The 57,671-nt window shown below is 34.2% G+C and carries 55 protein-coding genes (2 of these 55 running past the window's edge); 21 read left to right on the top strand and 34 right to left on the bottom strand.

Annotation, left to right across the window (positions count from 1 at the left end):
* The 5 genes from FKR84_RS05535 to FKR84_RS05555 all read left to right on the top strand — a co-directional run.
* Positions 1–130, top strand: the end of a protein-coding gene (locus tag FKR84_RS05535) for a glycosyltransferase (protein WP_141421304.1). The gene continues 863 nt to the left of window position 1, outside the view; the window shows 130 of its 993 coding nt (coding positions 864–993); the start codon falls outside the window, past its left edge; its stop codon occupies positions 128–130.
* A gap of 3 nt (positions 131–133) precedes the next feature.
* On the top strand, positions 134–1,090 hold the full coding sequence (locus tag FKR84_RS05540) for a CdaR family protein (RefSeq protein ID WP_141421305.1): 957 nt from the start codon (positions 134–136) through the stop codon (positions 1,088–1,090).
* Positions 1,087–1,677 carry a dephospho-CoA kinase gene (gene coaE / locus FKR84_RS05545; RefSeq protein ID WP_141421306.1) on the top strand — a complete coding sequence of 197 codons (591 nt, stop codon included), beginning with the start codon at positions 1,087–1,089 and terminating at the stop codon, positions 1,675–1,677. The genes FKR84_RS05540 and coaE overlap by 4 nt, the downstream gene beginning before the upstream one ends.
* Positions 1,678–1,745: 68 nt before the next feature.
* Positions 1,746–3,308: a sensor histidine kinase gene (locus tag FKR84_RS05550; RefSeq protein WP_141421307.1), complete on the top strand. Its 1,563-nt coding sequence runs from the start codon at positions 1,746–1,748 to the stop codon at positions 3,306–3,308.
* A gap of 3 nt (positions 3,309–3,311) precedes the next feature.
* On the top strand, positions 3,312–4,028 hold the full coding sequence (locus FKR84_RS05555) for a response regulator transcription factor (RefSeq protein ID WP_141421308.1): 717 nt from the start codon (positions 3,312–3,314) through the stop codon (positions 4,026–4,028).
* Positions 4,029–4,079: 51 nt separating this feature from the next.
* Here the strand turns inward: FKR84_RS05555 and miaA are convergent, their stop codons facing one another.
* The 10 genes from miaA to FKR84_RS05605 all read right to left on the bottom strand — a co-directional run bounded on the left by miaA (position 4,080) and on the right by FKR84_RS05605 (position 14,220).
* Positions 4,080–4,997, bottom strand: coding sequence for a tRNA (adenosine(37)-N6)-dimethylallyltransferase MiaA (gene miaA, locus FKR84_RS05560; RefSeq protein ID WP_141421309.1), 918 nt, complete (start codon positions 4,995–4,997; stop codon positions 4,080–4,082).
* Positions 4,987–5,823, bottom strand: coding sequence for an ion transporter (locus tag FKR84_RS05565; RefSeq protein ID WP_141421310.1), 837 nt, complete (start codon positions 5,821–5,823; stop codon positions 4,987–4,989). The genes miaA and FKR84_RS05565 overlap by 11 nt, the downstream gene beginning before the upstream one ends.
* A 52-nt stretch (positions 5,824–5,875) precedes the next feature.
* Complete coding sequence (locus FKR84_RS05570; protein ID WP_141421311.1) at positions 5,876–7,237, bottom strand: exonuclease domain-containing protein; 1,362 nt, start codon at positions 7,235–7,237, stop codon at positions 5,876–5,878.
* Between the two features lie 15 nt (positions 7,238–7,252).
* Positions 7,253–7,915 (bottom strand): YggS family pyridoxal phosphate-dependent enzyme, encoded by a 663-nt coding sequence (locus FKR84_RS05575; RefSeq protein ID WP_141421312.1) that lies wholly within the window; start codon positions 7,913–7,915, stop codon positions 7,253–7,255.
* 14 nt (positions 7,916–7,929) lie between these two features.
* Positions 7,930–9,168 carry a DUF1015 domain-containing protein gene (locus tag FKR84_RS05580; protein ID WP_141421313.1) on the bottom strand — a complete coding sequence of 413 codons (1,239 nt, stop codon included), beginning with the start codon at positions 9,166–9,168 and terminating at the stop codon, positions 7,930–7,932.
* A 9-nt stretch (positions 9,169–9,177) separates the two neighbouring features.
* Complete coding sequence (locus FKR84_RS05585) at positions 9,178–10,065, bottom strand: 3-hydroxyacyl-CoA dehydrogenase family protein (RefSeq protein ID WP_141421314.1); 888 nt, start codon at positions 10,063–10,065, stop codon at positions 9,178–9,180.
* A gap of 24 nt (positions 10,066–10,089) precedes the next feature.
* Positions 10,090–11,055, bottom strand: coding sequence for a Gfo/Idh/MocA family protein (locus FKR84_RS05590; protein WP_141421315.1), 966 nt, complete (start codon positions 11,053–11,055; stop codon positions 10,090–10,092).
* Between the two features lie 116 nt (positions 11,056–11,171).
* A complete protein-coding gene (locus FKR84_RS05595) occupies positions 11,172–11,372 on the bottom strand; it encodes a hypothetical protein (protein WP_141421316.1) in 201 nt (66 codons plus the stop codon).
* Between the two features lie 177 nt (positions 11,373–11,549).
* The gene (locus FKR84_RS05600; RefSeq protein ID WP_141421317.1) at positions 11,550–12,200 is read right to left on the bottom strand and encodes a response regulator; all 651 of its coding nucleotides are present in this window, start codon (positions 12,198–12,200) and stop codon (positions 11,550–11,552) included.
* The gene (locus tag FKR84_RS05605; protein ID WP_141421318.1) at positions 12,190–14,220 is read right to left on the bottom strand and encodes a tetratricopeptide repeat-containing sensor histidine kinase; all 2,031 of its coding nucleotides are present in this window, start codon (positions 14,218–14,220) and stop codon (positions 12,190–12,192) included. The genes FKR84_RS05600 and FKR84_RS05605 overlap by 11 nt, the downstream gene beginning before the upstream one ends.
* A gap of 206 nt (positions 14,221–14,426) precedes the next feature.
* On the opposite strand from FKR84_RS05605, the gene FKR84_RS05610 reads away from it, so the two are divergent.
* Positions 14,427–15,068, top strand: a complete 642-nt coding sequence (locus FKR84_RS05610; RefSeq protein WP_141421319.1) for a protein-L-isoaspartate(D-aspartate) O-methyltransferase — start codon at positions 14,427–14,429, stop codon at positions 15,066–15,068.
* Here the strand turns inward: FKR84_RS05610 and FKR84_RS05615 are convergent.
* Genes FKR84_RS05615 through FKR84_RS05635 form a run of 5 tightly spaced genes read right to left on the bottom strand, consistent with a single transcriptional unit; the run spans position 15,065 to position 20,337 of the window.
* Positions 15,065–17,527, bottom strand: a complete 2,463-nt coding sequence (locus FKR84_RS05615) for a DUF5686 and carboxypeptidase regulatory-like domain-containing protein (protein ID WP_141421320.1) — start codon at positions 17,525–17,527, stop codon at positions 15,065–15,067. The two genes, FKR84_RS05610 and FKR84_RS05615, sit on opposite strands and share 4 nt — an antisense overlap.
* 6 nt (positions 17,528–17,533) lie before the next feature.
* The gene (gene smpB, locus FKR84_RS05620; protein WP_141421321.1) at positions 17,534–17,992 is read right to left on the bottom strand and encodes an SsrA-binding protein SmpB; all 459 of its coding nucleotides are present in this window, start codon (positions 17,990–17,992) and stop codon (positions 17,534–17,536) included.
* Between the two features lie 30 nt (positions 17,993–18,022).
* Positions 18,023–18,715 carry a phosphoadenylyl-sulfate reductase gene (locus tag FKR84_RS05625; protein WP_141421322.1) on the bottom strand — a complete coding sequence of 231 codons (693 nt, stop codon included), beginning with the start codon at positions 18,713–18,715 and terminating at the stop codon, positions 18,023–18,025.
* Between the two features lie 46 nt (positions 18,716–18,761).
* Complete coding sequence (locus tag FKR84_RS05630) at positions 18,762–19,010, bottom strand: DUF1456 family protein (protein ID WP_141421323.1); 249 nt, start codon at positions 19,008–19,010, stop codon at positions 18,762–18,764.
* A gap of 31 nt (positions 19,011–19,041) precedes the next feature.
* Positions 19,042–20,337: a DUF2254 domain-containing protein gene (locus tag FKR84_RS05635; protein ID WP_141421324.1), complete on the bottom strand. Its 1,296-nt coding sequence runs from the start codon at positions 20,335–20,337 to the stop codon at positions 19,042–19,044.
* 198 nt (positions 20,338–20,535) lie between these two features.
* Between FKR84_RS05635 and FKR84_RS05640 the strand changes: the two genes are divergently transcribed.
* A complete protein-coding gene (locus FKR84_RS05640; protein WP_141421325.1) occupies positions 20,536–20,973 on the top strand; it encodes an Hsp20/alpha crystallin family protein in 438 nt (145 codons plus the stop codon).
* Positions 20,974–21,279: 306 nt separating this feature from the next.
* On the opposite strand, the gene FKR84_RS05645 is transcribed toward FKR84_RS05640, so the two are convergent.
* On the bottom strand, positions 21,280–22,164 hold the full coding sequence (locus tag FKR84_RS05645) for a lysophospholipid acyltransferase family protein (RefSeq protein ID WP_141421326.1): 885 nt from the start codon (positions 22,162–22,164) through the stop codon (positions 21,280–21,282).
* Between the two features lie 57 nt (positions 22,165–22,221).
* Positions 22,222–23,097, bottom strand: coding sequence for a lysophospholipid acyltransferase family protein (locus FKR84_RS05650; RefSeq protein WP_141421327.1), 876 nt, complete (start codon positions 23,095–23,097; stop codon positions 22,222–22,224).
* Between the two features lie 58 nt (positions 23,098–23,155).
* Between FKR84_RS05650 and FKR84_RS05655 the strand changes: the two genes are divergently transcribed.
* Together FKR84_RS05655 and FKR84_RS05660 are read left to right on the top strand one after the other, a co-directional pair.
* Entirely contained in the window at positions 23,156–23,803 is a 648-nt protein-coding gene (locus FKR84_RS05655) for a rhomboid family intramembrane serine protease (protein WP_141421328.1), read from the top strand.
* 51 nt (positions 23,804–23,854) lie between these two features.
* Complete coding sequence (locus tag FKR84_RS05660) at positions 23,855–24,547, top strand: SIMPL domain-containing protein (protein ID WP_141421329.1); 693 nt, start codon at positions 23,855–23,857, stop codon at positions 24,545–24,547.
* Between the two features lie 81 nt (positions 24,548–24,628).
* On the opposite strand, the gene FKR84_RS05665 is transcribed toward FKR84_RS05660, so the two are convergent.
* Positions 24,629–25,753, bottom strand: a complete 1,125-nt coding sequence (locus FKR84_RS05665) for a TlpA disulfide reductase family protein (protein WP_233357676.1) — start codon at positions 25,751–25,753, stop codon at positions 24,629–24,631.
* A 143-nt stretch (positions 25,754–25,896) separates the two neighbouring features.
* Here FKR84_RS05665 and FKR84_RS05670 point away from each other — a divergent pair, with 143 nt between their 5' ends.
* The gene (locus tag FKR84_RS05670) at positions 25,897–28,266 is read left to right on the top strand and encodes a GAF domain-containing protein (RefSeq protein WP_141421331.1); all 2,370 of its coding nucleotides are present in this window, start codon (positions 25,897–25,899) and stop codon (positions 28,264–28,266) included.
* Here FKR84_RS05670 and FKR84_RS05675 read toward each other — a convergent pair.
* Complete coding sequence (locus FKR84_RS05675) at positions 28,258–29,460, bottom strand: Pycsar system effector family protein (RefSeq protein WP_141421332.1); 1,203 nt, start codon at positions 29,458–29,460, stop codon at positions 28,258–28,260. The two genes, FKR84_RS05670 and FKR84_RS05675, sit on opposite strands and share 9 nt — an antisense overlap.
* Before the next feature lie 57 nt (positions 29,461–29,517).
* Here FKR84_RS05675 and FKR84_RS05680 point away from each other — a divergent pair, with 57 nt between their 5' ends.
* The gene (locus FKR84_RS05680) at positions 29,518–33,252 is read left to right on the top strand and encodes a metallophosphoesterase (protein ID WP_141421333.1); all 3,735 of its coding nucleotides are present in this window, start codon (positions 29,518–29,520) and stop codon (positions 33,250–33,252) included.
* Between the two features lie 91 nt (positions 33,253–33,343).
* Here the strand turns inward: FKR84_RS05680 and FKR84_RS05685 are convergent, their stop codons facing one another.
* The 5 genes from FKR84_RS05685 to FKR84_RS05700 form a co-directional block, all read right to left on the bottom strand.
* A complete protein-coding gene (locus FKR84_RS05685; protein WP_141421334.1) occupies positions 33,344–34,285 on the bottom strand; it encodes a mechanosensitive ion channel family protein in 942 nt (313 codons plus the stop codon).
* Entirely contained in the window at positions 34,286–34,774 is a 489-nt protein-coding gene (locus tag FKR84_RS05690) for a Dps family protein (protein WP_141421335.1), read from the bottom strand. It abuts the gene before it with no gap.
* 102 nt (positions 34,775–34,876) lie between these two features.
* Positions 34,877–35,182, bottom strand: coding sequence for a phosphoribosylpyrophosphate synthetase (locus tag FKR84_RS05695; protein WP_141421336.1), 306 nt, complete (start codon positions 35,180–35,182; stop codon positions 34,877–34,879).
* Between the two features lie 79 nt (positions 35,183–35,261).
* Complete coding sequence (locus tag FKR84_RS13325; RefSeq protein ID WP_233357677.1) at positions 35,262–35,405, bottom strand: hypothetical protein; 144 nt, start codon at positions 35,403–35,405, stop codon at positions 35,262–35,264.
* A gap of 1 nt (position 35,406) precedes the next feature.
* Positions 35,407–35,880, bottom strand: coding sequence for a thiol-disulfide oxidoreductase DCC family protein (locus FKR84_RS05700; protein ID WP_141421337.1), 474 nt, complete (start codon positions 35,878–35,880; stop codon positions 35,407–35,409).
* 98 nt (positions 35,881–35,978) lie between these two features.
* On the opposite strand from FKR84_RS05700, the gene FKR84_RS05705 reads away from it, so the two are divergent.
* Positions 35,979–37,901 carry a M1 family aminopeptidase gene (locus tag FKR84_RS05705; protein ID WP_141421338.1) on the top strand — a complete coding sequence of 641 codons (1,923 nt, stop codon included), beginning with the start codon at positions 35,979–35,981 and terminating at the stop codon, positions 37,899–37,901.
* 131 nt (positions 37,902–38,032) lie between these two features.
* Here FKR84_RS05705 and dnaN read toward each other — a convergent pair whose 3' ends face one another.
* From dnaN to FKR84_RS05730, 5 genes are all read right to left on the bottom strand, one after another.
* Complete coding sequence (dnaN, locus tag FKR84_RS05710; protein WP_141421339.1) at positions 38,033–39,151, bottom strand: DNA polymerase III subunit beta; 1,119 nt, start codon at positions 39,149–39,151, stop codon at positions 38,033–38,035.
* Positions 39,152–39,297: 146 nt separating this feature from the next.
* On the bottom strand, positions 39,298–40,974 hold the full coding sequence (gene gldG / locus FKR84_RS05715) for a gliding motility-associated ABC transporter substrate-binding protein GldG (RefSeq protein ID WP_141421340.1): 1,677 nt from the start codon (positions 40,972–40,974) through the stop codon (positions 39,298–39,300).
* The gene (gene gldF, locus FKR84_RS05720; RefSeq protein ID WP_141421341.1) at positions 40,971–41,702 is read right to left on the bottom strand and encodes a gliding motility-associated ABC transporter permease subunit GldF; all 732 of its coding nucleotides are present in this window, start codon (positions 41,700–41,702) and stop codon (positions 40,971–40,973) included. The genes gldG and gldF overlap by 4 nt, the downstream gene beginning before the upstream one ends.
* The gene (locus FKR84_RS05725; RefSeq protein WP_141421342.1) at positions 41,703–41,999 is read right to left on the bottom strand and encodes a putative quinol monooxygenase; all 297 of its coding nucleotides are present in this window, start codon (positions 41,997–41,999) and stop codon (positions 41,703–41,705) included.
* Positions 41,999–42,829: an SAM hydrolase/SAM-dependent halogenase family protein gene (locus FKR84_RS05730; RefSeq protein WP_141421343.1), complete on the bottom strand. Its 831-nt coding sequence runs from the start codon at positions 42,827–42,829 to the stop codon at positions 41,999–42,001. The genes FKR84_RS05725 and FKR84_RS05730 overlap by 1 nt, the downstream gene beginning before the upstream one ends.
* 97 nt (positions 42,830–42,926) lie before the next feature.
* Here FKR84_RS05730 and FKR84_RS05735 point away from each other — a divergent pair, with 97 nt between their 5' ends.
* Entirely contained in the window at positions 42,927–43,880 is a 954-nt protein-coding gene (locus tag FKR84_RS05735; protein ID WP_141421344.1) for a PhoH family protein, read from the top strand.
* 4 nt (positions 43,881–43,884) lie between these two features.
* Positions 43,885–44,829 (top strand): phosphoribosylaminoimidazolesuccinocarboxamide synthase, encoded by a 945-nt coding sequence (locus FKR84_RS05740; RefSeq protein WP_141421345.1) that lies wholly within the window; start codon positions 43,885–43,887, stop codon positions 44,827–44,829.
* Positions 44,830–44,844: 15 nt separating this feature from the next.
* Here the strand turns inward: FKR84_RS05740 and FKR84_RS05745 are convergent, their stop codons facing one another.
* Together FKR84_RS05745 and FKR84_RS05750 are read right to left on the bottom strand one after the other, a co-directional pair.
* Positions 44,845–45,234 carry a hypothetical protein gene (locus FKR84_RS05745; protein ID WP_141421346.1) on the bottom strand — a complete coding sequence of 130 codons (390 nt, stop codon included), beginning with the start codon at positions 45,232–45,234 and terminating at the stop codon, positions 44,845–44,847.
* Between the two features lie 2 nt (positions 45,235–45,236).
* Positions 45,237–46,328: a DNA topoisomerase IB gene (locus FKR84_RS05750; RefSeq protein ID WP_141421347.1), complete on the bottom strand. Its 1,092-nt coding sequence runs from the start codon at positions 46,326–46,328 to the stop codon at positions 45,237–45,239.
* A gap of 587 nt (positions 46,329–46,915) precedes the next feature.
* On the opposite strand from FKR84_RS05750, the gene FKR84_RS05755 reads away from it, so the two are divergent.
* From FKR84_RS05755 to FKR84_RS05765, 3 genes are all read left to right on the top strand, one after another.
* Positions 46,916–48,175 (top strand): alginate export family protein, encoded by a 1,260-nt coding sequence (locus tag FKR84_RS05755; protein WP_141421348.1) that lies wholly within the window; start codon positions 46,916–46,918, stop codon positions 48,173–48,175.
* A 529-nt stretch (positions 48,176–48,704) separates the two neighbouring features.
* Positions 48,705–50,093: a glycosyltransferase gene (locus FKR84_RS05760; protein ID WP_141421349.1), complete on the top strand. Its 1,389-nt coding sequence runs from the start codon at positions 48,705–48,707 to the stop codon at positions 50,091–50,093.
* A gap of 285 nt (positions 50,094–50,378) precedes the next feature.
* Complete coding sequence (locus tag FKR84_RS05765) at positions 50,379–50,678, top strand: hypothetical protein (protein ID WP_141421350.1); 300 nt, start codon at positions 50,379–50,381, stop codon at positions 50,676–50,678.
* A gap of 84 nt (positions 50,679–50,762) precedes the next feature.
* Here the strand turns inward: FKR84_RS05765 and mqo are convergent, their stop codons facing one another.
* Entirely contained in the window at positions 50,763–52,286 is a 1,524-nt protein-coding gene (gene mqo / locus FKR84_RS05770) for a malate dehydrogenase (quinone) (RefSeq protein WP_141421351.1), read from the bottom strand.
* A 355-nt stretch (positions 52,287–52,641) separates the two neighbouring features.
* On the opposite strand from mqo, the gene FKR84_RS05775 reads away from it, so the two are divergent.
* On the top strand, positions 52,642–53,106 hold the full coding sequence (locus FKR84_RS05775; protein ID WP_141421352.1) for a hemerythrin domain-containing protein: 465 nt from the start codon (positions 52,642–52,644) through the stop codon (positions 53,104–53,106).
* Positions 53,107–53,269: 163 nt separating this feature from the next.
* Here FKR84_RS05775 and FKR84_RS05780 read toward each other — a convergent pair whose 3' ends face one another.
* Positions 53,270–53,590, bottom strand: a complete 321-nt coding sequence (locus FKR84_RS05780) for a four-helix bundle copper-binding protein (RefSeq protein ID WP_141421353.1) — start codon at positions 53,588–53,590, stop codon at positions 53,270–53,272.
* 17 nt (positions 53,591–53,607) lie between these two features.
* Positions 53,608–53,856, bottom strand: coding sequence for a DUF7218 family protein (locus FKR84_RS05785; RefSeq protein WP_141421354.1), 249 nt, complete (start codon positions 53,854–53,856; stop codon positions 53,608–53,610).
* A gap of 576 nt (positions 53,857–54,432) precedes the next feature.
* Here FKR84_RS05785 and FKR84_RS05790 point away from each other — a divergent pair.
* The 3 genes from FKR84_RS05790 to ligD form a co-directional block, all read left to right on the top strand.
* Positions 54,433–54,882, top strand: a complete 450-nt coding sequence (locus FKR84_RS05790; RefSeq protein ID WP_141421355.1) for a hypothetical protein — start codon at positions 54,433–54,435, stop codon at positions 54,880–54,882.
* A gap of 232 nt (positions 54,883–55,114) precedes the next feature.
* On the top strand, positions 55,115–55,891 hold the full coding sequence (gene ku / locus FKR84_RS05795; protein ID WP_141421356.1) for a non-homologous end joining protein Ku: 777 nt from the start codon (positions 55,115–55,117) through the stop codon (positions 55,889–55,891).
* A gap of 2 nt (positions 55,892–55,893) precedes the next feature.
* On the top strand, positions 55,894–57,671 hold the 5' portion of the coding sequence (gene ligD, locus FKR84_RS05800; RefSeq protein WP_141421357.1) for a DNA ligase D. 646 nt of this gene lie beyond the right edge of the window; the window shows 1,778 of its 2,424 coding nt (coding positions 1–1,778); it begins with the start codon at positions 55,894–55,896; its stop codon lies beyond the right edge, outside the window.

Here is a 57,671-nt window from a genome sequence, read left to right on the forward strand (position 1 = left end):
TGGTTTATTAAGCCTACGCGCTGTAATTACGATGTTTGCCGGTTACGGTTTTGGATTTTTAAAAGCTACTTACAGAGTAAGAATATTAAATAAAAATCCAGAAAAAACATTTCCTAATCTATTTTTTTAATAAATGAAAAAGAATTTCAAGAAAATAAACAGAACAATCTTTAAAACCACCAATTTTAAAGCATTTTCCTTCTTTTTACTATTTTCATTTATTATCTGGGTTTTAGTACAGTTCTCGAAAACCTATCAAGAAACAATTCAAGTGCCGGTAGAATTTTATAATCCGCCAAAAGATAAAATTGTAACCAAAAAAGAAGGTCATTTAAACTTACGAGTACGTGACAACGGTTTTGTTTTAGCGTGGTTTTCTATGTTTAAACCCAAGGTACGAGTAAATCTTAATACCTTGCCCGTAGAAAATACTTATTTGGTTTTTAATGTAGAAGAACAAGAAAACGATCCAAATAATTTGCTTTCTATAAACTTTATGGAAGCTACAATTACCAACAAAATTCAAAAGATTCCTTTTAAACAAAAAGAAATAAAAAAAGTACCCGTTCAACTACAGACAGATATTAATTATGCCCCGGGTTACTCTTCCAACAAAGAATATAAAATCACACCAGATTCCGTAAAGATAAGCGGACCAAAAAATAAATTAGATACTATAAAGCAAATAAAAACTTTGGTTTTTAGTCAGAAAAACGTAAAAAAAGACATTGATGAAAAGCTAAAACTAGATATCAAAAAATATAAAGATATCTCTTTTTATACTTCTGAAGTAAACTATTTTCAAGCTGTAGAAAAATTTACGGAAGGTAGGGTAGAAGTACCCATTACTTTAATTAATGCTCCGGAAGATAGAATAACCAAGATTTTTCCTAAAAAAATAGTAGTGGTTTTTAAAGTGAGTTTAGAAAATTATGACAAAATAGGAAAAAACGATTTTATTGTAGTTTGTGATTTTGGCGAGTTGGCCGATAATCAAAACTTTCTAATTCCAAAATTAGTTAAGCAACCAAATATGGTAACCTCTGCACGTTTAAACAGTAACAAAATACAATTTGTAATAAAAAAATGATAGTAGTAGGACTTACAGGAGGCATAGGAAGCGGAAAAACTACCGTAGCCAATTTTTTTGAGGCCTTGGGCGTACCAATTTATATTGCAGATGATGCGGCAAAAAATCTAATGGAAAGCTCTTCTAAAATCCGTAAAGAAATTATTGAATTACTGGGAGAAGAAGCTTATACAGAGAATTTACCTAATAGAAAATGGATAGCAAAACAGGTTTTTACAAACGAGGCGTTACTAAATAAATTAAACCAAATAATACATCCGCGTGTAAAAACTCATTTTAAAATTTGGGCAGAAAATCAACAAGCAAATTATGTATTGTACGAGGCTGCTATTTTATTTGAGAAAGGAGGCTATAAAGATACAGATTACAATATTTTGGTGGTAGCTCCCAAAGAAGAAAGAGTAAAACGTCTGCAAAAAAGAGACAATAGTGCAAAAGAAGATATAGAAGCTCGCATGCAAAACCAATGGGATGACCAAAAGAAAATAAAACTTGCAGATTTTATTATAGAGAATATACATAAAGCCGATACAAAAACGCAGGTTAAGCGACTTCACGAAACGCTCTCAGGTATTGCTAATGCTTAAACTCCGCTTATGTTAACATTTGGTTAAACCGTTTAAAATCTAAATGTTAAAATCTTACTTTTGGGCACATGAACAAGAAGTTATTCTTACTCTTAATATCCTTAATGAGCCTATCATTAATAGGAATAATCTTTGTGCAGGGCTACTGGATTAAAAATACTGTCGAAACAAACGAAGAACAGTTTTCGTTTAACGCACGACAAGTATTGCTTAATGTAGTAGAACAAGTTGAGCAACAAGAGTTAGATAAATATTATGTGCAGTATGCAACCTTAGCAGACTCAGAAAAGCCCACTAGTTCTAGACTTAGTGAGTTGTTTCAAATTAAACAAGACGAGCTTACTAACGAAACTTTTTTCTACTCTAACAGCATTTTGCAGGAAGATTATAAACTTTCTTCGCAATTTTTAAATAGAGATAAAGATAGCATAGATTTTAAAAAGCTTATTAATCAAAAAGTAACCAGAATTGTTAGAAATGACGAAATAGATGGTGAAATAGAATTGAGTGCCGAAGAGAAATTTAAGCGTATTTCACGCCTAGAAGAAAATGAAAAGTTTTTACTTTTGGAAGCTATTCGAGAAAAAGCAGCACAGCTTCCGGTATATAAACGCGTTAATGTAGATTATTTAGAAGCTTTAATTGAAGCTCAACTTAGCGCCAGAGATATAAAATCTGATTTTGAATTTGCCATTTTTGATGAAAATTTGGCCACCAAAGTAAAAACAGAAGATTTTAAAAAAGACAGTCCGGCAACCTATGGTACGCCAATTTTTGAGTCGCCCAATACTAATTATAAGTTCTTGATAAACTTTACAGGTAAAAAGCGCGAAGTACTCTCGTCTATAGCTTTAATGGCTTTACTGAGTATAATTTTTACTTTAATAATTATCATAGCCTATTACAGCGCTTTATCACAGTTGATAAAGCAGCGACAAATTTCGCAAATTAAAACAGATTTTATAAATAATATGACACACGAGTTTAAGACGCCAATAGCAACAATAAACCTGGCTCTAGACTCTGTTAAAAACCCTAAGATAGCTAACGACCCAGATAAAATAAAACGCTATATGGGTATGATTAGAGACGAAAATAGAAGAATGCACGCACAAGTAGAAAACGTGTTGCGCATTTCAAAATTAGAAAAAAATGAACTAAACATAAAAAAAGAACGATTGTTGCTACATGAGTTAATAGAAGAGGCTATCCCCCATGTAGAGCTCATTATAGACAATAAAGAAGGTTATGTGCAAACCCATTTTGGCGCATTAAAATCTTCTATTTTAGCAAACGAAACACATTTTACTAATGTAATTGTAAACATTTTAGAAAACGCAATAAAATACTCACCCGATAAACCCAAAATAGATATTTATACCGAAAATGTAAAGAATTATATTATTATGAAAATTCGGGATCAAGGAAAAGGGATGAGCAAGGTAGTTCAAAAGAAAGTTTTTGATAAATTTTATAGAGAACATACCGGTAACATTCACGATGTAAAAGGTCACGGTTTGGGGCTTGCCTACGTAAAACAAATTGTAGAAGACCACCACGGCCAAGTAAGCGTTGAGAGTGAAAAAGGAAAAGGGAGCACATTTATTATTAAATTACCACTAATATCATAACATATGGAAACTGAAAACAAAAAAATCTTATTAGTAGAAGACGATCCAAATTTCGGAATCGTTTTAAAAGATTATTTAGCGATGAACGACTATGAAGTTACACACGCTAAAAATGGAATGGAAGGCTTTGAAAAGTTTAAAAAAGACGATTTTGATCTTTGCATTCTAGACGTAATGATGCCGTACAAAGACGGTTTTACACTAGCCAAAGAAATAAGAGAAAAGAACGAAGAAATTCCTATTATTTTCCTTACGGCAAAGGCAATGAAAGAAGACGTGCTAAAAGGCTATAAAGTAGGAGCAGACGATTATCTAAACAAGCCTTTTGATAGCGAAGTGCTTTTAATGAAAATTAAAGCAATAATGCAACGCAAAGCTACAGATAGTATTGCAGATAGTAAGCAATTTGAGTTTAATATTGGTAACTTTCACCTAAACTCTAAACTGCGTTTCTTAACTTTTAAAGATGAAGAACCTGCAAAACTATCGCCAAAAGAAAATGAGTTGTTGCGTTTATTGGCTTTGCACGAAAACGATTTAATGCCAAGAGAATTGGCGCTTACCAAAATCTGGAGAGACGATAACTATTTTACCTCTAGAAGTATGGATGTTTATATTGCCAAACTACGAAAGTACTTGAAAAAAGACGAAAATGTAGAAATTCTAAATATTCACGGAGAAGGATTTAGATTGGTAATAAGAAATAAAGAAGAAGAATAGTAATTTAAAATTATTGTGATTTTTCAGTTTCAAAAACTTTCCACGGCAAAACTATTGTCGTGGAGAGCTTTTTTGAAGTATATAAGCTCTAATTTCAGATATGGGTGTGTTATGAGCAAACCACTTTATCTCCTTATCTTTTCTAAACCAAGTTAACTGCCGCTTGGCAAACCTTCTTGTATTTTTTTTAATTTCTTCTACAGCTTTTTCTAAACTTAATTGCCCGTCAAGATAAAGAAAAAGCTCTTTGTAGCCAACCGTATTTAGCGCATTCCTGTCTCTGTACGCAAACATTTTTTCTGCTTCTTGCAGCAAGCCTTCTGCCATCATTTTATCTACGCGTTGTTCTATGCGCTCATAAATTAATTCTCGTGGAGCGGTTAAGCCTATCTTTACGGAAGAAAAATCACGGGTTGGTTTTGGTTTATTTCTATAATAGGAAAAATTTTTATCTGTGCCACGACAAATTTCTAAAGCACGAATAACCCTTTGCGGATTTTGAAGATCTGCTTTTTCTGAAAATTCCGGATCTTTAACCTTTAGTTCTTCTACTAATTCTTCCAATCCGTTTTCTTCAAAAATTTTATTTAACTCTTTACGGATGTTAGGGGAGACCGGCGGAAAATAATCTAAACCTTTCGTGACGGCGTCTACATAAAGTCCGCTTCCGCCAACTAGAAATATATGCGAATAAGTTTTAAACAAGCGCTCTAACTTCCGTAAAGCATCTTTTTCAAAATTACCAACAGAGTAGTTTTGCTCTACGGAAAGATGCTGAATAAAATGGTGTTTTACTTGCGCCAGTTCCTCTTTACTCGGCACGGCTGTACCAATTTGCATTTCTTTATAAAACTGTCTAGAATCTGCCGAAACTATTTCCGAAGAAAAATGTTTGGCCAGTTTTATTGCAACTGCTGTTTTTCCTATAGCGGTAGGACCAACTACTGGTATTAAAAAATTACTCTTCATTTTCATTATGCAAATCGTATCCGCAATGGTGGCAATATTTTGCTTTGTCTAAATGCTCTTTTTCGTTGCAATTATAACAAGATTGCGTGTTGTTTATTTCGGGATTACTGCGTCTAGAATATTCTGCGCTTACAATACCGGTGGGTACAGCTATAATTCCGTAACCCATAATCATAATTGCACTTGCCAAAAACCTGCCTAAAGGCGTAATGGGGTGAATGTCTCCAAAACCAACGGTGGTTAAGGTTACAATCGTCCAATAAACTCCCATTGGTATGCTGGTAAAACCGCCTTCTTCACCTTCTATAAGATACATCATTGTGCCGGCAATTAAAGACAAGACCATAACGGCAAATAGAAAGACAAGAATTTTTGGACGGCTGTGAGCCAAAGCTTTTTTTAATCTGTTGCCTTCTCCTATATAGCGCGTAATTTTTAAAATTCTGAAAATTCTAAGTAAGCGTAAAGATCTGAAAGTTAATAAAGCCGCACTTCCTGCAAAGAAAAAAGAGAGATAAAGCGGTATAGTAGAAAGAAAATCTATAATACCGTAAAAGCTAAAAATGTATCTTTTGGGGCGCTTAATACAGATAATCCTGGCAATATATTCTAGGGTAAAAAGTATGGTTACAACCCATTCACCATAAAGTAAATACGTGTATACCCAAGGGTCTAGACCTCTTACGCTTTCTAGCATCACGAAAATTACGCTTAAGAAGATAAAGACGAGTAAAACTATATCAAATAGTTTTCCTGCCGGGGTTTCTGCTTCATAAATTACTTCGTGCAGCCGTTCACGCCAAGATAAAGTAGATTTGTTTTTCAATAGATTACAGTTTTAGTAAAAGTACTTAATTTGTAGGAAATTAAAAAAATCTTTAAAATTTGACTATTCTAAGCGGTTTGTTTTTACGCAGGTAATTTTGAATTATATGTTGCGAATCGCGATTACTTTTCATGGGGGTAATTATATTTTTAACCAACTCTATAGTTGCTATTTGATGGTTAAGATTAAAATAGCCCATGCCTTTAAAGTAACCATTTTCTATAAGGAGAACACTTTTTTCGTCATAATCCCGACCTCTATCTATAATGAGCATGTTTTTGTCTTTAAAACTATATTTGTCTATTAAGGCTTGTACGCGTTTATTATAATCGGCAGGAGATTCTTCTTGAATGCAAGCGCCGCTACATTTTTTTATTCCATAATTAAAACACGCCGAAGGGGTTTGGTGCAAGCCACATAATTTTAGACAGAGTTCCAATTCTTCTACCATTTTATGTAGCCAATTTTTTGCCTGGTCAACATTGGTAAAGGTCGTTATAGGCTGCTTTTGGGCATTAGCTTCTGCAATTTTAAGTTGTAGATAACCAGCTTCGTTTTTTTCGTGATAAAGGGCGTAGTTAAAAATATCTTTCCGTAAAGCCCGATTATAGATTGGTTTAATTTTTTTTATCTCTTCGTTTTCTTTCAGTAAAGCTAAAACCTCTACTCCGGTGGCTTCATAAGTAACCGCACTTATTTCTTGCTGAATTTTCTTAGATTTGGGATTGGTATTGGTAAAATGTTGGGTAAGTCTCTTTTTTATATTTTTGCTTTTACCAACGTAAATAACTTCGCCATTATCGTTGTGCATATAATACACGCCGGTAATTGGCGGCAATTCTTCTAAAATACGAATTAACTTAGCGTCTAACTGCGTTTTTGGTTTATTCTTTACGGAGGCTGCAATAATTTCTTTTTGCGAATCTTTTTGTAACAGCAATTTAAACAATTTTACCGTGGCCAAAGCATCGCCACTTGCGCGGTGTCTGTCTGTTATTGGTATACCCAAATTTTTAACCAATTTGCCTAAACTGTAGGATGGCATACCGGGCAATAATTTTTTAGACAATTCTACCGTACAAAGCGATTGCCGCTTATATTCGTAACCTAATCTTTGGTATTCTAAACGCAGAATCCTGTAATCAAATTTGGCGTTATGCGCAATTAGAACACAGTTGTTGGTAATTTCTATAATGCGTTTTGCTAGTTCGTAAAACTTAGGTGCGTTACGAAGCATATCATTATTTATACCGGTTAAACCCACTACAAAAGGTTGTATGGGTCTTTCTGGGTTTACAAGACTTATAAATTGGTCTGTAACTTCTCTTCCGTTGTATTTATATATTGCAATTTCGGTAATACCTTCTTGGTTAAATTTACCGCCCGTTGTTTCTATATCTACTATTGCATACAAAAAATATCCTCCTGTTTAATTATAATTTCTTTCTCCAAAAATTGCACTGCCAATGCGCACCATATTGCTTCCATTTTTTACGGCAATTTGATAATCGCCACTCATACCCATTGACAATATTTCTAATTCTGGGTAAGTTTCGGAAAATTTATCGAAAGTTGTTTTCAAAAAAGCAAACTCTTCGTTTACTTGCTCTTCATTTTCGGTAAAAGTAGCCATTCCCATCAAACCAACAATCTGTACATTTTTCATTTTTTGGTAAGTTTCAGATTTTAAGATTTCTAAAGCTTGCTCGGTCGTCATCCCGTATTTAGAATCTTCTTTGGCAATTTTAATTTGCAGCAGACATTTTATTGTTCGTTCTTCGTTTTTAGCACGTTTGTTAATTTCTTTCAGTAACTTTAATTTATGCACAGCGTGTACCAAACTTACATAAGCTGCCATATATTTTACTTTGTTAGACTGCACGTGGCCCACCATATGCCACTCTATATCTTTGGGAAGTTTTTCCCATTTTTCAGTCATTTCCTGAATTTTATTTTCTCCAAAAATATGTTGTCCTGCATCGTAAGCTTTCTGAATATCTGTAACGGGCTTGGTTTTAGAGATAGCTACGAGTTGCACTTCCTGCGGAAGCGATTCTTTTAATTGCTTAATATTTTTAGCAATGCTAGTCATATTCTTTCCTTGCTTTAATATTCGTATATAGTTATGCCACTTCGTAATTTTGGTTCGATATAGGTGGATTTTGGCGGCATGGTAAGGCCTTCGTTAGCAATTGCTTTCATTTCAGAAACGCTGGCCGGCACCATACCAAAACCAACTTTAAAAGCGCCACTATCTACCAGACCTTTTACATAGGCCATTCCTTTTTTGCCATGGGCATAATCTAATCTTTTGTTTTTGCGAACATCTTTAATTCCTAATATAGGTTCTAAAACTGTCTTATGCAAGACTTGTGCATCTAAATGCGAAAGTGCATTTTCTGCTTTAAAATTAAGCTTTCGTAAATGTAAAGAATAAAAGTCGCCGTCTAAATACATACTAAAATGATGACGTTCTCGTGGCTTATAATAGGTGCTTTTTCTATTCTGAATACGGAAAGAATTGTCTAGCTTAATTAAAAACTCTTCTTTGGTAAGTCCATTTAAATCTTTTACCAATCTGTTAAATTCAAGAATTTTTAAATTGCTTTCCGGAATTATATAACTCATAAAAAAGTTGTAGGGTTCTTTACCGGTATGCTTCGGATTGTTTTTTTGCATTTCTTCGCAAAACTGGTAAGCAGAGGCACTTCTATGATGACCATCTGCAATATACATATGGTCCATCTTATCAAATTCCCGTTTAATTTTTTTTACTGTTTCTTCATCTGCAATTGGCCATAAGTAATGCGTATCTCTATAGGTGGTGGTAAATTCGTACTCTGGTCTTACGCTAGTTGCTTCTTTTATGATATTTTGCAGATCGTTATTGTCGGGATGCGTTAATAAAACAGGTTCCGAATTAAAACCAACAGTTTTCAAAAAGTTTTTAAAATCATTTTCTTTATCTGCTATGGTTTCTTCGTGGCGTTTTATCAAATTGCTTTTATAGCTATGCAAGCTAGTAGCGGCAATAATTCCAGTGAAGACGTGCTCATCGCTATCTTTTAACCTGTAAATATAAAAGCTTGGCTTGTCGTCCTTGATAAAAATATTGTCTTCTCTAAATTCTTGATACCTGTTTTTTACCAATAAATAACGATCCGGGCCAGAAATTTCTTTATGATATTTATATCCGGGATTAACAATATGCAAAAAAGAAAACGGGTTGTTGTCCAACCGTGCTTCCCTTTCTGCCTGGGTATAATGATGGTATGGCCTAGATGATATAAGACCTACCTTATCTCTTGTAGGTCTTACTGCTCGAAAGGGAAGTACTTTTGGCATATATAATTATTATTGAAATTGTGCAGATACTTTTTCTGCTTTTCTACTTTCGCTATAATCGTAAAAACCTTCGCCAGATTTTACGCCTAACTTTCCTGCTTGCACCATATTTACCAATAATGGGCAGGGCGCATATTTTGGATTTTTAAAGCCGTTGTACATTACTTCCAAAATAGAATGACAAACGTCTAAACCAATAAAATCTGCCAGTTGTAATGGTCCCATTGGGTGCGCCATTCCTAATTTCATTACTGTATCTATTTCTTCTACACCTGCAACCCCATTATAAAGCGTTTCTATAGCTTCGTTAATCATTGGCATTAAAATACGGTTGGCTACAAAGCCTGGATAATCGTTTACCTCTGTTGGAGTTTTTTTGAGTTTTTTAGAAAGTTCCATTATCTTATTGGTAATCTCGTCTGATGTGGTGTAGCCACGTATAATTTCTACCAATTTCATAATAGGCACCGGATTCATAAAATGCATACCTATAACTTTTTCTGGTCTTTTGGTTACCGAAGCAATTTTGGTAATGGAAATAGAGCTTGTGTTAGAAGCCAAGATGGTGTCTTCTGAACAAGCTTCATCTAACTGTTTAAAAATTTTAAGCTTTAAATCTTCGTTTTCTGTAGCGGCTTCTACTACCAAATCTACGGTTTTCACGCCTTCTTCTATTGTAGTATAGGTGGAAATGCTGTCTAAGGTTTTGCTTTTATCTTCTTCAGAAATCTTTTCTTTTTTTACCATTCTATCCAAATTTTTGGTAATGGTAGCAATTCCTTTATCGAGGTTTTCTTGTGAAACGTCTATTAAATTAACCTTGTAACCAAATTGGGCGAAGGTATGTGCAATACCATTCCCCATTGTTCCGGCGCCAATTACAGCAATATTTTTCATATTTATCAATTTAAAATTTATAAATTATTCGTCAAAACTTTTTATTACCAATTTAGCTACCCTAAGCGCCTCTGTTGCTTGCTCAAGTGTAACTATTGGCGTAGTATCGTGATTAATAGCATCTGCAAATGTTTCTAATTCTTCTAAAATAGCGTTGTTAGCATTTACATCTGGATTATCAAAATATATTTGTTTTTTTATACCTTCTGCATTTTGCAATATCATATCAAAATCACCGGGATTTTCTGGTGCATCTTTCATTTTTACTACTTCACAGTTTTTCTCTAAGAAATCTACAGAAATATAAGCGTCTCTTTGAAAAAATCTAGCTTTACGCATTTGCTTTAAGGAAATTCTACTAGCAGTAAGGTTAGCAACACAGCCATTTTCAAATTCTATACGAGCGTTTGCAATATCTGGAGTTGCACTAATTACCGAAACCCCGCTGGCATTTACTTTTTTCACCTTAGATTTTACCACGCTCAAAACGGCATCAATATCATGTATCATTAAGTCTAAAACTACGGGAACATCTGTACCACGCGGATTGAACTCTGCCAATCTATGCGCTTCTATAAACATAGGTTGGTCTATTTTTTTGGTTACCGCTTGAAAAGCCGGATTAAAACGCTCTACGTGCCCAACTTGACCTTTAATATTTTTTTCTTTTGCCAATTGGGTTAGTTCTACGGCTTCTTCTACCGTATTGGTAATTGGTTTTTCTATAAAAACATGTTTACCTGCCAGAATGGTTTTTTTAGCAGTTTTAAAGTGCGATAGGGTAGGAGTAACAATGTCTATAACATCTACTTGGTTTATTAACTCATCTAATTCCGCAAAGCGTTTATAGCCAAATTCTTTATTTACAATATTAGCATTTTGATCATCTGGATCGTAAAAACCTATCAAGTTGTACTTGGGAGATTGCTTTAATAATTTTAAATGAATTTTTCCTAAATGACCTGCGCCTAAAACTCCTACTTTTAGCATATTTTGTTCGTTTACCACAAAAATACTATTTCTTTTAAAAACGCTATAAAAATTTGAGCATAATAGTCTGTTAGATTACAAACCTTAACAGATGTTTGCTATAAAAATAGGCGTGCTTATTCTTGCAGGTTTCTAATGCTAACGTAAATACCAACCAAAACGCCAATGGCGATAAACAATCCTAGAATTACGGTGGGATAGGTAAATAAATTTTGCCCAACCAAATCTGCTTGTTGTAGATCTCTTTGTAGAAAATAATTGAAAAGCAATAATCCCAACAAAGCTAGTACCAAAAGGAAACTAAAAATTTTTTTCATAATAATTGCTTTAAACTTGGGAGATAGTTAGTCTATTTCTTTTGGCAAGATACACACTTTTTTAGCTTAATGGAATACAGATGAGCTGTAAAAATTACGTAGGATGCGTAATGCAGTTATTTGATATACAGTGTCTTTATAAGGTATTTTTAGGGGTGTTTTTATACGAAACTACACTTATACTTCATAATATAAATGCAGCATATATTGGTGGCGTTTTGCCCATAGCATAAGGTTATCGCTCTCTAAATCTAATTCTAATTTGGCAATTATATTAGAACGGTGTTTCTGTACCGTACGTACCGAAATTTGAAGTTTCTTAGCAATTTGTTTTGAATTGAGTTCTTGTGCCAAAAGAAGTAAGATATTTTGTTCGCTTTGGCTTAAGAATTTTAAATAATTATACTGTTTTTTAGCGTCTTCTATAAAGCTTGTATTTAGAGTGCTAGAAAGAAAAAATTTATCTTCTAGCATACTTTTTATAGCTTTTTCTATTTCAGCAAAAGGGTCGTCTTTAAGCAGGTAACCGTTAATCTCTAATAGCTTGGCTTTAATATAAAAACTTTTTTCTTTGTGGTAGGTTAAAATTGCATATTTGGTATTATTTAATTCAGATTTAGCCTTTTTTATTACCTCGAAACCATCTAAATAAGGCATTTCTACATCTAAGAAACAAAGCTCCGGTTTATGCTTAATTATTTTTTGGAAAGCATCTAAACCGTTGCTGGCTGTTATAATAGAAGTATAACCGCACTCGTCAAATTCCATTAGTAAACCTCTTAGTAGCATTGGGTGGTCGTCGGCAATTAAAATCTTTTTATCCTTCATTATTCTTACTGAATTTGAGCGCGATTATTGTTCCATTTTGACTGCTTTTAATGTTAAAAGCAGCTTTTAAAATTTTTGCGCGTTGACGTAATGTTTTTAAGCCAAAACTTTTAGAGCTTTTTAATTTTTCTGCAACGTCAAAACCATTTCCGTTGTCATTGTAAATTATTTTAATCTTTTTGTTCTTTTGTTTTATTTTAATTTTTACGGCACTTGCTTGTGCATGCTTTATCGTATTGTGCAAACATTCTTGTAAAAATCTGTAAATATTTAGACTTTGTTTCTCGTTTAAATTTGTTTTTAAATTCATCTGTAAGTCAATGGTAAGCGCAGTAGACTCTTCTGTTTTTCCTACTAGATCTTCTATAGCGTCTACCAAACCAAAACGTTTCAAGCTCGGCGGATAGATATTGCGAGTAATTTCTCTAAGCGAATGTATGCTACCGGAAATTGCTTTGGTTAAAAAATCATCGTTTAGATTTTCTGTGCGTTTTTTTATTAAAATAAGTTCTTGTCCTAAACTATCATGCAAATTTCCTGCAATGGCAAGGCGTTCTTTTTCGCGTTCTTCTAACAATGCTTGAGCAAATAATTCGTGTATGGTCTTTTCTTTTTTAATTTTTTGACGTTTAAAAAAGAAATAGATTAAGCTAATTCCTAAAATACCAAGTAAGCCTATTAACCAATTTAATTTACGTTGATTCAGGTTTTTTAAATCTAAAATCTGAATTTGCGCATTTTTTGTCTTTATAATTTGGTCTTTTTCCTTCGATTCAAATACACTTTGGTAATAGGCCAGACTTTTTAATTTTTTATCGCTTTCTATAGAGTCTTTTAAAATTGAATAACGCTCAAAGTGGGTAAAAGCTGCAATAGGTTGGTTTATATCTTTGTATAATTTACCCAGTTTTTTTTGTGCGTTTACGATAGTTTCATAATCACTTGCTTGTTTTGCTTCTTCTAGTCTTTTATACAATAAATTAATTGCATAGTTGTAACGCTTTTCTACAATAGATTTGTTTATTAATGTCTCTTGCAAATACCCGCGGGTAAACTTGTTCTTGGGGTCGTAATTTTTATAAAAAAGGTCTAAGTATTTTTTAGCTTTTTTTGGGTATTGGTTTTCATAATATTTAGAAGCGAAAACCAAATAAATCACTGGTACGGTAAACTCTACCCGATTCGATTCTTTGGCATACATCAATGCTTTTTCCAGGTTTTCTTCAAAACCTTTAAAATTGTTTTGTTTATATAAATCTATAGATTTGTTTAAAAAAATAGAAGCCAATTGGGCATTGGTGCTATAGTCTAACCTTAAAATTTTTTGGCGTTGGTCTTCCGCTTTAGCGAAAAAATCATATTTGCTAAAAAGCAACGAAAGTTCGTGTTTTGCCGCTACGTAATTAAAGGTGTCTTTACTGGTTTTAAAAAACTTTATAGACTTTTGTAAATCTTTAACCGCTTTTACCAATTCTCCTTTCTTACTATAGGCTGCAGCTCTATATTGGTTGGTTAAGGTTGCCATTCTTTTTTTACCAAGCTTTTCAAAATATCTCTCTGCCTGGTTATAATCTGTAATGGCTTTGTTATTTTGGTTAGAAAAAAAATATGCATCGCCACGATATAAATAAAGCATGGCCTCTTGGTATGGCCAATTTATCGCGTCTTGAAACTCTAAAATAGCATTGGCATACGGAATTCCTTTTTCCGGTTCTCCTGTAATATTGTTATAATAATAAACTATGGAAACTGTTTGATAGGCCGTGCGCGTATACTTTTTTAATTCCAAACCCAATTCTACACATTTGGTAGCAATATTTTCGTAAGAAGCGTCGAAGTTATTATTCTCCGTAAGTATAGCGAGCGTGTCTAGTAGCTTAAAACGTTCTGGAGCGGCAGTGGTTTTTTGCAGTTTCTCTTTAAAAAAACGTATATCTTTTTCTATGTTAGATTGGGCTACACTCCAACCAAAGGAGAAGAGTAATAAACTAAAAGATAAAAAAAATTTGTTTTTTAGCATCGATAAAAATTAGATTATAGCGCTTAAAGAATGCTAAGTTAAAAAATTATCTTAAAATACGCCCTAAATTAACTTATAAATATCTGAGCGTCAAAAGGCTGTAAATCTGTTTAAAGTAAATTTTGTTCGATAAAAAGATTGTTTTTATTTAGCTTTAGGAAGGATGAAAAGCTTTACGTATTTTTGAATTTTAAAAGCTATAGGTTGTGAAAGATACATTTAGACAGCAAGGCAAACGCCAGCTATTGGTAGAGACTATAAAAGAAAAAGGCATACAAGACGAAGCGGTTTTAAATGCAATTGGCGCTATACCAAGACATTTGTTTATGGATAGTAGTTTTGAAGATCACGCCTACCAAGATAAAGCTTTTCCTATTGCGGCAGACCAAACTATTTCGCAACCGTTTACCGTAGCTTTCCAAACCGAATTACTTCAAGTAAAAAAAGGAGAAAAAATACTGGAAGTTGGTACCGGAAGTGGTTACCAAGCTGCGGTTTTATGTGAGCTTGGCGCCAAAGTTTATACCATAGAGCGCCAACAAGAATTGTACAAAAAAACCAAACGCTTTTTAGACGATTTGGGTTACAGAATTAAACACGGCACTTTTGGAGATGGTTATAAAGGCATGCCGGCCTATGCGCCGTTCGATAAAATTGTGGTTACCGCCGGCGCGCCATACGTGCCAAAAGCTTTAATGGCGCAATTAAAAGTGGGCGGCAGAATGGTTATTCCTGTAGGAAAAGAAAACCAAACCATGACCTTATTTATACGTAAATCTGAAAAAGAGTTCGAAAAGAAAAAATTTGGTGCTTTTAGATTTGTGCCGTTGTTAAAAGATAAAAATTAAAAGCTTAAAAATGCACCAAGCATAAACCCATTGTCTTGCCAGCCGTCTTGGTAAGACAAAGCATACTCAAATCTTAGAATCCTAAATTTTCCTATTCCAATATTGCTCAAACCAACCGAATATTCGGAATATGGTTTATCGTTTTGAAGCCATAAAGAATGATTGGACAAGAATAAATTAAAATTTAGCTTATTTATCAGTGGTATCTTGTTTAAAATATAACCCCTAAAATTATGTTCGGCGTGCAATTGGGCATAATTTTCGTTGGTGCTATATTTATAATACGGCATCAAATTAAATTGGTTTACCTGTTCAGATAATTTTAAATGGGTTTGGTTACCTTTAAAATGCTTATAATCTAAAAAAGCACTTTTTTTGGCGTTTGCAAAAGTACCGGCATTTAAGTAATAACGTAGGTTTCCTTTATTTTGTAAGCTTATTTCTTGTTGTAAAGAAGCGCTAAAAAAATTGTAGTTATAGTTTTCTTCACTTGCTGCAAAACCTTTTTTATACTGTAGTAAAAGTTTTGGATAATCTTTGTTTAGGGCGTTGTATTTCCCGTCCGGATAGGTATAATATTCTTGCCCAAAATTTATCTCTGCCCGCAAATTTAATTCTACCAAATTGTGCTTTTTAAAAGAAGCTAAAGTTTCTTCGTTTGGCGCTAACGGATTGTTGGCCGTATATTCTGCTTCGTCTTCTATAATATCTTGGTTATTAAACAACGGTTTTCTCTCTTGGTAAGTCACTTTTCCGTGTAAACGAAAACCGTTAAAAATTTCTTCTTCATAAGCCACTTGAGCAAAAGTACGCTCGTAAATTTTATAATAATTTTTATCAAATAATAACGAGGCTGCAGTACTTACAAAAGCTGTAATTGGCTTTGTGTTATTTATTTGTCGCGTTTCTACGCCACCCCGTAAACTTAATTTTGCTTTACTGAAATTATTAAATTTTCTGCGGAAGCCAAGTGTTCCGCGTAAGCGTTCTTCGGCTAAACCGTAATTTACGCTGCCACCAATTTCCCAAAACCTTTGTTGGTTTTCTTCCCAATTTATAAAGCTTGCATTTAGATCTGCATTCCAACCTTGCACGGTATTAAACCGAATGGTATTAATTGGCGCTTCTACCCGAAATGCTTGCTTTTTAAAGCTGTTTTGATAGCTGTAACCAAAAAGCACATCGGTAAATTTAAACTTATTTCTCTTCCGGTCTACAGAATCTTTGTAGGTTTTAGAATTTCTGATTTCTTGTATGCTGTCTTTACGGATATAATCGTTGCTTTCTTCTTGCGTAAGCGGAATTGGGCGTTTATTTTTCCAAAACACAGAGTCTTTTTTATTGGCATTTTCCGTAAAGTTTAAAATTTCTTTACTGAAACTGTTCGGTTCAAAATTTGGGTTAAAATTATAATCTTTATAAACCGCCAGGAACCTTCCGCTGCCGCTAATACCAAAAATATCCCAAGTAAAATCTACAGTTTGCGAGAGTTTTACCCAGAAATTATATTTTTTAGAAAATGTAAAATTTTGCCGAAAAGTTAGGGTGTTTATCGGCGGAATTTGCGTGGCTTTGCCGGTGGTGCTAAGTTCTATTCCGTAAAGCTCCCAAGAGTCTTCTACAATATAAATATGCCCGGAAAAAACCTTATCGTTTTCGCGTTTGGGAACTACTTTTATTTTATTTATAAGGTGCTTATTGTCATCATAAAAAACGCCTTCTAGGGTATAGGTGTAGTAATTAAAGGCATAATCTGCAATGGGCGAAACCAAATCTGCATTTACCGGAATAACGTTTTTGTAAAAAGAAAAGTTGGCGTCTTTTGCGCTGTTAAGGCTAAAACCATTGTCGTTACCGCTTACTTTAGATGCGATAATGGTTTCGTGAAAATTATTGGGTGCTTTAAATTTAATTTTAGAAGTAGTTTCAGAAAGATAAACTATACCGCTTCTAGTAGAATCTAAACTGCCGCCCAAATCGCCTACTTCCTGGCCTAAGATTTTTTCTGGGGCATTTTCAATTTTCCATAATCCGCGTGAATAGAAATTGGCTTTATAAGCGTCTATTTTTGCCAAGTTTTTTTTGCGGTTGGCAATGGCGTTTTTAATAACGCGGTTTGCCGGATTCTTTTCTGCAGAAACTACTACTTCTTCTAAGCTGGTAGAAGCTTCTTTTAGTTCTACATTTAAAGTTTTGGGAGTGTTTTTAAAATGTACTTTTTTTTCTTTGGTTTGGTAACCCAAATACTGAAAAACCAGTATTTTTTCTCCGTTTTCTTCAAGTTCTAATTCATAAAAACCATTCTGGTTGCTGGTAGTGCCCTTAAAATTTTCTTTAATATAAATATTTACATACGGCAGAGGCTCGCCGTTGGTGTTGGTTACTTTTCCTTTTATTTGCGCATTGGAAAAAGCGGTATAAAGTATAAAAACAAAAATAAAGCTATACCGAAACCACATCTTTTTCTAATTATATTCCTTTTTTATACGGTCTAAACGGCGTTTGCTCTCGCGATCTTTTATGGTTTCGCGTTTGTCATGTACTTTTTTTCCTTTTGCCAATCCAATTACAAGTTTGGCAAGGCCGCGATCGTTTATAAACAACCGTAGAGGAATAATAGTTAAACCAGATTGGGTTACTTGCTTTTCTAATTTGCGTAATTCTTTTTTGTTGAGTAAAAGTTTACGTTCTGTTTTTGGGTTATGGTTAAAATGCGTAGCGTGCGAATATTCTTCTACGTGCATATTTATTACGTAAAGCTCGCCTCTGTGAAACTCGCAAAAACTCTCTGCAATACCGGCTTTTCCTTGGCGGATAGATTTAATCTCTGTGCCGGCAAGTTTTATTCCCGCGGTATATTTGTCTAATATTTCATAATTAAACCGCGCTTTTCTATTTTTTATATTGATTTTATTTTTATTCATAAAAATAAATTGCTGCTTCTAGATTATTTACTACAAATGTAAGCCACATTCTGTTTTTGGACTATTGTTCCAACGTCCCGAACGATCTTCTCCGGGCACCGTGCAATGCGTGCAACCAATAGAATTATAACCTTCTGCCACCAAAGGATGAAAAGGTAAATTGTGTTTTGCAATATAATTATCACGTTCTTCTTTGCTAACGTCTACCAGCGGATAAAATTTTAAAATATCGCCGCGCTCTTCAAAAATATCTAAACTAGCTCTATGGTCGCTTTGCCACTTCATTAATCCGGAAACCCAAACATTGTGCAATTTTTTTACTTTTTCTAAAGGTTGCACTTTATTTACGGAACAACAAAAATCTGGATTGGTTTTCCAGGTTTGATTTTTTGTGGTAAAATCGTGCTCTTCTTTGGGCGCTCTAATAGATTTTACTTTTAATCCATACTGTTTTTCTAATTGATTTTTATAGGCCAAGGTGTCTTTAAAATGATAACCGGTATCTATAAATATAACTTCTTGGTTTTGATTTATATCAGAAAACAGTTTTAATAAAAATGCTGAGGTGGCCGCAAAACTGCTAGTTAACATAATCTCGGTTTCCTCAAAATCTTTGTATAAGTTTTGTATACGTTGGCAAGGTGTTAAAGGTTTGTAACGTTTATTAAGCTGTTCAATTTGACTGGAAGAAAAGCGGCGTTTGGTAATAACCAGTTCTTGCATAAAGCGATTGTTTTAAAATCTAAAGTTAAACAATTTTGGGATTTTTTTAGGTTTTAGATGGTTTTTTTGGCGGCATAGGACCACGCAAATGAATTATAAGCCCGTCTAAGAAATTCCGTAAAAATTGATCGCCACATTCCATATACTTAGGATGGTCTTCTTTTCTGAAAATTGCACCCAATTCGGCTTTGCTTACTTTAAAATCTACCAGTTCAAAAATTTTAATAATATCGTCATCACGCAATTTATGCGCTACTCGTAATTTTTTGAAAATATCGTTGTTTGTTAATCCCATAATTGTTTTGTGTGTTCACAAAAATACTATTTTAATCGCGTTTATCCGGTAGACTTTTGTAAAGTTCTTCTATACGTTTTCTGTCTCCAGAATTATTTATACTAGCCATAGCGTCTTCTTTTAAGAGTTTTGCCTCGTTTACTAAACTATTGTGGTAGATTTTGTTGGGAGTTTGCTGCAACAGTAAATATTTTAACATAGTAAATAGTTTTTGCACGCAGGTCATGTCGTGTTTGCAGTAATTACGATAACTCAGCATTACTTGGTAAAGCAATTCTTTAAAATTTACGGTATTTATATAGATTAAAGATTGGTGGTCGCTTGATAAAATAGTATCATCGTTTTTTTGCATTCGTATAGCAAATAACTCGGTTAAATAATCTATTGTGTTAATAGCCGTTCCTGGATCGTTGATGCCCGGAGACATTGCTTTAACACCAATTTCGGTTATTTGTTTGAAGGCTAATGCATAATTATCTTCTACAAATTCGCCTCTAGAGAAGTTAAAATTCGATAAAATATTGGAGACCATATCATCGTCTATCTTCTTATTTACTTTAATAAGTGGTATGCCCTTTAAAACAAATATTCCTGGTATAGGTAAAACTCTTATTTTTAAATCGTTTTCTAGACAAATGTTCTTTAGGTTAACACTGGTAAAAGTTTGCAAATAACCGGTTTCTTGACTATAATAGTTTTGCCAATTTTCTGTTTCCGGAAAGCTCGGAGCTTCCTCATTTTCGCGGTCTATTATGCCCTGCAAACGTCTTTTAGCCTTGGTGTAAATGTTATCTAAAATGTTGTTCACCTGAATAGATTGCGAGATAGAATGTATAAAATATAAAAAAGCAAAAAAGCATAACACTGTTAAGATTATACCTAGAAGAACAGAAAAACCCGGTAATTGATACTTGTCATCTTCTCTAGGGTTAATGCCAACTAAAGTAAAAGTGTTATAAAGAATTGTAGCTAAGTACAGCCCTAAAACATATTGGTGGTTACGTTTAGAAATAAGTCCCGGCAAAACCCGAGGAGAGAAATTGCTGGCGGCTTGGTTAAGCAAAACCATTACCATAGAAAAACTAAACACCATAATAGAAATAATGCCGCCAGTTAAAAAGCTAAGCAAGGTTTTTGCTGTGTCTGCATTGTTTATAACTAACTCCGGCACTTGTTCTATAATAATAGTAGAGATGCCTTTTTTCTCAAGAAAGAGCATTAGCATAGCAAAATTAAAGCCCATAAAGCTTAGAAAAGCTGGGTAAAAAGCAATATTACCTTCTATGCTATGAAAAAAGCTGAGAAATTTATGGTAAAGTGTTTTCATCGGTTGGTTTGTAACGGACAAATTACTAAGATTATTTATGATAGAAATCTTTTATCATAAAAATTTTATATAGATTTTTTGACAAAAAGGCAGTATGTTTTAGCTCTAAAGCGACAAAAAGTCATAAAGTTAGGATTGGTATTTAAATTGCTATTGAGTTAGTGAACTTGAAAACAATAACATAAAAATATAAACATTATGAGCTTAGTAAAAAGAACAAACAATTGGTTACCAAACATTTTTGACGATATGTTTAATAATGATTGGATGGATGAAAACTCTAATTTAGGAAATCTTGGTATAAATGTACCGGCGGTAAATATTCACGAAAGTGAAGACGCTTTTAAAGTAGATGTTGCTGCGCCCGGTAAAACAAAAGGAGATTTTAATATTGAGTTAGACAACAATGTGTTAACTATTTCTGCGGAAGAAAAGACCGAGAATACAGAAGAGGAAAAAGGAAAAATAACTCGTAGAGAGTTTAGTTTTAGTAAATTTAAAAGAGCCTTTACCTTACCCGATACGGTAGAAAATAACGAGATTTCTGCCAATTACGAAAATGGGGTGTTAACAATTAATTTGCCTAAAAAAGAAGAGGCAAAAGTGCAAGCCAAACGAATGATTGAGATTTCATAAGAGTAGTTAGTTGAATTAGTTAATTGGCTTAACACGAAAAGAGGTTGTCCTAAAGCTGTATAAAGACTGAATTTTTCAGAATTTGCAGCGGTTTAAGACAACCTCTTTTCCTATTAGCTAAACTAATCATTTACAATAATTTGTTTATTGAACTATTGATTTTACAACTACAAACGAAGAAATAGCATAGTAAGCGACTTTCTAAATAAAACATTGGCTAATTAAAGCTGAACTAAGCTGGTTTATTATAAGAATTAAAAGCTTCTAGTTACTTTATTGGTAGTGTATTTTTGAGAATTCTTTAAACTAGAGGTTCGTCGGTTTGGTATGCTTCCAGCGTTTATGTGTCCATAAATAATACTCGGGTTGCTGGCGTATTTGTTTTTCTAGCTGGTTAAAAAAAGCTTCTGTGATTGCTGGTTCTTCAAAATCTTTGGGGTTTTCTGTTAAAGGAATAAAAGATGCCTCATAAAACCCTCTTTTTACCTTTTTTACTTTTAGATAGAGTACGGCAAAATCGAGTTTTTTCGCCATCATTTCCGGACCTGTAAAAACCGGGGTTTCTAGGTTCATAAAAGAAATCCAAGCTTTTATCCGGTTTTTTTTTGGCGATTGATCTGCAATCATATAGTAATTTGCCTTTTGGTTGTTTTTCTTATTTCTAACCATGGTAGGAATTACTTCTTTACTGCTAATTAAAGTAGTTCCCAAATTGGCGCGTATTTTCTTAATAAGCTTATCAAAGTAGGGATTTCTTATTTTTTTATAAACCGCATAACTTTTGTTTTGGGTTTTATAAAAATTAATAGCTGTTGCCCACTCATAACTGGCATAATGCCCACAAACTACAATTATTCCCGGATGTGTTTTTTCTAAGTCTTTAAAAACATCCATATTGGTGTAAACAAAACGTTTCTTTAATTGTTTATGCGAAATAGAAAGGGTTTTTATCATTTCTAAAAACATATCGCATAAATGCCTATAAAAGGCTTTTTCTATTTTTTTTAGTTCTTGTTTATTTTTATTGGGCAATGCTCGCTGCAAATTGCTTTTAACTACTTTTTTACGGTAACCTTTTATGCGGTAAAGCAAGATGTAGGTGAAATCTGCAACCAAATAAAATAAAGGAAATGGTAATTTAGAAACCACCCATAAAAAGGGATAACTAAGGTAAAAAGACAGTTTTTTCATATACAGCTTAAAACGCAAATATAACTTTTAATACATATTTTACTAAAATTGTAGATTTTAATTTAAACTGTGTTTCCAGCGCTTATGTGTCCACAAATAAAACTCCGGCTTCTTGTTAATCTGTTTTTCTAAATATTCAAAAAACTTATCGGTAATAGCATAATCAGGATATTCTTTGGGATTATCTGCCAGCGGTATAAAAGAGGCTTCATAATACCCGCGTTTTACTTTTTCTATGTGTAGGTAAGTAACTGCCAAATCTAAGCGTTTGGCAAGGCTTTCGCTTCCCACAAAAACCGGTACTTTTTTGCCCATAAAATAGCGTTGGTACTTGCTCTTGCCCGCTTTTGGTGCTTGGTCGGCAATCATTCCGTAACTACCTAACTCATTTTTAAAGTTATTTTGCACCATGGTTTTTGCTACCGTTTTGGCATTGAGTAAAGTGGCATTGTACCTTCCGCGTATTTTTTTAATAAGACGATCAAAATACTTGTTTTTAATTCTTTTGTAGGCACCATAAGTTTTATAGGTTATTCCGTAAAAAGGTAAAGCAACTATCCACTCGTAACTGGCATAATGCCCTAACATTATAATATAACTTTTGTTTAAGCTTTCTAATCGTTTTATTTCTTGCGGATTTTTTATCACAAACCGCTTTTTTAAGGCCTTATTAGAAATAGAGAGCGTTTTTATCATTTCCAGAAAAATATCGCAGAAATGTTTATAGAATTTTTTTCTTATTTGTAAAAGTTCTTTCTCGCTCTTTTGAGGAAAAGCCATTTGCAAATGTTCTAGCACTACTGTTTTTCTATAACCCAAAACATGATACACCACAACATAAATAACGTCTGAAAGTGCGTAAAGCAACCTAAACGGTAATATAGAAATAAGCCATATTACCGGATAAAGCAATAAGAAACCTAATCTTTGCATTCGGGAAGAAAATTTTTGACAAAGATATGCTATATTTGAGCGTTTACAAATCTACTTTATGGCAAACATAGAATTGGTTACTATTATAATTATTGCGGTTAATGCCTTGTTTTCTCTAAAAGGTTTTAACGACCGACTTTTTTTTGAAAAATACAAATTTAACATCGCGGCTATAAAAGGCGGACAACAAATAAGAATGTTGTCTTCTGGGTTTTTACATGTAGATATTACGCATCTATTTGTAAATATGCTTACGCTGTATTTTTTTGCAAATGTAGTTTTATACAATGTGGGTACGCTTGGTTTTTTTGTAATTTACTTTGGTAGTTTGGTGTTAGGTAACCTGTTTTCTTTTTACTTTCATAAAGACGAACCGCATTATACGGCAGTTGGTGCCAGTGGTGCGGTTATGGGAATTTTATATTCGGCTATTTTGCTTAATCCGGATATGATGCTGGGGTTGTTTTTCTTTATTCCTATTCCTGCTTATCTTTTTGGAATTGGTTATTTGCTTTATTCTATTTATGGAATGAAAAAACGCTTGGGCAACATTGGTCACGATGCGCATTTTGGTGGTGCAATGGGTGGTTATTTTATTACCCTTATTTTAAATCCGTCTTTGTTTACCGAACATTTATTGATGGTTGTCTTGCTTATAATTCCTATAATTCTACTTTTTGTATTAAAGAAAACCGGGCAGATTTAAAAGTTTGGTACTTTTATTGAAAGTTTAAATAGAACTTAAAAACAAAAAAATATGAAAAAAGCAGGAATTTTAATCGCGTTATTTTTAGTAAGTATAGGCGTTTCTGCCCAAAATAAAACAGACCGACCGGGAATTAGCGTCAACGGAATTGGCATTGTAAACGTAACGCCAGATCAGGTTTTAATAAATGTTGGAGTATCGCACGAAGGCGATACCGCCAAAGAGGTAAAAAATAAAACCGATAAAGATATAGATGCTGTTTTAAATTTTTTGAAAACAGAAAAAATAGCTTCCAAAAACATAAAAACAGAATATCTTAATCTTAATAAACGCTACGACCACAGCTCAAAAAGTGATCGTTTTTATGCTTCGCAAAGTATTTCTATAAAGTTAGAAGATATTACTAAGTACGAAACTGTTATAAGCGGTTTAATGCAATCTGGTATTAATCGTATAAACGGTGTCGCGTTTGAATCTTCTAAAATAGAATTGTATAAAACCCAAGCCCGTAAAAAAGCCATTCAAAATGCAAGGGAGAAAGCAGAAACTTATGCTGACGCCTTGCAACAAGAAGTAGGCAAAGCATTCCGCGTAAGCGAAATGAATAACTATAATGGCGGTTCGCCGGTTTATAAAGCTATGCAAATGGAAGCAAATAGCAGCAGCGGAAATCAACGAAATACGTTGGCAGTAGGCGAGATGGAAATAAAAGTAGAAATAGCGGTAAGTTTTATTCTGCGTTAAAAAATAAAAATCATTCAATAAAAAAAGCTGTTTCTGAAATTTCAGAAACAGCTTTTTTTATTTAGTGCAAAGAAGAGCTTTTTAGGCTTTCTCTAATAATTCTTTTACTTTGTTTTCTAAAGCATCACCTCTTAAATCTTTTGCTACTATCACGCCATTTTCATCTAAAATATACGTAGCAGGAATAGAACGAATGCCGTATTGAGAAGCAATTGGTCCTTTCCAGTATTGTAAGTGCGAAATTTGTGGCCAGGTTAAACCATCGTCTTCAATAGCTTTAATCCATTTGTCTTTAGCATTATTTTTGTCTAAAGAAACACCAATAATGTTTAAACCTTTGTCGTGGTACTTGTTATAAAGTTTAACAATATTAGGATTTTCTACCCTACAAGGTTTACACCAAGAAGCCCAAAAATCTACAATGGTTACTTCGCCCATTACATCTTCCAGAGCAATTTCTTTTCCTTCTGGATTAGGTCCAGAAAAGCTTGGCGCTTTACTGCCAACTGCAGTAGCGGAAACCTTGTCTAATGCTTCTTTAATTTGTTTGCCTAACGAAGTGTTTTTTACATTATCGCTAAGGCCGCTGTACAAATCTTTAATTTCGTTAGAAGGAATACTTTTAGAGTTTAACATATCTGAAAGTGCTAAAAGAGAAACCAAAGAGTTTGGATTGTTTTCTATAACCTCTTTGCGCTTTTGCATACTTTCATCCTGAATTTTGCTTTGCTCGGCTCTTGCTTCTTGCATAACCTTTGGGTCTTTTAGCATTTCTGGATTGCTGTATTTTTGACTTAAAGCACGCATTTTGTTGGCGTCTTCTTCTAAAACGCTTACGTATTTGTTAAAAACCTCGTTGTTCTCGCCACCATTTACTTTAGAAGCGCGCAAGCTGTCTTTATAAACTTTAGCTGTTAAATCTTCATTTTCGTTTATAAACAACATATTGCCTTGTACGTTTTCTATACGTAGAAAGTTAAGCGTTTGAAAATCTACTGTTGGTAAATCTATCGTAAATTTATTTTGGTTTACACTTACAGTGTCTATTACTTCAGGACTACCTTTATCGCCCAATACAGAAAGATATACTTGGGTGCCATCTTCTACATTTAAGGTTGTAGCAGTAAGTTGTGGACCGTCACTATTATTTTTTTCTTGACAAGAAAAGGCTATGAAGGCCAAAAAAAGAATACTTAATTTTTTCATTTTTGGTTTAAATTTAATTGCAAAAATAAATAACTTGTATGGCATTGCCTACCTAAAAATCTAAAATATTGTTAATTTTGCCGCAAATAGAATAAAGAAGCTTTGTAAGCTTTATTTTGCTATCTTAATAAGGTAAGGTATATATGTTTGAGATTGAAAAAGATTTTCCGTTTAAAATTGAAATAAGTTTTAAAAAAGTTATTGAAGCGTATCAAAAACGAGCGCAAGAAGAAACAACGCCAATTGCAAAAAAGTATTTGGAAGAGATCTTAATCTATATAGGAGATTACCCTAAGTTGGTAGATGGCATAGACTCTAAAAAAGAACTGGAAAAGCATAAAGAACCTATTGGCATATTGCTAGACGATCTTTTTCCTAATGTACTTACCAACAACGAGATTAAAGCCGCTTCTATCCCGCAATCTAATTTGATATTTAATTCGTCTAAGCGTTTTGATGAAATTTTAAAAGATGCCGGCGACGATTTTGAACTTAGCATCCGTAACCAAAATCAAGATTCTAATTATGTTTATGCGTGTTTACTTATTTTAAATCATTATTACGAGTTTGAAATAGATTTTACACGTCCGCTGTATTTTGATATTCCTGATAAACAGGGAATTATGAAACATTACAGACTCTCTGTAAACGCAGACTTTGTAGAGTTTGAACCTTCCGATAAGGCAGTAGAGATAAGCAAAAAAGATTTGGGACGTTTGCTGCAAAACACAAACAATGTAGATTTATGGCGAGAGAAATTTCCGCCGCAGAGCTGGACATTTAAAGGTTTTTTAATTTTAAATCTTACAGATGTTACAGTAGACGATGGTATTTCAGATCTAAAAACGCAGCTTATAAGTAACAATGTACCAGATAAAGATAATGTAAACTACCTAACAGAGATTTTTCGATCTATATATAAAATAAGCGATTTACGCGTGGGCTTTTCTATGTTTAACGAAAAGGAAGGCTTGCTTTACAAAATGAACAAAGGCGAGATAAATAGCTTTATTTTAGACGGCGATGATGTGCGCGATTGTAAAAAAGTGTTTTGCGAAAAATCTTACGAAAATTTAGTAAAAGAGCATAAATATTTTTCTATTGCCAGTGTAGAAGATTATGCTTTACGGAAAGAAAACAATTTACTTTCTGAAAATTTATTGGCCAAAGAAGTCAAAAGTTGCATTTTGGCTCCAATGGTTAAAAATAACGAATTATTGGCTGTTTTAGAATTGGTTTCTTATCGTAAAAACGAATTAAACAGCATTAATGCCGTAAAATTAGACGACATTATACCTTATATTGTAACGGCAGTAGAACGCTACCAATCTGAGTTTGAAAATCGTATAAAAGCGGTAATCCAAAGCGAATGTACTTCTATTCATCCAAGTGTTTTATGGGTTTTTGAAGAAGAAGCCAAGCGTTATATAAAAGATTTAGAAGTAGACGGCGTTTCCAGCTTTAGAGATATTGCTTTTAAAGATGTATATCCGCTTTACGGCCAAATAGATATTGTAGGATCATCAGACGAGCGTAACTCTGCCATACAACGCGATTTGCTCAAACAATTAAAAATGATTATTGGCATTATCGATAAAGCTTACGAGCTGGAAGAATTGCCAATTTACGATCAAGTAAAATTTAGAATTAGAGAGTTTCGTAAAAGTTTAAAAGAAAATCTAAACGCATCTAGTGAGCAGCGTATTATAAATTTCATCTTTAAGGAAATTAATCCTTTAATTGAGCATCTTAGAAATCAAACACCGGCTTTAAACGAGCTTTTAAAAGAATACGAAGCTTGTTTAGATAGTGAAAGTGGTGTGATTTATCACCATCGTAAAAATTATGATGATAGTGTACAGCGTATAAACCGTACTTTGGCGCGTTTTATAGATAGAAAACAAGTAGATGCACAAAAAATATATCCGCATTATTTTGAACGTTATAAAACAGATGGTGTAGACCATAACATATATATTGGCGAAGAAATGACGCGCAAGCCATTTAGTATAGTTTATTTGTACAATTTACGTTTGTGGCAATTACAAATAATGTGCGAAATGGAAAATAAATTTTACCATTTGCAAGAAGGCATGCCATTAACTTTAGATGCAGCTTCGCTAATTTTGGTTTTTAATTCTACATTATCTATTCGTTACCGTATGGATGAGAAAAAGTTTGATGTAGATGGCACGTATAACGCGCGTTATGAAATTATTAAAAAAAGAATTGATAAAGCCTATATAAAAAATACCGAAGAGCGCGTTACACAAAAAGGAAAAATAGCCATTATCTATTCGCAAAAAGCAGATGAAAGAGAGTATTTGCGCTACATAAAATATTTACAAAGTAAAAAATACCTTGGTGAAAATGTAGAGTTGGTAGAATTAGAAGACGTGCAAGGCGTTATTGGCTTAAAAGCAATTCGTGTAAATGTTCTTTACCACGCAGAAACGGGCGATAATCAGCAAAAAACTTTTACCTACGAAGATTTAATGAAAGAATTACATTAACGCAAAGGCCACAACAAAACTAACCACCGAAATAATTATACCGGTCATAAAAATAGTGTAAGTCCAACGTAAAATTTTATACTTTCTGTGCAAGACTACACCTAAGAGATACAAATCTTTCGTGAGCGATTCGTAGATATAATCGTTGTCTTTTAAAATCTCGTTCATTGCCCAGTTGTACTGATCAAAAGGCATTTTATGAAAATTGCCAAAAAACAAGATGTTTACTTCGCGCTTTTTTACTTGCTCTCGCGTAAACTCGCCACTGGTTACATTAGGTCGCGTAGACATTATAGATAATATTATAGAAGCAACGCTAAAGCAAACCAAAATTAATGTAGGAATAATTAAATGCTTGTTAGAGTCTGCATCTAATTTAGGAATAATATTAGCCAAGGCCAACGAGATAATAATGGCATTTACAGAAAGCAAAATGTTGGCTTTGGTGTCTGCAATATCACTCAATTTAATATGATTCCGTAAAGTGGTTCTATACAAAGTTTGTACACCACGATCTGGATTTTCACTTTTATATTTTGCTTTTAACTTTGCCTTGGTTTCTTCTTTCTCAAATTTTTTACGTTGCTTTTTTTGTTTTTCCAATAAGAGTAAAAGATTTTCATCTTTTTTAGGTTTCCATTCTTTTGTAGCATAATCGCTATAAAAATGGTGCTCTTCTGTAAACATACGTATGTTTTCATTAATCCATTCGTATGGACTATAAAAAGCTATATTGTTTAATTTGAGCTCTTGCCGTAAAAACTCTGTAGTGTCTTCAAAATAATCTTTGGCTAGATGGCCGGAGTCAGCATCTTTTATTATTTCTTCTAATTTTGTATTTGGTTCAGCGTTTACTTTAGTAGCCAGGATACAATTTTTAACCTGTTCTATAACATCTGGTTCTTCGTTATTTTCTTCCAAAAAAGCTGTAGCAATTTTTACACTTTCTTCTTCGTGACCTTTGGCTTTTTTTGTGTAACCCGTGTCGTGAAGCCAAGCAGAGAGCAGTAAGACCTTTTCCTCTTTAACATTAATTTGAGAATTTTCAATTAATTCTTTAGTATTTTTAACCACACGTTGTGTATGGTTATAATTATGATAGATAAAGGTATTGTCTAGTTTTTCTTTAAATAAATCAAGTACAAATGTATCTACCTTTTCTAAGGCTTCACTCTGTAGTATATCGCTGCTCATAAAAATAACGCTTTATTTAATGCCAAAGTACAAAAAATCGGGTTCCAAAATATCTATATGAAAAAAAATAACATACTTCTAACACTTCTAATAACCGCAATTATAACTGGTTGTGCAAGTTATAAAGTTAAAATAAGAGATGGGGAAGCTACAAAAAATTTTGATTATCCTTATCAGAAAAAATTAGATAAACGTTTTTTGGTTATAGGAGATGCTGGTTATTCTAAACCCGGTGGCTCTTCTGCCGGTTTACAGGCATTTAAACATTTTGTAGATTCTATAGAAACCCAAAATGCAATGGTTATTTTTCCTGGAGATAATATTTATCCTGTAGGAATGCCAAGCAAAGACGACCCCGGACGAGCACAAGCAGAATATAGAATTGATGCACAATTAGACGCGTTAGAAAATTTTGATGGAAACGTACTTTTTATTCCGGGTAACCACGATTGGTATGACAATGGTATAAACGGTTTAGAAGAACAACGCGACTATATAGCAAAATACTTAAAAGACGATAATATTTGGGAACCAACACCCGGTTGTGGTTTAAATATAAAAGATCTTTCAGAAGATATTACCATGATCGTTCTTGACTCGCAATGGTATTTAACCAACTGGAATAAACATCCAACCGTTAATGATGATTGTCCCGAAAGAAAAACACGAGAATCTGTTTTAGAAGAGCTGGAAACAGAATTAAAAAAAAGCCAGAACAAAACGGTAATTATTGCAGTACATCACCCGTTATATACCAACGGCGTGCACGGTGGTAACTATCATTTTGATAGGCATTTATATCCTTCACAAAAGAAAATTCCCTTGCCAATTTTAGGTTCTTTGGCTATGTTAATTCGTACCACCGGTGGTGTTTCTATTCAAGATGCGCAAAACAAAAAATACAAAGAAATGGTGCAACGCCTAGAAGCCATTTCGGCACCTTACAATCGCGTGGTTTATATTTCTGGGCACGAACATAACTTACAATATATTATTCATGATAGCGTACACCAAATAATTTCTGGTTCCGGCTCTAAAGAAACTTTTGCTAGTTTGCGTGATGATGGCGTTTTTGCCTATTCCAAGCAAGGTTTTGCTGTTTACGATGTTTTTAAAGACGGTTCTTCCTGGGTAAGTTACTACGGAAGCATAAATAACAAACCAAAATTGCTGTTTCAAACAGAAGTTTTTAGCGGACCAAAAACCTATGATTTAAGTAAATTACCAGATGTTTACAAAATGCCAGAAATTGTAGAAGCATCTATTTACGAACCCCAAAAAGCAGAAAAGGGAGCGTTATACGAAAGTGTTTGGGGTGACCATTACAGAGACCTTTACGGAAAAAAAATACAAGCAAAAGTTGCTATTTTAGATACTTTATATGGCGGGTTGGAAGTTATGCGCGCCGGCGGAGGACACCAAACAAAATCTTTGCGTGTAAAAGACAGTTTGGGTAGAGAATACAACATTAGAGCTTTAAAGAAAAGTGCGCTTCAATTTATTCAAACCGTTGCTTTTAAAGATAAATACGTGCACAATAAATTTGAAAATACAGTAGCAGAAAATGCTGTTCAAGATTTTTATACAGCTTCACACCCGTATGCGTTCTTGAGTATTCCGGTACTTTCAGAAGCGGTAAATTTATACCATACCAATCCCGAAATTATTTATTTACCTAAACAAAAAGCTTTAGGGAAGTACAATCAGAATTATGGCGATGAATTGTATATGATTGTCCAGCGCCCCGAAGAAAACTGGTTAGAATACGAAGATTTTGGCTCACCCAATCACGATATTCAAAGCACGGCCGGTATGTTTGATCGTCTTCGTCGGGATGAAAAATATTCTGTAGACGAAGCAGAATATATAAAAGCAAGGGTTTTTGATATGTTAATAGGAGATTGGGACAGGCATAAAGACCAATGGCGCTGGGCAGAATTTGAAGATGCTTCTGGGAAACGAATTTTTAAACCCATACCACGCGATAGAGACCAAGTCTTTTCTAATTTTGATGGTGCATTTTTTGCAACCTTGCGGGGTCTAACAGGCTTTGGGAAGCAATTTGGTAAATATGATGAAAAGCTTCCGGGCATTGCTTGGTTTAACTCTGCCGGCAGAGGTTTAGACCGCGCGTTAATTCAGAATAAAGGAAAAGAAGAGTGGATTAAACAAGCAAAATTTATTCAGCAAAATATTACCGATGAGGTTATAGAAAAGGCTTTTACAAAACTACCCCCAGAAATACATGAATCTTCTAAAGATATCATCAAAAAATTAAAAGGAAGAAGAGATAATATTGTAAAAATTGCCGAAAGATATTACGATAATTTCGCAAAACTAGCTATTGTTACCGCCACAGATAAAGACGATTTTCTAGATGTAACACGTTTACCGGATGGTAAAACCAATATAAAAATCTGGCGTAATAAAAAAGGAAAACGTAAAGATTTGGTAAGCGATAAAACCTACTTAAAAGAAGAATCCAAAGAAATATGGCTTTACGGTTTAGATGATGACGATACGTTTACCGTAAAAAAAGAAATTGGGGCCAACAATTATATATTTATGCGAATTATTGGAGGGCAAAACAATGATATTTATAAAATTGAAGATCCAAAAAAACTAAAAATATACGATCATAAATCTAAACCAAATACCTTTACGGAAGCCGGAAAAGCCAAGTTGCGTTTGTCTGATAATTATGAACAAAATGTGTACGATAAAGACAAGCGCATTTTTAGTACCAGCGCAGTTATACCGGGTATTGGCTACAATCCAGACGATGGTTTTAAAATAGGTTTACAAGCGGTTTTTACCAACAATGGTTTTAAGCGCAATCCGTTTACTTCGCAACATCGTTTTAAAGCTGGTTATTATTTTGCTACAGATGGATATGACTTAAGTTACCGGGGCGAGTTTGCCAGAATTTTAGGAAGTTTTAACCTAGTAGTAGGCGCTAATTTTACTAGCTATAATTTTTCTCAAAACTTTTTTGGTTACGGTAATGAAACAAGTAATCCAGAAAATGCTTTAGGTTACTCTATGGATTATAACCGGGTGAAAATTAGTCATATTGGTGCCAATGCCGGTTTTGTGCAAGAAACAGATTATGGTAGTACATTTGAGTTTATGGGCTCTTTTAAAAGTGTAGAAGTAGAAGAAACCCCCGGAAGGTTTATCACTGACAATTACAGTATAGCAAATACAGATTTTCACCAGCGAAAATATTTCTTTGGAGTAGAAGGAGCCTACCAATACGAAAGTTACGACGATATATTAAATCCTACTCAGGGAATGAATTTTCGTTTTGCCCTTGGCGGAAAATTAAATACTAAGAATACGGAGTCTTACTATGGTTATATTAAACCTTCGTTAGAATTTTATAACGCACTTATAAGAAGTAGAAAACTGGTTTTACGGTCACAAGTACAAGCCCAATTTAACCTGGGTGACGATTATGAGTTTTATCAGGCTGCAGTGTTAGGGGGTAATTCTGGTTTACGCGGATTTAGAAAAGAGCGATTTGCCGGAAAATCTGCACTTGCTTTTAGCGGCGATTTGCGCTACAGTTTAGGAAATATTAAAACAGCATTTTTACCTTTTCAAGTTGGTGTATTTGCGGGAGGAGATTTGGGTAAAGTCTGGATGCCAAACGAAGATAGTAGTCGTTGGCATAACGATTACGGTGGTGGTATCTGGATAAATTCCGCGGAAGCGATAAATGGTACTTTTAGCTTATTCAACAGTACAGAAGGTTTACGTTTTAGCTTTGGGTTTGGTTTCCGATTCTAATCGAAAAATTAATGTAAAGATTCCGTGGGGATAGGAAAAAATTTAAATAAAATATCCTTGGATTAAGTAAAACAAGAAGCAGTAAAATAGCTTACTTATTCTGTGTTTTTTTGGAAATGTTAATGGTTTCGGTCTTTAATTGATTTTTACCAAAATCTAAGGTTCTAATTGGAAATGGAATATTGATATCGTTTTCATCAAAAGTTTTTTTGATGGCTAATATTGCTTCGTGTTTAGCAAACAAAATGTCTCGTTGTTTGCTAACATCTGTCCAAAAGCGAATTACAAAATTTATAGAACTGTCTCCAAATTCTGTATAGGCAAATTCTACTTTTTCTTCACCTTGCGGAGAAAATTTGTCTTGAACTGCTTTTAGAGCTAACTTTTGCACCTTGGGTAGATCACTTTCATAACCCACTCCAACCTCTAAGAAAACTCTAGATCTTTGCGTGCGCGAATAATTCTTAAAAGTATCTTCTACAATTTTAGAGTTGGGAATTACCACATGATTATTGTCCGACTCTTTTATAACAATATTACGTAAATTTACTTCTAAAACTTCACCCGCATAACCGTTGGTTTCTACCCAATCTCCTATGCGTATTTCGGGCAGAAAGCTTAAAATAATACCGGAGACGGTATTGTTTAAAGTTCCTTGCACGGCAAAACCAACCGCCAAACCTAAGACACCTGCCGCTCCTAGAACAGAGGTGAGCATTTTATCTAGGTTTAAGATATCTAAGGCCACAAAGAAACCTATACCTATAATAATTACTTTTATAATCTTAATTATAATGAACCTAACCGAGTGTTGAATATGACGGTGAATTAATATCCGGTTAAGTAATTTCCCGATGTATTTAGCAATAACTATAAAAAGTATAAAGACTAGTATGGCCAAAATAAAATTTGGCAGATTGAGTACAATCGAGTCTACCCAACCTGCCATTTTATCCCATAAACCTTTAATAGAATCTGAAAGGTTAAAGGGTTCTGTTTCTGTATCCTTCTGTATTAAGAGGAAGTTTACCATCTATTTTTGATGTGTTTCTTTGGTTTTCATAACCCAAGCATCCAACATCCAACTTGTTTTTTCTAATTCTCTAATGTAAGCACCAATTAAATCTATGGTTCCTTCATCTTGACCTTCATCTGCGATGTTTACAACTTTTCGCATTTGTTGTAATAATCCTTTATGGTCTTTTAACAAGGTGTGAACCATTTCTTTATCGGTTAAACCGGATTCTGACTCTTCTAGGTTAGTCATTTTTAAGTAATCACTCAGATTGCTGGTTGGTTCGTGACGCAAGGTTAAAATACGCTCTGCAATTTCATCTATTTTTAGTTTTGCATCATCGTACATTTCTTCAAATTTTTCATGTAGATAGAAGAAACCTTTTCCTATCACATTCCAATGGAAATTACGCAACTTTTGGTAATATAAATGGTAATCGGCTAAAAGTATGTTTAATTCGTCTACAGTCTTGCCAGTTTTTCCTTTATCTAAATCTAAATAGCTCATAGTTTTTATTTATTGTTTTTAAAATTTCTATTCAAAAATACAATAGTATTGCAGTTTTTCCAAGTTTTAAACGGTCTTTAATATAACTTTAACGACTGCATTTTACTGGGTATCACGTTGCAACTTTTTTAAGATGGTTCTAGAAATTTGTCCGCTATACGCGCCATAAGCATCGGTCAAAAGACCTTTTGAGCCATTGGAAGTAGTAATGGCATAAAGCACCGAATTATCGGCAGGGTTGCTCATACCTTCAAACCGAAAAACACGATCTACCTCAAACTCATCTGCCGTGTAGCGTTTTTTCTCTTCTTTATCTTCCAAATATTCGTCAATAAGGTTAAAATCTTTGGTGTAACCTTCATTTTTTAATTTTTCAATTGCTTCAGACAATGTTCCGTAATTTTTCATGGTAATAGTTTTTATTGAAAATACTATCTTCAACCAATTTTCACAAATAAAAATTCTGCTTTAATATAAGTTTAACCCTTCAATCTTCTTGGTTTTTGTCTTTTTTGTTCCAAGAAAACAAGCCTAACGGAAAAACGAACAATAAAAAGAAAAACTGGCCGGTAACCAAGCCGTAAATGGTTATTAATGCTGCTATTATATATAATAGGTAAGAAAGCTTCATTCTAAAAATTCAGTAATAAAAAGAGAAATAAAACTACTAAGAAAAGATAGAATATCCAATAATGTTTTAGCTTCCGCGGATTGTCGCCAAGGGCAAATTTGGTTAGCTTAAAATAAAAAGAACGGTTCTTGGCAATATGATTATAAGTGTGTTTGCTAACTTTTTTAAATAGTTGGCTACTTTCAAATAAATTGTACCAAAATTTATTGCCGGCATACCACAAACTGCGGTAAGCAGAATTAGGACCGTTATAAACCTTGCCATTTGGCTCTATTAATTTACTCGCTTTTTTAAATTCTTTTAACGGAATGTCCTCAAGAAATCTGGCTATTTCTTGGTAGGTTTTATATGCTATTTTATCTCCTGTCTTTAATTGCCAGCGTGTTTTCCAAAATTTGCAAAATCCACAGTCGCCATCCCAAACCAAAATAGGTCTTTGGGGTTTGAAGCTGGTTTGTTTAATTTCTTTATACATAAGACTGTAGAAGTTCTAGTTTTTTTTATTATGTAAAATTAACATATTTTACACTAGATTTTTAAAAAATAGTATCTTTATCAAAAAATCAATACCCTATGAAACAGTTCTTTTGGATTTTACTTTTATTTCCAATATTATCCGTAGCACAAGAATCTACGACTACCAATATTGCTCGTAACGAAGCCAAGGTCGCACAAAAGAAACTATTTTTTCAAGCCAACCCGGCTACTAGCAATTACGATGTACTTTACCAACGTTTAGACTTAGAAGTAGATCCGGCGCAAGCCTATATTTCCGGAGAGGTTACTTCTCATTTTGAAGCTAAAGAAGCTATGAGTCAAGTGGTTTTTGATTTGACCGATAATATGAATGTGCTTCAAATTACTAAAAACGGCAATGCTTTAAATTTTCAGCATAACAACGATGCAATCACCATAGATTTACCGCAAACCTTGACAGCCGGAAGTGTAGATAGTCTAACTGTTTCGTATGCCGGCAATCCTGTAAGTTCTGGTTTTGGCTCATTTGAGCAAACTTCGCATAACGGAAACGATATAATTTGGACGCTTTCTGAGCCTTACGGTGCCAAAGCTTGGTGGCCGTGCAAACAAGATTTAAACGATAAAGTAGACAGTATAGATGTTTATCTTACTTATCCTAAATTTAATTCTAATAACCAAGAGAATATTGCGGTTGCCAACGGTTTGCAGCAAAGCGAAACTACAAATGCCAACCAAAAAACCACACATTATAAGCACAATTACCCTATTCCTGCCTATTTGGTTGCAATTGCAGTTACTAATTATGCGGTTTATCAGGAACAAGTTGCCAATAACGGTAATCCTTTTCCGGTGGTAAATTATGTATATCCGGAAGATTTAAATGAGGCTCAATCCTCCACGTCGGTTACCGAAGGAATTATGAATCTCTTTATAGATAAATTTGGTAATTATCCTTACGAAAATGAAAAATACGGTCATGCCCAATTTGGTTGGGGTGGTGGTATGGAGCATAGCACCGTAAGCTTTATGGGTAATTTCTCTAGAAGTCTTATCGCACATGAATTAGGTCACCAATGGTTTGGAAACAAAGTTACTTGTGGCAGCTGGCAAGACATTTGGCTCAACGAGGGTTTTGCTAGTTATATGCAAGGCATGGTAATTGAAGAATTTGACGGCCAAAACAATTTTGCTAACTGGCGCGAAGGTGAGATATTTTATATTAGTTTCTTTCCTGGTGGTTCAGTTTATGTGCCGGAAGAAGATTTAGACAATGTAAACCGTATTTTTAGCAGCCGACTTTCGTACAGTAAAGGAGGAATGGTTTTGCATATGTTACGCAAAAAACTGGGCGATACAGATTTCTTTCAATCGTTACAAAATTACTTAAATAATCCTGATTTGGCTTATGGTTTTGCCACAACACCAGATTTAATTGCCGAAATGGAGTCCCAAAGTAATTTAGATTTACAAGAATTCTTTAACGATTGGATTTATGGTGAAGGTTATCCTATTTTTGATCTGCAATGGAATCAAAACCAAAACAACACGGTTTTTATTACACTAGACCAAGAGCAAAGTCACCCGTCTGTAGACTTTTTTGAAATTGGCGTGCCAGTTAGATTAATAGGAGAAAACCAAGAATTGGATATGGTTTTAGAGCACTCCGAAAATAACCAAAGTTTTAGTATAGACGCAGGTTTTGAAGTTACTGAAATTCTTTTAAATCCTAATTATGATATTATTACCAGAAATGCCAATGTTACTTTAGACACAACAATAGTAGACTTTACGGAATTGCAACTCTATCCAAATCCGGTTACAGCTGGTATATTTTATATTAGAAAACCATCGCATTTAGAAATAAGTAACCTAACTATATATAATGTATCCGGCCAGCAAGTAAAGCGCGTGAATTATTCCGATACCATCTCTATGGAAGGTTTAAGCAGTGGGGTATATTTTGTAGAGTTAGAAACCAATCAAGGTAAAATAAGCGAAAAGGTAATTTTAAAATAAATAGTTTTAGGAAGATTTTCTAAAAACAAAAAGGCTTTTTGATAAATTTCAAAAAGCCTTTTTTATATACTTTAAAAGCGTAAACTTGTTGGCGTTTGCCTAATAAATTTTTTAAACGGTAATTTTCTTTCTTAATTATTCAGCATTACCGGCATTACCAACATTGTTACTTTTTCGCCTTCGTCTAAGCCGTCTTTTGGCGTTAAAATTCCTGCGCGGTTTGGCATACTCATTTCCAATTGCACGTTATTAGCGTTTAGATTATTAAGCATTTCCGTAAGGAAACGTGAATTAAAGCCAATTTGCATATCGTCGCCTTGATAATCGCAAGTTAAGCGCTCTTCTGCTTTGTTGCTGTAATCTACATCTTCTGCAGAAATATTAAGTTCTGCTCCGGCAATTTTTAATTTTACCTGGTGGGTAGTTTTATTAGAAAATATAGAAACCCTTTTAACCGAGTTTAAAAACTGCGTACGATCTATACTAAGTACATTCGGGTTTTCTTTTGGTATTACCGCTTCATAATTTGGATATTTCCCGTCTATTAATCGGCAAGTAAGTTGCGTGTCGTCAAAAGTAAATTTTGCATTAGACTCATTATACTCAATAAGCACTTCGCTATCGCTGCCGGATAAAATACCTTTTAAAAGATTAAGAGGTTTTTTAGGCATAATAAAATCAGCTGCTTGCGTGGTGGTTACATCCTCTCTAGAGTATTTTACCAATTTATGTGCATCTGTAGCAACAAAAGTCAAACCTTCTTGCGAAAACTGAAAAAATACCCCGCTCATTACCGGGCGTAAATCATCGTTACCAGATGCAAAAATTGTTTTATTTATAGCCGTGGCCAAAACATCTGCAGGAATAACCGTGCTATTTGGTTCTTCCAATTCTACCGCATTAGGAAACTCTTCGCCATCTGCATAAGCAAGTGCATACTTACCGTAACTGGAGCTTAATTCAATCGTATTGTTTTCTTCTACCACAAAGGTTAAAGGCTGCTCCGGAAAGGTTTTTAAGGTATCCAGCAAAAGTTTTGCTGGTACCGCAATACTGCCTTCAGAGTCAGATTCTACTTCCAAAACTGCAGACATTGTAGTTTCTAAATCAGATGCAGAAACTTTTAATTTGTCTTGGTTTAATTCAAACAAAAAATTGTCTAAGATAGGAAGCGTGTTGTTATTGTTGATTACCCCACCTAAAATTTGGAGTTGTTTTAGCAAATAGGAGCTGGATACAATAAATTTCATAATTTATGTTTTGGTACATTCTATAAGGATTACAAATATATTTTATTACTTTAGATTTGTTTCAATTTTTTCAAATATTTTAAACACCTTACCAAATATTTAAGAAAACACAAGAATTTCACTTTGTACTTTACGGAAATTTGGACTTAGCGCCGGTATTTGTATTTTCGGTAGTTTACAAATCCTACAGCAAAAATGCCCAACAACAGCAAAGGCGCAAGAATATTTAATAATTGCCAAAATAATTTTTCTTGTTGTAATTTTTCATTATCTAGAAATGCAATTTTTATTTTTTTAGAACGTAAATCTAATAAACCGGTATCGTCTAACAAATAATTGGTAGCGTTTACCAAAAACTCTTTATTGCCATAAGTGGTGCCGGTATAGCGATCAAAACCCAATGGTTGGGGTTGGTTTTTTCTAAACTCATTTTTAATAACATTTCCATCAGAAATTACCAGCATTTTAGTTTTTTTACCTTGGTCTAAATTCTTGGAGGCTTCAAAGGGTTTAATTCTGTTTTTATAGACAGATGTAAACTCACCTTCCAGCAAAACCGCTAAAGCTTGCGACCCGTTGCGGTATTCTTCGGGCTTTGGTTTTTCGTTTATTATATCTAAACTTATGGGTTTTGGCGTGCCTTCAATTTTAGTGTATTTTGAGCTGGAAAGTAAAATAGTCTTCTTTATGCTATTTTTTAACGTATCTATCGGGTTGGCAAAATCAAATTTTACGGCTTCAACGTTATTAGTAATAGGGTGTTTTTCCTGTGGAAGCGCTAACGGAGAGTAAAACCAAGGATACGGATTAAATTGCGTTTGCTCCCCACTGCCCGAAGCTAATACAATGGGAGCAGAGTTAATATCGTTTACCAAACTGGGTTGTATGCGCAGGCCGTATTTAAAGAAAAAATCTTCTAAATTTAAGCTTTGCGGAAATGCCAAAGCGGTGTTAGATGCACTTGTAAACAAGCTGTCTTTATCTATTTTTACCTTTTCTGTAAGCCATAAAGCTTTCCCGCCTTGCATTAAATATTGATCTAAAACATACTTTTCTTTTTCGGTATAGGCATGGGTTGGTCTAGCTTCTAAAATCAAGTCGTATTCGTTAAGCTGATCTAGTGTTTTTTGCGCTTGCGTTGCTACGGAATCTAATGTAAATGGCGCGATGTAATAATAATCTTTAATAGCCTGAATAAAATCTGCAATATAAGCATCTGGGTATTCGCCATTGCCGCGCATTACAGCAATTTTTTTGTTTTTGCCTTGCAGCAGTTTTTTAAAACCGTCTGCAAAAGTATATTCTAAACTTTGTACAGAGCTGTTTACAATCTCTTCGTTAGAGTCGCCTATATTTTTTGTCATTAGCTTTATAGAAACTTCTTTGTCTCCATAACTTGCCACCGCCCAAGGAAAAAGCATGCTCTCACTCATTTTGCCGTTTTCATAAACGTTTAAAACTTCGGGTGTCATACCGGCTTGGTAAAATCTTTGAGCTACTTGGTTAGCGTTTTCGCCTTTTTCTAACGGATTTATAAATTGAAATTTAACCACAGAATTATAGGCGCTAAATTCTTCTAAAAGGTAACGCGTTTCGTTTTGCAAACGTTTGTATTCCGAAGGGAAATCGCCTTTTAAATAAACTTCTATAACCAGCGGTTGTTCGGCGGCAGCCAAAATATCTTTTGCCGGTTTAGAAAGCGTATACCGGTTATTTTGGGTAAGGTCTATTCTGGTAAAATAAAAAGAGGCCAAAACATTCAGTAGAATAATACCTAAAAGTATACCTAGTAAATTTATGCTATGCGAGTTTTGTTTTTTCATGCAATGGCTTTCTGCAGTTTAAACTTGGTAAGGTATAAAAATAGAAAACTTACGCTTAGAAAGTAAATAATATCGCGCGTATCTATAACTCCTCTACTTATACTTTTATAATGAAAATTAATACCTAAATATTCTAAAGCATAGGTTTCTGAACCAAAAAGAGCGATAGAACTCAAACCTTCAAAACCAAAATAGAGCAGAAAACAGCCAAGCACAGCAAGTATAAATGCCACAATTTGATTTTGCGAAAATGTAGAGGCAAAAACGCCAATAGCGGTATAAATTGCTGCCAAAAAAAACAAACCTAAATAAGAGCCTAAGGTAGCACCATAATCTAAAGAGTCTCCTGTTTTGCTTAACGCGGAAATAGTATAAACGTATAAAATTGTAGGAAGTAAAGCCAAAATTACCAATGTCAAAGCGCCAAAATATTTACCTAAAACCAATTGCCAACGCGTTAAGGGTTTTGTATACAATAATTCTAAAGTACCCTGCTTTTTTTCTTCCGAAAAGCTTCGCATGGTGATGGCAGGAATAAGAAAAATAAAAATCCACGGGGCAATTAAAAAGAAAGGCGATAAATTGGCAAAACCATAATCTAAAATATTAAAATCTCCTTTAAACACCCAGATAAAAAGTCCGTTAACCAACAGAAAAATACCAATAACCAAATAGCCTATTGGCGAAGAAAAAAAAGCGTTTATTTCTTTTTGTAAAATTGCTCTCATCTACTTTAAGGTGACTTTTTTATCTACGCTCCAAGCTTCGGCGCGTTGACTGAATTTCTGTTTGGTTTCTTTCCAAGTGGCTTTAAAAAGCGCTGAGTTCCGGTAGTTTTCAAGAGATTGCTCGTTATCCCAATAACTGTAAGTAAAAAATATTTCGGGTGTATTTCTGTCTTGGTAGAGCTCTAAAAATTTACAACCTTCAAAATTGCGAATTAAATTTTTTTTAGCGTCAAACATTTTTTGAAAACTCGCTATTTCTTCCGTTTTAAACGTCATTTTTACTATTCTAACCAGCATTATTCAAATTTTATTGTTACAGAATCCATTAACTTTAATCCAAATAGAGTAGAAGCGCTACCGTGGGTTTTGGGGTTGCTTTTATAAATTGCCAACTCAATATAATTGGAAGCGTTAAAAATAGCCAATTTTTTGCCTTCTTCCTCGCGATTTTCCTTAGGAGTTTCAAAATTAATGGCATCGCTGTACGATTCATATATTTTGTTGAAACCAACAGCTCGGGCATTCATTGCAAAGTTTCTACCTTTGCCTACGCTTTCAAATAATTTTCTAGAAATATTGGTAACCACATTACCATAACTGTCAACATACATTACATAACCAACAATTTGGTTTTGGTCTTGGTTTACGAAAGGCTCAAATTCTTTTATTTGTTTAATTTCAGGAATGGTTTTTCCTATTACCTCTAAAGTGCCACCGCGTTTTATGTGGGCAGCTACTTTTACAAAAATATCTAATACCGGAAAATTGGTTTCTACCGCGTTATGAATGTTTATTTCTACAATTTTTTCCGGTTTAATTTCAGACGCGATTAAAGACATTATACCGTTGTTGGCACAAATAAAATAATGATCATCTAATAAAATGGCTATATGCTTGTTTTCTGGGGTAATTTCTGAGTCTACCCCAATAATATGAATAGTACCTTTAGGGAAACTATCGTAGGCGTTTTTAATAATATAAGCCGCCTCTGTAATATGAAAAGGCGAAACCTCGTGTGAAATATCTACAATGCTGGCAGTCTGCAACTCACTTAAAATAGCACCTTTAACAGCACCAACAGAGGGGTCTTTGAGTCCAAAATCTGTTGTTAAGGTGATTATCGCCATAAATTTAAGTGTTAAAGATTTTGTGAGTTTAGAAATTAATTTTCTTTAAATTTGTAGTGCGAATTTAAAGATAAATCATTAATTAACATACTAGCTTTTGAACGAACTTACTATAGAACTTTCTGAAATTAACCCAAGAGAATTTTTTGGGCAACAAAATGCTAACATAGAACTGGTTAAAAAATATTTCCCTAAGCTAAAATTAGTAGCTAGGGGAAATAAAATAAAAGCTTTTGGAGAAGAAGAGGCTCTAGAAGAGTTTGATAAACGTTTAGCAATGCTGATGGAGCATTTTTCAAAATTCAATAAATTAGACCAAAATAGTATCGAGCGTGTTTTGACCAGTGAAACAAAAGCAGATTACGAAACTTCTAAAGAAAGTGGTGATGTACTGTTGCACGGCGTAAACGGCAGGCTTATAAAAGCGCAAACCGCCAACCAACGCAAATTGGTAGAGTTGGTAAAAGATAACGATATGGTTTTTGCCGTTGGGCCCGCAGGAACCGGAAAAACCTACACCAGCGTGGCTTTGGCTGTAAAAGCGCTTAAAGAAAAGCAGGTAAGACGTATAATTTTGACCCGGCCGGCAGTAGAAGCAGGAGAAAATCTTGGTTTTTTACCGGGAGATTTAAAAGAAAAATTAGACCCCTATATGCAGCCGCTTTACGACGCTTTACGCGATATGATTCCGCACGAAAGATTAGAAGCTTATATAGAAAAAGGCGTAATACAAATTGCACCAATGGCCTTTATGCGTGGTCGTACCTTAGATAATGCTTTTGTTATTTTAGATGAAGCCCAAAATACTTCGCACGCGCAAATGAAAATGTTTCTGACCAGAATGGGAAAACACGCCAAATTTATAATAACCGGCGACCCCGGACAGGTAGATTTGCCAAAACGCACTATTTCGGGACTTAAAGAAGCGCTTTTAGTCTTAAAAAATGTAAAAGGAATTGGTGTAATTACCTTAGACGATAAAGACGTAATTAGGCATAAATTGGTTAAAAAAGTAATTCACGCCTATAAAGAAATAGAAAATCAAAAATAAAACCATGCAAACTTTATTAGCAACTAACTACCAATTTCCCGGACAGAAAAATTATTACAAAGGTAAAGTGCGGGAAGTGTATACGTTGGAAAACGAACGTTTACTAATGGTGGCAACCGACAGATTGAGTGCCTTTGATGTTATTTTGCCAAAAGGCATTCCGTATAAAGGACAAATTTTAAACCAGATTGCTACCAAAATGATGCGCGATACTCAAGATTTGGTGCCCAATTGGTTAGAAGCTACGCCAGATCCAAATGTGGCAGTTGGTAAAAGTTGCGAGCCTTTTAAAGTAGAAATGGTAATTAGAGGCTATTTGGCCGGTCACGCTGCAAGAGAATACAAAGCGGGAAAACGCGAATTGTGCGGCGTAAAACTGCCGGAAGGTTTAAAGGAAAACGACCAATTACCGCAACCAATTATTACCCCGGCAACCAAAGCAGAACAAGGCGACCACGACGAAGATATTTCTAGGGGAGATATTATAAAACGCCAAATTGTGCCGGAAGAAGAATATAAAGTTTTAGAAGATTATACCCAAAAACTTTTTGCACGCGGAACCGAAATTGCCGCTTCCCGCGGATTGATTTTAGTAGATACCAAATACGAATTTGGTAAAACCCAAGATGGCGAAATCGTGTTGATAGACGAAATACACACTCCGGATTCTTCACGTTATTTTTATGCAGACGGTTATGAAGAAAGACAAAAAACCGGCGAAAAACAAAAACAACTCTCCAAAGAGTTTGTACGCGAATGGTTGTTAGAAAATGGTTTTCAAGGCAAGGAAAGACAGCAAATTCCCGAAATGTCGGCAGCTTTTGTAAGCTCTGTTTCTAAGCGTTACATCGAGTTATACGAAAAAATTACCGGCGAAGAATTTAAAAAAGCGCCTATTGAAAATATAGAAAAACGTATTGAAGAAAATGTGTTGGAGTTTTTGGGGTAATTTTAAATAAAAACGCTACTCCCTTAAAACCTTAGCAATATCTTCTGGGTCTAGCATAGTTTCTGTTCTAAATTTTGTGGTATAATCGCGATCGAGTACAATTACCCTATAATTGCTGTTTTCTTTTTGCCATTGTTTATAATCGCCAAAATTGATGGGCTCTTGGTTTTGGTCGCGGTAAATGGCTTGAATTCCGTTTGGGGTAATTAAAAACGGCCGTATATTGTTCTGATCAAAAAAATCGCGATTATTTTTAAAAATATCCATTTGTTTTTGTACGGCGGGTGTGTTTTTATCTGCCGCTACCATAATTACAAAACCGGGACTGCTTTTTAAAATAATTTTTTCTTGCGCTTGCACAAAATTGCCAAGACTTAAACAAAGTAATAGAATAAAAGTTCGCATAACTATTCGGGTTTTAAGGTTATTTTATAATTTTTCATCAATTCTAAAAGTATTTTCTCTGTGTTAGAGAAGTTTGGGATTTCTTTTTTGGTGGCTTGTTTATCTACTTTATCAAAATATTCTTGAATGCTACCATCTTTATAATGTTCGGTTATCACCGGATGCACATAATAACTTCTACAAACCGAGCGGGTGTTTCCTAAAGCTTCGGCGGCTTCGTCTAAAGCGCTAATTATATTTTTGTCTTGTTGTTTTTCACCATCGGTATACCCTAAATCGCGCAGGCTTTCAAAATAAATTTTGGTAGCTGCCCAGGTTCTAAAATCTTTAGCCGAGTAAAATTCGCCACAAATATTTTGAATGTATTCGTTTATCATTCCGCTGTCTATACATTCTTTATCGCCTTTGTCGTCATAGTATTTAAACAATTCCCATCCGGGTATTTCTTCGCATTCATTTACCAGCTCAATAAGTTCTTGATCGTTTATTTGTATAGAATGTTCTTTGCCTTTTTTACCAATAAAATTAAAGGTCAAAATATCTTCGCCAATATCTACGTGCCGCGAGCGTAACGTGCTTAAGCCATAAGTTTGGTTCTTTTTTGCATAATAATGGTTGCCAATACGTATATGTGTTTCTTCCATAAGTCTTACTACCAAAGCCAAAACTTTTTCTTTTGGCATTCCTTCTAATTGAAGATCTTTATCTACTTGCTGTCTAATTTGCGGTAATTTTTTTCCGAAAGAAGCCATTTTAAAAAACTTGGTTTGGTTTTTAAACTTTGACCAAAGCTTGTGGTACAAATAGACTTTTCGTTCTTTGTCGTCGCGGCCAACTACTTGCAAGTGGCCATTTTCTAAATGGGTAATTAAAACTTCTTTCCAAGCCGGCGGAATAACCAATTTCTTAATGCGGCTTAAGGCTTTTTTATTGGTTATTTTGTTGCCGTTTTTATCGGTGTAATAAAAACCGCGACCGTGTTTATGGCGTTTTATGCTCAGGTCTTTTTCTTTTACATATACCAAATTGGCCAAGGCTGCAAACTCGTCCGGTTTCTGGGTTATTTCTTCAATTTTTTTGGTAGTAATATGCATTCGTATTTCTTTTCTTTAAAAATACAGGTTCGTACTTCAATAAAATACTAAGAAAAAGTGAATTTTGTTTAAATTCCAATAAATTAATAGTTTTTAAAATGTTGTTGAAGTCTTTTTGTTAAATAATTAGCTTTCCGCGGAAGCGAATTAATATGTACAATTGATAAAGTAAGCGTACTAAAAACCTTTGGCCATTTATCAAAAGTTGAAATAGCAAATTGTAAAGCGGTTATTCGTGAAGCTTACGTAGATTAAAATTTTACTGTACTTTTCTATTTCTCTAAAGAAAATTTCTACCTTTTATACGTAATATTCTTTGCGTTTATATAGAGATGGTATACGTTTACCACGCCATAACCACGCTATAACCACGCTATAACCACGCTATAACCACGCTATAATTAGGCTTTAAATTAGGCTGATCCTAAGCTTTGCTACCAAAAAGAATATAATTCAATAGAAATTGCGTTATAATCTATAAAAAATTAAAACAGCCGTTTTTCTTCCGTAAAGAAAAAAGTAAAAATGATAAAAGTCATAGTAGGTTTTTTTATAATACAGCAATTTTGTATTCTAAATTTACAGATATGAAGGTTTTAAAACTTCTTTTTTCGCTTGCTTTCTTTTTATTTATTACAACTAGCTATGCGCAATTTACGATAGACGCCGAGTTGCGTCCCAGGGTAGAATATCGGCACGGGTATAAAACCTTATTTCCAGATAATGCAGATCCCAGCGTTTTTGTTTCGCAACGGTCGCGGTTAAACTTCGGTTATAAAACAGAGAAATTACATTTGTATATAAGTCCGCAAGATGTGCGGGTTTGGGGAGATGTACCACAACTAAACGTCGCAGATAACCACGGTTTTTCGTTGCACCAAGCCTGGGGAGAAGTTTTTATAGATACTACTTTTTCTGTAAAAGTGGGTCGACAAGAAATAGCTTATGACGACCAACGTATTTTTGGTAGTGTAAACTGGGCGCAACAAGGTAGAAGTCACGATGCCGCAATTGTAAAGTGGCAAAAAGAGACCGCAAAAGTACATTTGGGCGCTGCCTATAATCAAGAAAAAGAAACGCTAACCGGCAATATATTGTACGCTAATGCAAGCACCTATAAAAGTTTACAATTTTTATGGATGCATAAAGATTGGAAAAATTTTAACGCCAGTTTTTTATTTTTAAATAACGGTTTTCAAGCTTTAGGAGTCGAAGAAGAAGATGCAGAAACCCGCTACAGTCAAACCACGGGAGTGCATTTAAATTATAAAATTAACGATCTTAAATTTACTTCTAATTTATATTACCAATTTGGGAACGATATAAATAACAACGATTTATCTGCTTATTTGCTGGCTTTAGAAGCACATTATACGGTTAACGACAATCTCGGTTTTAAGTTAGGCGGCGAGTTGCAAAGCGGTAACGATTATGGTGCTCCGGCAAACGGAGAGAATAATGCATTTACGCCCCTTTATGGCACTAACCACAAGTTTAACGGCTTTATGGATTACTATTATGTAGGGAACCATATGCATAGTGTTGGTTTAACAGACCTTTATGCAAGTATAAATTATAAATTAAATCCTAAATCTGCTATCAATTTAGATTTGCACCAGTTTTTCGCTTCCGCGGAATTAGACGAAGAACTTTCAAAAAATTTAGGTACCGAAATAGATTTGGTATTCGCGCACAAAATAAATAAAATGGTTAGCCTGAAAGCCGGTTATTCCCATTATTTCGAAACCGAAGCAACAGAATTATTGAAAAATAACTTTGACGGTAATACCAACAACTGGGCGTGGGTAATGCTTATTATTAAGCCGGAATTGTTTGTTAGTAAGTAGTAGTTAGTAAGTAGTATTGAGTAGTTAGTATTGAGTATTGAGTATTGAGTATGCTTTATGCCTTAAGCATTAAGCAATAAGCAGGAGAGATTTCTCAGTCGTTCCTTCATCGAAATGACAGTAGATAGTTTTGTTTTGGAAATGTCATTTCGACGAAAGGAGAAATCTTCTTCCGAGTGCGGATAGACAATAATCAATAGTCAATAAGCAATAAGCAATAAGCTATAATCAATAAGCAGGAGAGATTTCTCAGTCGTTCCTCCATCGTAATGATGCTAAGAATTTTTTTTACGCTATCGCGTGCTTACAGCACACAGCCTAAAGCTTACAGCTGATAAATGCCTTGTTAATTTTTTAAGAATTACAGCGCTTTAACGTGTTTTTGGGAAGCAAAAATCTACATAGTGTGGCGTTTTTCTACACAAAGAATTGCGATAATTTTTCAAAAGGCTTGCTTATCAAGCAATAACCAGCATGGCACTAAAATTGGTTTTTCTAGTATAAAAAAATAAACGTTAAGTTTTATACTATGAAAATTATAAATTCAGAATTTACTAACCTGCAAGAAACTCCTACATCTAATAAAACCCTAATTTTGGTTGGGACTTTTTTATTGCTCTTGGGAGCAGTTTTTGCAACCTACTTTTTTTACCCTTATTTTGAAGCTATTCATTTAGAACGAATGCAAAGCGTTTGGGGTAAAGCCTTGCGTTATGGTGGCCTTGCATTGCTTGGCGTGCATATTTCTTTTCTGTTATATGTTTTTGTGCTTTACCTGCGTTACAAACTCGTAAATCCGGTAGAAGATAAAAATCTTCCTTTTTGTACGGTAATTGTTCCGGCTTATAACGAAGGCGAATTAGTATGGAAAACCTTAACCAGTTTGGCAGAGAGTGATTATCCGGAAGATAAGATACAACTTATTGCCATAGACGATGGCAGTAAAGACGATACTTGGGAGTGGATGCTTAAAGCAAAAAGAGAATTGGGCAACCGACTTGCTATTTACCAACAACCAAAAAACAAAGGAAAAAGACACGCCCTTTACAGAGGTTTCCATTTAGCTACCGGCGAAGTTTTTATAACCGTAGACAGCGATTCTATTGTAAAGAAAAATACTTTACGCAATATGGTAAGTCCGTTTGTTGGCAACGCCAATTGTGGCGCTGTTGCAGGAAACGTAAGGGTTTTAAACACCAAAAAAGCGCTTATACCACGTATGCTAAATGTAAGTTTTGCGTTTAGTTTTGAGTTTGTACGTTCTGCACAAAGTGTTTTAGGATCTGTTTTATGTACGCCGGGTGCTTTAGCCGCTTACCGAAAAGAAGCCGTAATGAATTGTCTACCAGAATGGATAAACCAAACTTTTAACGGGCAACCTTCAGATATTGGCGAAGACCGCGCAATGACCAATATGATTTTAAAACAAGGTTATAATGTTTTATTTCAGCGTAATGCTTTGGTTTATACCAATATTCCGGAACGCTATAAAAACTTGTACAAAATGTTTATTCGGTGGGAAAGAAGTAACGTACGCGAAAATATTGCTATGAGTAAATTTGCTTTTAAAAACTTTAGAAAGGGTTCAAAAACCGGTACGCGAATTTTATTACTAAATCAGTGGCTAAAAATCTTATTGGCTTATCCGTTAGTTTTGCTAATGCTTACCTTTATAATAACTTATCCGCTGCTTTTTATAAGCTCTTCGTTAATCAGTATTTTGGTTTTTTCCAGTATTCAAGCTTTGTTTTATGCCAAGAAACACGATAATTGGTCAGAGTCTTTTTGGGCATATCCGTACAGTTTGTTTTATACTTTTACCCTTTTCTGGATAACACCTTATGCAATTGCCACTGCCAGTAAAAGTGGATGGTTAACCAGAGAGTTGCCGGTAGAAAAGCTTAAAAAAGTAGCATAGGAGTTAAAATTATAATTTTCTAAAAAAAACCGTCTTTATCGTTAAATCGAAAAGACGGTTTTTTAGTGACCTGAGTTTAGCTTAAGTTTTTTCAAAAAAAATGACACAATAATCGGAATTACGCTTTAAGGAATCAAAAAAAGACGTTTTTTCTTAGGTATTATTTGAATTCTATTTTAAATAAATTTAATAATTCTAAATTTTCTTTTTTGCATCGCCCAAAAAAGAAATAAAAAAGTCTAGGTTTATTTTAACCTTCTTGAAAAACATAAAAAACCTTATTTTGTGGATGGCAACCGCTTCGCTGGGTCATCCTCCGTTGCCAGCCGCTGCGGTTTTTCTGGATTTACAGCGAAGCCTACAAGTAGAATAAAAATCATTCAAGTCATTTATCGTGTTTTTGGCATTTCTTCGTTTGAGGCAAAAACCGCAAACTTTCTCACCACCGCGCTCTTCACTATTTTAAGTATACAGAACTTAAAATTAGCGTTTAGCCGTTTCCAAGGCTTTAAAACTTCTTTACGGAAAAACTTTAGCCGGCAGTACCCTTCTGTTATTCTCTGGGACGAACGTTACTTTCCTTAAATTAAGAAAAAAGCTTTTTGGAGTTTTAAATTTAAGAAATTGCTTGTTTTTATAATTGCTTTTTTTCTTCCGAAAAGGGGAGAATTATAGGTTTTTCATCGTTTCTGAAAACTCGCAAATACCTAAAACTTCGGAGCATTGGTATTGTAGCTTTTTAAATTCTTTTTCGTTTTCTTGTATGTCTTTATTCCAAAACGGAATCATTTCATCCAATTTTTCCTTCCAAGCTTTGCTTTTTGCTTTTTCCGGAAAGGCAAAATGAAGCAATGTTACCATTATATTTACCGCAACAGATGCCCCGGGAGACGCCCCTAATAAAGCCGTAATGGCGCCGTCTTTACTGTGAACTACTTCGGTACCAAATTCTAACGTGCCGCCTTGCTCTTCGTCTTTTTTTATAATTTGTACCCGCTGGCCGGCAACTTTTAGTTCCCAATCGTCGCTTTTGGCATCTTTTATAAAAGTACGTAACTCTTCCATTCTGTCTTCATGGTTCATTTTTACCTGACCTACCAAATATTTGGTAAGCGGGAGGTTATGCCAAAAAACGCCCCACATCGCCGGGATATTTTCAAAATTAACCGATTTGAAAAGATCTAAATACGAACCTTCTTTTAAAAATTTGGTGCTAAAGCCGGCAAAGGGGCCAAAAAGTAATTCTTTCTTTCCTTTTATATAGCGCGTGTCTAAGTGTGGTGTAGACATTGGCGGAGCATCGGGACCGGCTTTACTGTAAACCTTGGCGTGATGCTGTTTTATTACATCCCTATTTTTACATATAAGCCATTGGCCGCTTACTGGAAAGCCACCGTATTGGTTTTTCTCTTCTATTTCTACTTTTTGCAGCAAAGGTAAAGCTCCGCCGCCGGCACCAATAAAAACGTGGGTAGCATCGCAGTAAAACTTCTCGTTGGTATCTAAATTTTTTATTTCGGCAAGCCAATCTACGCCTTCTGCCGGATCTATATCTTCTACTTCAAAACCGGTATGTACGGGGGTGTCAAACTCTTCTTCTAAAATTTTAAATAATTTTTTAGTAAGCAGTCCAAAATTGACTTCGGTGCCCATTTCCATTCTTGTACCGGCCATTGGGGTTTTGTCATTTTCACGTCCTTCCATAATTAATGGAAACCATTTTTTTAAAGTTTTAAAATCTTCCGAAAACTCCATTTCTTCAAATTGCGAATATTGCTTCATTTTTTCTACTCTTTTCCGTAAAAAATCTACGTCTTCTTTTCCGCTAACCCAACTATGATGTGGTACAGCATGAATAAAAGCTTGCTCGGTTAAATAGCCTTGTTTAACCAAATAAGACCAAAACTGTTTCGATTGCTCAAATTGTTTAAAAACTTCTAAAGCTTTGGTTACGTCAATAGAGCCATCTTTTTTTTGTGGCGTATAATTTAATTCGCATAAAGCAGAATGCCCCGTTCCGGCATTATTCCAAGCACCAGAACTTTCTAAAGCAACTTTGTCTAAACGCTCTAAAATAAGAATGTTTAAATTGGCATCTATAAGTTTTAGCATAAGTGCTAGAGTGGCACTCATAATTCCGCCACCAACGCAAACCAGGTCGTATTCTTTTTCTAATTGTATAGTTTTAGGCATAATAAAATCTTTTATCTTACAAGGTAGAAAAATACCGGCGTTTCTGCTGTCAAAGAATTATTAAAATAAGGGTTGGTAAATTGCCTGCTTGGTTGTTGTATTGGCTTGTCGATGTATTGGCGGGTTAATTTTTAATCTTTGATTGGTTAATTAGAAAATGACTATAAGCTATTTGTAATATGCTTTTTTCGCTTTCGCGGAATTTTTATATGCTTCCCGCAACCCGAAAATATTTAATAATAGAAGCTTGCGGCTTATTGCATCAAGCGGTTATATTTAAAGACTTCTTTCCGGAAAGATTCGGAAAAATCTTTATCTTAGGAGTTCTTTGTATTTTTAAAATTTAGCTGTTAGCATGACTAAAAACACCAAACGTGATCAAGGCTTGGAGCCGGTAAGTGAAGAACATTATGCATTTTTATTTTTTGGTTGGAAAATAAGCGAAGGCTTGCGCAACAATGTAGATACTAAGCGTTTAAAAGCTTATGCAGATTGGTTTAAAGAAAACTATATCGAGCCACATTTTGAGATTGAGACAAAATATGTTTTTCCTATTCTTGGTCTAAAAAATGTACGGGTAAAAAAAGCCTTGGCCAACCACAGACGTTTGCTAAGATTGTTTAATGAAACGGAAGATATCTATCGGGCTTTAAATAGAATAGAGGAGGAGATTGGCAGGTATATTCGGTTTGAGGAGCGAGTTTTATATAACGAGATACAAAAAGCAGCCAGCGACCAACAATTGGAAGAAATTGAAAAACAACACCAAAAAATGAATTTTACAGAAGAAGAATGGGACGATCAATTTTGGAAATCGTAAAATATATCTTATAAAATTATAAACACTTAAAATATTTCGCTTATCAGTGATTTACAGAATTTCCGTAAAGCATAAAATAATGGTCTTTAATTTTTTTTGCTGGTAATTTTTTTGAGAGACCGTTGTTAATATTATTTAATTAAGCAGTTAAAACTTGTGTTTTTTAGTTTAAGTAAGCGGCGCAAGCTTCTGCACATTTTCTACAGGTTTCTGCACATTTTTGGCAGTGGTCGTGTTTGTGTTGTTCGCATTCTTTGGCGCATTCTTGACAAATTTCATGGCATTGTTGTACCATTTTTCTTACATCTTTATAACCATAACTGAGTAGTTGAGCGGTTGCGTTACAAATGCTGGCACAAATTTGATCTGTATTGATGCAGCTCGTCATTTTCTCTACATTTTCTTCTCCTAAGCACGCCGCCGCGCAATAATTACAGTGTGCTACACAATTGTATAAGTCGGTTATTAAATCGTTGTTTTTCATAGTATTTGTTATTAAAATTAATGGTTTCGTAGTTCTTTAATCAATTCGTGTTTATCCATTTTAGAGTACCCCTCAATTCCAATTTCTTTGGCTTTTTGGTTAAGTTCTTTTTTGGTACGTTTTTCGTATTTTTCGGCTTTTCCGCCTTTTTTGCCGGAGTTGCTCTGGTTGGCAATTCTAGCAGCTTTTTCTTTGCTCATTCCTTTATCGCGCAACTCTTCGTACTGCTCATCATTTTTAATTTGATTTCCGTGATCCTTCGCCATAGTTTTAGTTTTTAAAAGATTTATGAATTAAAATTACAAAAAGGTATTTATTCAGGGTGTTTAGAATTCGTTAATAAATAACTTATAAAGTTATAAAATAAATCAGTTTTTTTTTAAAATAAATTTACTTAACATAAAAAATGCATAGTTTTTAGGTGTTTAATCTGAATATTACTGTATGCCTATTTTAAATGCATATTTATATTTATCCTTTTTTGGTAGCAATAAATGTTGTCTGTTTTTTTAATAGTCGAAAAAATAAGGTTTAAGCCGGTTGATTTGCTAAAAATCCTGCTTACGAATTTCCAGCAGAGATTCAAGCTAATTTTAATAAAAAATTCTGTAAGAATAGAGTTTTTATCTTATCATCTGGTTGTGCTTTCCGGAAGGTTTTGAAAATAAGAGTTACTTATAGGAAAATTATACGATATATATATATAAACACTAAACATTTTTACAGATTCTTTAAAGTGTATAGTTAAAGTAATTATAAATAGCAAAAACTAAATTTTTAAAAATATATCTTTAAGAATATAGACGTTAACTAACAGCTTTAGACTAATAAAAAATTAGCCAATGATCTTTTTAAAAATTATTCTAGGAAGTATCTGTGCAACTACGATAATGACTGTATTTAGTTATATATATGAAGAAATGAATAAAGGAATGTTTAAGGAACCGCAGCTTTTAAATTTTTTGGTAAGAAATTCTTCTTTATCATTTTTTCCGCGCCGTAGCCACATATTGGGGTGGGGTCTTCATTATTCAATTGGTTTGGTTTTCGCTATTGGCTTTGAATTATTGCTCTTTTATCAAATTATTAATTTTTCTGTGGGGCGAGCTTTAATTTTTGGTTTTGTTATAGGGATTATTGGTATCATTGGGTGGAATATTATGTTTCGTTTATCTAAAAAACCAGAAGCTTTTAACAGCATTCCTTTTTATAGACATATTTTAATAGCTCATTTACTTTTTGGTGTGATTCTCGGCTTATTCTATAAACTTTGGAATATATATATTATATAAAAAAAAGATCAATAATTTTTCATAATATACGTTTTCGACAAAGACACCTAAAGGTTTAAAGCTTTAGATTCTTAGTTGATGCAGTAGAAAGTCAATATTTTTTAAAAATTTAAAAACAGCCCAAGGAGATATGTTTTGTTCTATCTTCCCACTACATTCTCGCTTAGGGACGGGAACAAAAACTCAAACTCCAAGTGATAAAAACTAATTACATAAAATAAATAAAAGTAGTATGCGATCAATTTGGAATGGTTCTATAAGTTTTGGTTTAGTATCTATTCCCGTTAAATTATACTCGGGTTCAGAAAGCCATAAATTAGATTTGGATATGCTGGATAAAAAAGATAATGCACGTATTCGGTATAAACGGGTTAATGAAGAAACAGGAAAAGAAGTAAAGTGGGAAAACATCGTAAAAGGTTTTAAAAAAGAGGATGCTTATGTGGTTTTGGAAAAAGAAGATTTTGACAAGGCCAATATGAAAAAAAGTAAAACCATAGACATAGAAGAATTTATAGCAGAAGAGGAGGTTGCCGATGTACTTTTTAAAAAACCCTATTTTGTAGAACCTCAAAAAGATGCCGGAAAATCATATAATCTTTTACGTAAAGCTTTAAAGAAAACCGGCAAATTGGGAGTAGCTACCTTTGTAATGCGCCAAAAAGAACATTTAAGTTTAATTGGCGTGTATAAAAATATTTTGGTTTTGCACGTTATTCGGTTTGCCGACGAAATTAGAAATCCATCCGATTTAAAAGTGCCCAAAACTAAAGTGGCTAAAAAAGAAGTAGATATGGCCATTTCGCTTATTGAACAATATACTACAGATTTTAGTTTTAAAAAATTTAAAGACCATTATAACGACCAATTGATGGCGATAATTAACTCTAAAGCCAGTGGTAAAAAGGCAAAAGTAGATAGCTATAAAGAAAATGAACCTACCGGTGCAGAAGACCTTATGGCAAAGCTAAAAGCAAGTTTAAATAAAAAGAAGGAAAAAGCCTCCTAAGCATGAGCTTACAAGAATATTCCGAAAAAAGAAATTTTAATCAGACTCCGGAGCCTAAAGCTAAGCTAAACAAGAGCAATTCTTTGCGCTTTGTAGTGCAGCGGCATAAGGCTAGAAGTTTACATTACGATTTGCGTTTGGAGATAAACGGGGTTTTAAAAAGCTGGGCTATACCAAAAGGACCTTCTATGAATCCTGACGATAAACGCTTGGCTATAGCTACAGAAGATCATCCGGTAGAATACTTAAGGTTTGAAGGCGTGATACCTAAAGGAAACTATGGTGCGGGCAAGATGCAAATATGGGATAAAGGTTTGTACGATACTTTGCAAAAAGAAAAAAAAGCACTTTTAGAGGATTATCGTCAGGGAAATTTAAAAATTGAACTTTACGGAAGTAAGCTTAAAGGAGCCTTCGCCTTAGTTCGTACCAATAATAGTGAGAACGATAAGCAATGGCTGCTGATTAAAAAAAAAGATAAATACGCAACAAACTTATTTTATGATGCAGAGACTTTTGTAGGGAAGAAAACTTCTACTAAAAAAGGAAAAACTATACAATTAAACCCCGAAAAACCAATAAAACCAATGTTGGCCGGGACGGCAACTAAAATTTTTAATCATCCAGACTGGATTTACGAACTCAAATGGGACGGTTACCGAATGTTGGCAAATATAAACCATGGTGAAGTAAGTTTGTATTCGCGCAACGGGATTTCTTACAAAAGCCAATACCCTTCTTTGGTAGATGATTTAGAGCAAATTCCGCATACAGCTATTTTAGACGGAGAAGTGGTGGTGGTAGATAAAAAGGGAATTTCAGATTTTCAGGCTATGCAAAATTATTCTGAAAAGACAAAAGGAGAACTACGATATTATGTTTTTGATATGCTTTTTTTAAATGGACACAGCATGTTAAATCTACCACTAAAAGACCGTAAAAGTTTACTCCCGGAACTTTTAGAAGACGCGAAGCATATTTTTTATTGCGATCATGTTGAAGGCATGGGAAGTGCTTTTTATAAAAAAGCTATAGATGCAGGTATGGAAGGGGTATTGGCAAAAAAAGCCGACTCTTCCTATAGCGTGGGAAGCCGCTCTGAAAATTGGTTAAAAATAAAAACTGTAGAAAGTCGGGAAGCCATTATTTGCGGGTACACTGCTTCCCATAAAGCTGTTTTTGGTTCATTGATACTTGGCATGTATGTAGAGCAAAAGCTTACTTATATTGGTAATTGCGGTACCGGTTTTTCTTATAGAATACAGCAAAATTTACTGCAAAAATTCCAAGCATTGGAGACAGAAAATAGTCCTTTTAACCAAAATATAAACTTAAAAGGAAGAAAAGCCCATTGGATAGAACCTTTACTTATTTGTGAAGTAATTTATTCTGAAATTATCAAAAAAGGATTATTGCGACACCCTGTTTTTAAAGGTCTTCGGGAAGATAAAAACACAACCGAGATAGGACCTGAAAAGAAAATTGCAAAAAAAGAAAAGATACCAGTTGCAAGCTCTAAAAAATCTGAGACCCTCGAAATTGACGGACATCCGGTACCTTTTTCCAATTTAGAGAAAGTATATTGGCCAGAATCCGGATTAAAGAAATACGATATTATAGATTATTATTTAAAAATAGCAGAAACTATTCTTCCGTACCTAAAAAACCGGCCTCAAAACCTACATAGACATCCTAACGGAATTGAACAGCAAAGTTTTTACCAAAAAGATAATGAAAATCTGCCTTTTTGGATAGCTACTAAAAACCTATATTCTACTTC

Source organism: Haloflavibacter putidus (assembly GCF_006546625.1).
In the GTDB taxonomy this organism is placed as follows: domain Bacteria; phylum Bacteroidota; class Bacteroidia; order Flavobacteriales; family Flavobacteriaceae; genus Mesonia; species Mesonia putida.

Bases quoted from the DNA above. Each gene is read 5' to 3' on its own strand.
- FKR84_RS05540 (WP_141421305.1), top strand. From the start codon at position 134: ATGAAAAAGAATTTCAAGAAAATAAACAGAACAATCTTTAAAACCACC.
- coaE (WP_141421306.1), top strand. From the start codon at position 1,087: ATGATAGTAGTAGGACTTACAGGAGGCATAGGAAGCGGAAAAACTACC.
- FKR84_RS05550 (WP_141421307.1), top strand. From the start codon at position 1,746: ATGAACAAGAAGTTATTCTTACTCTTAATATCCTTAATGAGCCTATCA.
- FKR84_RS05555 (WP_141421308.1), top strand. From the start codon at position 3,312: ATGGAAACTGAAAACAAAAAAATCTTATTAGTAGAAGACGATCCAAAT.
- miaA (WP_141421309.1), bottom strand. From the start codon at position 4,997: ATGAAGAGTAATTTTTTAATACCAGTAGTTGGTCCTACCGCTATAGGA.
- FKR84_RS05575 (WP_141421312.1), bottom strand. From the start codon at position 7,915: ATGACTAGCATTGCTAAAAATATTAAGCAATTAAAAGAATCGCTTCCG.
- FKR84_RS05580 (WP_141421313.1), bottom strand. From the start codon at position 9,168: ATGCCAAAAGTACTTCCCTTTCGAGCAGTAAGACCTACAAGAGATAAG.
- FKR84_RS05585 (WP_141421314.1), bottom strand. From the start codon at position 10,065: ATGAAAAATATTGCTGTAATTGGCGCCGGAACAATGGGGAATGGTATT.
- FKR84_RS05590 (WP_141421315.1), bottom strand. From the start codon at position 11,055: ATGCTAAAAGTAGGAGTTTTAGGCGCAGGTCATTTAGGAAAAATTCAT.
- FKR84_RS05595 (WP_141421316.1), bottom strand. From the start codon at position 11,372: ATGAAAAAAATTTTTAGTTTCCTTTTGGTACTAGCTTTGTTGGGATTA.
- FKR84_RS05600 (WP_141421317.1), bottom strand. From the start codon at position 12,200: ATGAAGGATAAAAAGATTTTAATTGCCGACGACCACCCAATGCTACTA.
- FKR84_RS05605 (WP_141421318.1), bottom strand. From the start codon at position 14,220: ATGCTAAAAAACAAATTTTTTTTATCTTTTAGTTTATTACTCTTCTCC.
- FKR84_RS05615 (WP_141421320.1), bottom strand. From the start codon at position 17,527: ATGTGGTTTCGGTATAGCTTTATTTTTGTTTTTATACTTTATACCGCT.
- smpB (WP_141421321.1), bottom strand. From the start codon at position 17,992: ATGAATAAAAATAAAATCAATATAAAAAATAGAAAAGCGCGGTTTAAT.
- FKR84_RS05625 (WP_141421322.1), bottom strand. From the start codon at position 18,715: ATGCAAGAACTGGTTATTACCAAACGCCGCTTTTCTTCCAGTCAAATT.
- FKR84_RS05630 (WP_141421323.1), bottom strand. From the start codon at position 19,010: ATGGGATTAACAAACAACGATATTTTCAAAAAATTACGAGTAGCGCAT.
- FKR84_RS05635 (WP_141421324.1), bottom strand. From the start codon at position 20,337: ATGAAAACACTTTACCATAAATTTCTCAGCTTTTTTCATAGCATAGAA.
- FKR84_RS05640 (WP_141421325.1), top strand. From the start codon at position 20,536: ATGAGCTTAGTAAAAAGAACAAACAATTGGTTACCAAACATTTTTGAC.
- FKR84_RS05645 (WP_141421326.1), bottom strand. From the start codon at position 22,164: ATGAAAAAACTGTCTTTTTACCTTAGTTATCCCTTTTTATGGGTGGTT.
- FKR84_RS05650 (WP_141421327.1), bottom strand. From the start codon at position 23,097: ATGCAAAGATTAGGTTTCTTATTGCTTTATCCGGTAATATGGCTTATT.
- FKR84_RS05655 (WP_141421328.1), top strand. From the start codon at position 23,156: ATGGCAAACATAGAATTGGTTACTATTATAATTATTGCGGTTAATGCC.
- FKR84_RS05660 (WP_141421329.1), top strand. From the start codon at position 23,855: ATGAAAAAAGCAGGAATTTTAATCGCGTTATTTTTAGTAAGTATAGGC.
- FKR84_RS05665 (WP_233357676.1), bottom strand. From the start codon at position 25,753: ATGAAAAAATTAAGTATTCTTTTTTTGGCCTTCATAGCCTTTTCTTGT.
- FKR84_RS05670 (WP_141421331.1), top strand. From the start codon at position 25,897: ATGTTTGAGATTGAAAAAGATTTTCCGTTTAAAATTGAAATAAGTTTT.
- FKR84_RS05675 (WP_141421332.1), bottom strand. From the start codon at position 29,460: ATGAGCAGCGATATACTACAGAGTGAAGCCTTAGAAAAGGTAGATACA.
- FKR84_RS05680 (WP_141421333.1), top strand. From the start codon at position 29,518: ATGAAAAAAAATAACATACTTCTAACACTTCTAATAACCGCAATTATA.
- FKR84_RS05685 (WP_141421334.1), bottom strand. From the start codon at position 34,285: ATGGTAAACTTCCTCTTAATACAGAAGGATACAGAAACAGAACCCTTT.
- FKR84_RS05690 (WP_141421335.1), bottom strand. From the start codon at position 34,774: ATGAGCTATTTAGATTTAGATAAAGGAAAAACTGGCAAGACTGTAGAC.
- FKR84_RS05695 (WP_141421336.1), bottom strand. From the start codon at position 35,182: ATGAAAAATTACGGAACATTGTCTGAAGCAATTGAAAAATTAAAAAAT.
- FKR84_RS13325 (WP_233357677.1), bottom strand. From the start codon at position 35,405: ATGAAGCTTTCTTACCTATTATATATAATAGCAGCATTAATAACCATT.
- FKR84_RS05700 (WP_141421337.1), bottom strand. From the start codon at position 35,880: ATGTATAAAGAAATTAAACAAACCAGCTTCAAACCCCAAAGACCTATT.
- FKR84_RS05705 (WP_141421338.1), top strand. From the start codon at position 35,979: ATGAAACAGTTCTTTTGGATTTTACTTTTATTTCCAATATTATCCGTA.
- dnaN (WP_141421339.1), bottom strand. From the start codon at position 39,151: ATGAAATTTATTGTATCCAGCTCCTATTTGCTAAAACAACTCCAAATT.
- gldG (WP_141421340.1), bottom strand. From the start codon at position 40,974: ATGAAAAAACAAAACTCGCATAGCATAAATTTACTAGGTATACTTTTA.
- gldF (WP_141421341.1), bottom strand. From the start codon at position 41,702: ATGAGAGCAATTTTACAAAAAGAAATAAACGCTTTTTTTTCTTCGCCA.
- FKR84_RS05725 (WP_141421342.1), bottom strand. From the start codon at position 41,999: ATGCTGGTTAGAATAGTAAAAATGACGTTTAAAACGGAAGAAATAGCG.
- FKR84_RS05730 (WP_141421343.1), bottom strand. From the start codon at position 42,829: ATGGCGATAATCACCTTAACAACAGATTTTGGACTCAAAGACCCCTCT.
- FKR84_RS05740 (WP_141421345.1), top strand. From the start codon at position 43,885: ATGCAAACTTTATTAGCAACTAACTACCAATTTCCCGGACAGAAAAAT.
- FKR84_RS05745 (WP_141421346.1), bottom strand. From the start codon at position 45,234: ATGCGAACTTTTATTCTATTACTTTGTTTAAGTCTTGGCAATTTTGTG.
- FKR84_RS05750 (WP_141421347.1), bottom strand. From the start codon at position 46,328: ATGCATATTACTACCAAAAAAATTGAAGAAATAACCCAGAAACCGGAC.
- FKR84_RS05755 (WP_141421348.1), top strand. From the start codon at position 46,916: ATGAAGGTTTTAAAACTTCTTTTTTCGCTTGCTTTCTTTTTATTTATT.
- FKR84_RS05760 (WP_141421349.1), top strand. From the start codon at position 48,705: ATGAAAATTATAAATTCAGAATTTACTAACCTGCAAGAAACTCCTACA.
- mqo (WP_141421351.1), bottom strand. From the start codon at position 52,286: ATGCCTAAAACTATACAATTAGAAAAAGAATACGACCTGGTTTGCGTT.
- FKR84_RS05775 (WP_141421352.1), top strand. From the start codon at position 52,642: ATGACTAAAAACACCAAACGTGATCAAGGCTTGGAGCCGGTAAGTGAA.
- FKR84_RS05780 (WP_141421353.1), bottom strand. From the start codon at position 53,590: ATGAAAAACAACGATTTAATAACCGACTTATACAATTGTGTAGCACAC.
- FKR84_RS05785 (WP_141421354.1), bottom strand. From the start codon at position 53,856: ATGGCGAAGGATCACGGAAATCAAATTAAAAATGATGAGCAGTACGAA.
- FKR84_RS05790 (WP_141421355.1), top strand. From the start codon at position 54,433: ATGATCTTTTTAAAAATTATTCTAGGAAGTATCTGTGCAACTACGATA.
- ku (WP_141421356.1), top strand. From the start codon at position 55,115: ATGCGATCAATTTGGAATGGTTCTATAAGTTTTGGTTTAGTATCTATT.